Origin of the sequence: Sphingomonas humi (assembly GCF_039536725.1) — a bacterium.
GTDB lineage: Bacteria > Pseudomonadota > Alphaproteobacteria > Sphingomonadales > Sphingomonadaceae > Sphingomicrobium > Sphingomicrobium humi.
In genome coordinates this window covers 1,477,491-1,535,161 of record NZ_BAAAZD010000001.1, presented here as the reverse complement: position 1 = coordinate 1,535,161, position 57,671 = coordinate 1,477,491, and the positions used below count along the sequence as shown (strand labels likewise).

The following is a 57,671-nucleotide window of genomic DNA, read 5'->3' as shown; positions in this document are numbered from 1 at the left end:
CTCGAGACCGGGCGCATCGCCCGTCAGGCCGATGGCGCCGTGCTCGCCACCATGGGCGAAACCGTCGTCCTTTGCGCCGTCACTGCCGCTAAGAGCGTGAAGCCCGGCCAGGACTTCTTCCCGCTGACCGTCCACTACCAGGAGAAGTTCTCCGCAGCCGGGCGCATCCCGGGCGGCTTCTTCAAGCGTGAGCGCGGCGCGACCGAAAAGGAGACGCTGACCAGCCGTCTCATCGACCGCCCGATCCGTCCGCTATTCCCCGAAGGCTTCTACAACGAAGTCCTCGTGATCGCCCAGGTCCTGTCCTATGACGGCGAGAACGAGCCCGACATCGTCGCCATGTGCGCCGCCTCGGCCGCCCTCACCCTGTCGGGCGTCCCCTTCATGGGCCCGATCGGCGCTGCCCGCGTCGGCTATCAGAATGGCGAGTACATCCTGAATCCGTCGCCCGAGCAGGTGAAGGAAGGTGACCTCGACCTCGTCGTCGCCGCCACCGGCAATGCCGTGATGATGGTGGAATCCGAAGCCAAGGAGCTGTCGGAAGAAGTCATGCTCGGCGCCGTCGTGTTCGCTCACGAAGCGTCCAAGAAGGTCGTCAACGCGATCTGCGACCTTGCTGAGAAGGCCGCCAAGGATCCGTGGGATCTCGCCAAGGCGGACGACAAGGCCGCGACCAAGGCCAAGCTCAAGGATCTGATTGGCGCCGACATCGCTGCCGCCTACAAGATCACTGCCAAGGCCGAGCGTTCGGCGCTCATCAACGCGGCCCGCGCCAAGGCCAAGGAAGCCTTCGCCGACGCCGAGCCGCAGGAGCAGCTCGTTGCCGCCAAGCTCGTCAAGGTGCTGGAAGCGGACATCGTCCGTACCGCCATCCTCGAGGAAGGCCGCCGCATCGACGGCCGCGACACCAAGACCGTTCGCCCGATCGAGGCGATGGTCGGCTTCCTGCCGCGCACCCATGGTTCGGCGCTGTTCACCCGCGGTGAAACGCAGGCGATCTGCACCACCACGCTTGGCACCAAGGACGCTGAGCAGATGATCGACGGCCTCGACGGCCTCAGCTACTCGCGCTTCATGCTGCACTATAACTTCCCGCCCTATTCGGTCGGCGAAGTGGGCCGCTTCGGTGCGCCGGGCCGCCGCGAAGTCGGTCACGGCAAGCTCGCCTGGCGCGCGCTTCACCCGGTACTCCCGACGACGGAAGAATTCCCGTATACGATCCGCGTTCTCAGCGACATCACCGAGAGCAACGGCTCCTCGTCGATGGCCACTGTCTGCGGCGGTTCGTTGTCGATGATGGACGCGGGCGTTCCGCTCACCCGTCCGGTCGCCGGTATCGCGATGGGCCTCATCCTCGAGGGTGAGAAGTTCGCGGTGATCAGCGACATCCTCGGCGACGAGGATCACCTCGGCGACATGGACTTCAAGGTTGCCGGCACCGACCAGGGCATCACCACGATGCAGATGGACATCAAGGTCGCCGGCATCACCAAGGAGATCATGCAGGTCGCCCTCGCCCAGGCGAAGGACGGCCGCGCGCACATCCTCGGCGAAATGGCCAAGGCGCTCGACAGCACCCGCACCGAGCTTTCCGCTCACGCGCCGCGCATCGAGACCATGCAGATCGCCAAGGACAAGATCCGCGAAGTGATCGGCACCGGCGGCAAGGTGATCCGCGAGATCGTCGCCACCACCGGCGCCAAGGTCGACATCGACGACGAGGGCCTGATCAAGATCAGCTCGTCCGACGTGAAGCAGATCGAAGCCGCTCGCGCCTGGATCCAGGGCATCACCCAGGAGCCGGAACCCGGCACCATCTACACCGGCAAGGTTGCCTCGATCGTCGATTTCGGCGCCTTCGTGACCTTCATGCCCGGCAAAGATGGCCTGGTCCACGTGTCCGAAATCAAGAACGAGCGCGTTGAGAACGTCCGTGACGTCCTGACCGAAGGCCAGGAAGTGAAGGTCAAGCTGCTCGAGGTCGACAATCGCGGCAAGGTTCGCCTGTCGATGCGCGTCGTCGACCAGGAAACCGGTGCCGAACTGGAGGACACCCGTCCCCCGCGCGAACCGCGTGAGGGTGGCGACCGTGGCCCGCGTGGCGACCGCGGCGACCGCGGCGACCGTGGCGATCGTGGTGGCGACCGTCGCCGCGAAGGCCGTGGCCCGCGCCGTGAAGGCGGCGATCGTGGTCCGCGCGGCGAAGGCCGTGGTGGCGAAGGCCGTGGCGATCGTGGCCCGCGCCGCGACCGTGAAGGCGGCAACCGCGACGACAATGGTCCGGCTCCGGAATTCGCTCCGGCCTTCCTGACCGGCGGCAACAACAGCGACGACTAAGGGCCTGGGCTTACCCCGAAAGGGCGGACCCACTCCAAACGTCCGACAAGGCAGGGGCCCTGTGGAGCAATCCGCAGGGCCTTTGTCATGGGTTCAGCTTCCATTTAACCGTTCGGGTGCTAGGGGTGCCCTCGTGACGGGGCCTTTCCACAATCTCGGACGATGGACCGAGCGCTATCCGCTCGCACGGCTGGGCTTTGCCGCTGACTTTGCCGTTGCGGTGGTCGGAGTTGCGATCGCGACCCGTGTGCGCTTCGCGATCGACACTCAGCTTCCGCCTGGTTTCCCGTTCCTGACCTATTTCCCGGTGGTCCTGATCGCCGCCTTTGTGCTCGGCACCAGGGCGGGCATTATCACCGCAATCCTGGCCGGCGTCGCAAGTTATTACTGGTTCCTGCATCCAGGCGGTGCATTCGACCTCACGCACAATGGCGCCATCGCCATGGCCTTCTACAGCTTCATCACCGGCACCGAGATCGCGCTGGTGCACTGGATGCAGCGCTCCAACCGCCTCCTTGTTGGCCAGCGTGAGGCGACCGCCCGGCTGGCCGAGACCCGCGAGCTTCTGTTTCGCGAACTTCAGCACCGCGTCTCGAACAACCTCCAGATGGTCGCCGCCCTGCTGACGGTGCAGCGCCGCCAGATCGCCGACGAAAGTGCCAAGGCCGCGCTTGATGAAGCGTCGCGGCGGCTGCAGACCATCGGCAAGATCAGCCGTCAGCTCTACGATCCTGCCGGTTCGGGCCAGGCGCTAGACGTGTTCCTCGATCAGCTTGCCCGCGACGTGATCGAAAGCTCGACCGATCGGCCCATCGGCCATCTCGTCAGCGGCGTTACCGACGCTGGCCTGTCGCCAGAGGCCGCGATCCCGCTGGCGCTCGTCGTCGCCGAGAGCATCGCCAATGCGATCGAGCATGGTTTTGCCAAGGAGCAGCGCGACTGCATGTTGCAGATCCGCCTCCAGCCGCTGCGCGACGCCCGGCTGGCGGTCGAGATCGAGGATAATGGTCGGGGCCTCCCCGACGGGTTCACCCTTGCCAACAGCGATAGCCTCGGCCTTCGCATCGCGACCATGCTTGCAGATCAGCTCGGCGGCAGCTTCTCGCTGAAGCCGGGCGCGACCCGCGGCGCGCTGGCCCGAATCGAGCTTCCTCTCGCCGCCTAGTCCTTGGTAAGGATCGCGCCGACCGCGGCGATCCGCTCGGCCCCGGCCTCGGCATAGGCCGGCTGCTCCAGCTCCTCACCGAAGATGTCGGGATCGAGCTCCTCGTAGCGCAGGCGGGCGCCCGCCTCATCGGCCAGTTCTGCCAGCGCACCGAGCAGCCGGTCCTCGCCGGCGATGACCGGGCTTCCGGTGTACAGCAGCATTGTCCCGCCCGCGCTCAGCCGCGCCAGCCCCTGCCGCGCCCAGTCGAGTGACCGGCCGGTGCCCAGCATCGCGCCGCCATCACGATAGTCGCGGCCCCTGGCGTCGGCGATGAAAGGCGGATTGGCGATGATGAGGTCGATCTCGCCTTCGACCTGCTCGAGCCCGCCCTCGACCGTGTGGACATCCAGCCCGGCGGCAAGCGCGTTGGCGCAGGCCAGGGCATTTGCGTGCGGATTGATGTCGGCAAGCGTGATCCGCTCGGGCTCGAGCAGGCCGGCGGCGCTAATCCCGCCGGGTCCCGCACCAGCACCCAGATCGACGAGGTGCACGGGCGCTTCGAGGTCCTGAGCGCTGACTTCGATGAAACGCGCGAAGCGATAGGTGTCGGGTCCGAAGAACACGCTGTCCGCCGCTTCGGTCGGATAAGCACTGTGGAGAAACAATCGCCCGGACAGCGACGAGACGCGCACGAGACTGCGACAGGCGCCGCCCTGCTCGTCGAGCGCCCCGCCCTCCCGCAGCAGATCGAGGAAGTCGGCCGGCAACGTCTCGCGCGCGAACGGCAGGCTCCACCCGAAGATGTCGCGCAGGTCCGCCGCGGCGGCGTGCGGCCGGCGGTTCAGCACGCGCTGGTGGGTCGCCGGGGTAACGGTCGTGAAGGCATAGCCCTCATCGTCGAGGGCCTGCAGGAGGGCGGCGAGCGGTTCGGGAGAAAAGGTCATGGCGCAAGCGGGTAGCCGAGTGGACCATCAAGGCAAGCGCGATGACCGCCCTCAGGCGATTTCGAACATCTCGCGATAGCGATCGAAGCAGCGCTCACCGCACTTCAAGCGCATGAGCGCGCCTTCGGCCATCGCCCGTGCCCGGGCCGGTCCTTCCACCGGATCTTCGACCGCGGGCCGGATCGCTTCCTTGTTCCACTCCTCGCTGTGCTTGATATCGAGCACGGCGTGGAGATCGAAGTAGCGCCGCATCCTGGCGTCGAAGCCAAGCCGCCGCATCGTCCTCGAAACGGCCGCTGAACGGGCAGGTGCGGTCAACTCGATCGCACCAAGCGCGCCGACGCTATGCCAGGCGTAGCTGCGGTTGGTCGCCATCGCAGTCATGGCATTGGCAAGCGCCAGGCTCTCCCAGCAAGTCGTGTCGATACTGGGTTCCAGCTCGAGCTCGTCGACGACGAAGTGCAGCATCGGACCGTGCATTCCCTTGGGATTGCCGCGGCCCATTTCGTCCCAGTAATTACGCGCCATCTCCATCTTGGGCTGGTCAGGCAGACGCACCTGCGTCATCGCCACGAGGTCGTCGAAACCCGCCTCGCCGGCCGCTTCCTGCCTGAGGAAAATCTTGAGGTCATCGAGGCTCGCCTCGTTTTCCAGCCAGTCGAACAGGCGGTCGTGCTGGCCGGGACCATTCTCCTCGAGCGCTTCGAACCAGGCAATAAAGCCGTCGGCATCGGTCGGCGCGGCGGCTGCCTCGTCGGCGACCTCCGCGCGCAAGTCCTCGAGGAAGCCAAGCTCGAGCCGCATCATCCGCGCGTCGCGATCGATCCGGCTGGCGACCTCCGCGCCCGGGAACTCCGGCGCAAGCCGTTCGCGATTCCAGTGGCTGAGCGCACGCTGGAACACGTCGTTGAAAAATTGCGACCCGGAAAGGGTCGAGCGAAAGCGCGTCGCCATGATGTTATTGCTCGCAAGTCTATGGATTTGCGAAGGGAACGGGCTCGAGGTCACGCTGGTTCCGCGGCGTGGCCCAAGGCCCACATCGCACTAGGGCCCGCGATGTCACGCGCCGGTCCAGTGACCGGGCCTCCGTGCCAGCGTGTCCCCCTTTGAAACAGAAAGCTGTTCTTAACGATAATCGTTTAATTGCAGCTTGTTAAATCGCTGTTTAACAATCCCTCAGAACCAGAGGGATTTTCCAATGAACAAGCTGCTCTTTTCCATCATCGCCGCCGGCCTCTTCGCTGTTGCAGCCCCCGCGTCGGCCACGGTTGAGGTGAGCGGCTCGAACACTGGTTGCTCGAGTGCACCGCTTGCTCCCGGTGCCGACAGGTGCGCCGGCTACTATTCCGACAACCAGTTCAGCCAGAACAACGTCGGTCAGCAGCAGGCCGCCATCAATCTCCTGCTAGCCGGTAGCGGCCAGACCTACGTCGTCGACTGGAACGCGCTCAAGGACGCCGGCAAGGTCGTCTCGAACAAGGACCTCATCGCGCTCGGCAATCTGCTGGCGACCGCCGGTGGCCAGGTCATTCTCGGCCTGCACTGGGGCAATGTCCCTGGCGAGGCCGGCAACGTCTCCGCTTTCTACATGTGGGACAATGTGGCGCCGGGCAGCATCACGCTGACCGACACCGGTGGCTATTCTAACGCCGTCCTCTACCGCTCGACTGCCGCCGCGGTGCCGGAGCCGGGTACCTGGGCCCTGATGTTGGTCGGCTTCGGTGCGGTCGGCGCTTCGCTTCGCCAGCGTCGCCGCTTCACGCCGCGCGCGCTGCTCCAGGCCGCATAAGCCTTCAGCTCCTCCCTATGAGAGCATGGGCGGGAGGGCTCGGCAGCAATGCCGGGCCCTCCTTGCGTTGTCCCGCCTCGAAATGACGACCTTCGAAAGCGATCAGCGTCTCAGCGGCCGTCGCCACCGAGCACGCGATAAAGGGTCACCGCATTGCGCGCTTCGGCGAGCCGCCCGGCCACCAGATTTCGCTCGGCAGCGTAAGCGGATCGCTGGGCGTCGAGGGTGGTGAGGAAGGGATCGATCCCTTCCCGGTAGCGGGCCTGGACAAGCCGCAGCGTTTCGCTCGCTGCTCCGAAGTTGCGGCGGTTAGCGGCAACGCGGTCGCCAAGCGTACCCTTGTCGGCAAGCGCATCGGCGGTCTCGCGGAAGGCTACCTGGATTGCCTGCTCATAACTTGCCACGGCGGCATCCCGCTCGGCCTGCCGCTGGCTGACCCGGGCGCGCCCCGCACCGCCTGAGAAGATCGACTGGCGCGCATCGGCGGCGGCCGAAAAGGCAAGTGCACCGCCGGTGAAGAGGTTCGTCAGCGTGTTGCTGGCAAGGCCGAGCAGCCCGGTCAGCGAGATACTGGGGAAAAGCGCGGCACGGGCAGCGCCGATTTCGGCATTGGCGGCCCGGAGGCGATATTCGGCTTCGATGATGTCGGGCCGGCGCAGCAGGACGCGGCTGTCGAGCCCGGCCGGAAGCGCCGCGACGCTAGACGCTGCCTGATCGAGCGAAGGCGCGAGCAGGCTCGGGTCGATCGGCGCCCCGACCAGCAGCTGCAGCAGGTTGATGTCCTGCGACCGGAGAGCCTTTTGCGAGGCGAGGTCGGCGCGTGCCGTTTCGAGGATCTGCTGGGCCTGCAGCAGATCGGTGCGCGGCGCGACCCCGCCTTTGAGGCGCGCTTCGGTGAGCGCGGCGGTACGCTCGGCGGAGCGTACCGTGTTTTCGGCGATCGCAAGAAGGTCGCTGTCGGCGGCATAGGTCAGCCACGCTTCGGCAATGTCGCCGATCAGCGCGACACGCACCCCGCGCTCGGCCGCGGTGGTCGCCAGAAGCCTTGCCTGGTCGGCGCGGGTAAGCGACGCCAGTCGGCCAAACAGGTCGACTTCGAACGATGGCAAAAGGCTTGCCGAACCGCCGACCCGCACCCCGTTGATGTCCCCGTCGGCGCTTCGGCGCGGGGTAACATCGACCCCTGCTGCGGCATCGAGCTGGGGAAGCTGCGCACCGCGGCTGATCCGGACCTGCGCGCGGGCAGAAGCGATATTGGCGGCGGCGATGCGAAGGTCGCGATTGTTCTGAAGGGCCTGCGCGATGAGGGTCTGAAGCCGCACGTCGCGAAAGACGTCGCGATGGGTGAAGTCGGGCAGCGCCGGTGCGTCGGCACGATAAGGGTCGCCGACGGGGAAGCCCGTCGGGACCGGTGCCGCCGGGCGAACATAGGCGGGGTCGAGCGAGGCGCAGCCAGAAAGAAGGGCCGCCGCCGCAAACGGCATTAGTGTACGCGTCATACCGCCGCCTCCGTGGCCGGCGCGGGCGGCCGCTTGCGCGACAGGCGTTCGCGAATGGTCTGGATCCCCCTCTTGGCGCCCAGCCGCACCAGCACAAAGAAGAGCGGAATGTAGAACAAGGCCAGCAAGGTCGCGGTGATCATGCCGCCGATCACAGCGGTGCCGATCGCGATCCGGCTGTTAGCGCCGGCGCCGGTCGAGATCGCCAACGGAAGCACGCCGAAGATGAAGGCGAAGCTGGTCATCAGGATCGGACGGAGGCGGATCCGCGCGGCTTCCAGCGCAGCCTCCATCACGCCCTTGCCGGCCCGCTCCGCCTGTTCAGCGAACTCGATCATCAGGATCGCGTTCTTGGCGGCCAGACCCATGGTCGTGAGCAGCCCGATCTGCAGGTAGACATCATTCTCCAGCCCGCGCAGCGTCACCGCGAACACCGCGCCGACCAGCCCGAGCGGAATGACCAGCAGCACCGCGACCGGGATCGACCAGCTTTCATACAGCGCCGCGAGGCAGAGAAAGACGACGAGCAGCGACAGCGCGTAGAGCAAGGGCGCCTGTCCCGAGGAAAGCCGCTCCTGGAAACTCGCCCCCGACCAGGCCACACTGGTCCCTGGAATCTGCTTGGCCAGCTCCTCCATCCGCATCATCGCCTCGCCCGAGCTGACGCCAGGCGCAGGCGTCCCTTGCAGCTCGAAGGAGGGCACGCCCTGGAAGCGCGACAGGCTGCTCGGGCCCGTGCTCCAGCCAGTCTGGGCGAAGGAGGAGAAGGGCGCCATCTGTCCGTCGGAGCCGCGCACATACCATTGGCCAAGGTCGGAAGGATCGGCGCGATAGGGAGCGTCCCCCTGCACGTAGACACGCTTGACCCGGCCATTGTCGATGAAGTCGTTGACGTAGCGGCCACCCCAGGCGGTCGCGAGCGTGCTGTTCACGTCGGAGGAATTGAGGCCATAGGCCGTCAGGCGCTGCGGATCGACGTCGACCTTGAGGTTGGCGACGTCGGGCAGGTCGCTGAGGCGAACCGACGCGAGCTTGGAATCTTCCGCCGCCAGCGCGAGGAGGCGTTCGCGTGCCGCCTGGAATTGCTCGCGCGACATGCCGCTCGAATTCTGCAGCTGCATGTTGAATCCGCTGGTCTGGCCAAGCCCGCGGATGGCGCCCGGGACCAGCGCAAAGACCTGCGCATCGCGAAATCCGCGAAACGCGCCCGAGGCCCGCTCGACGATGCCGCTCGCACTGTTTTCCTTGCCTTTGCGCTCATCCCACGGGGCGAGATTGATGAAGCCCTGCCCCGTGTTCTGACCGGTCGCGCCGCCACCCCCGCCGCCGCCCGCAACGGTGAAGACCGTAGCGAGGTTCTTCTGCTCATATTGGCGAAGATAGGCTTCGATCTGGCGCTGGACGTCGAGTGTGCGCTGCTGCGTCGCGCCGGCGGGCAGGCGGAACTGGATGCTGGCCGCGCCCTGGTCCTCGCTCGGCAGGAAGCTCGTGGGAAGCCGTTGAAACAGGACCACCAGGATGACACAAGTGATGCCGTAGATGCCAAGGAACAGCCATTTGCGGTCGATTACGCGGGTGACGGCATTGCCGTAGCGTTCGACCCCGCGGTTGAACCGGGTGTTGAACCCGTCCTGGAAGCGGTGCGCGGCGCGTTGGAAGAAATTATGGTCCTGCCGGGCAGCGGCTTCTTCCTCCGCCGGCTTGCGCGCCTTGAGCAGCGACGCGGTGATCGCCGGGCTCAGGATCAGGGCGACCAGCACCGACAGGACCATGCAGCTGATGATCGTCAGCGAGAACTGCTGGTAGATGACGCCCGTCGAGCCGCCGAAGAAGGCCATCGGCAGGAACACCGCCGAAAGCACTACGGCGATGGCGACGAGCGCGACCTGGATCTCCTTCATCGAGAGCTCAGTAGCCTCGCGCGGGCTCATGCCCGGATTTTCCTCCATCAGGCGCTCAACGTTCTCGACCACGACGATCGCGTCGTCGACGAGGAGGCCGATCGCCAGCACCAGTCCGAAGAGTGTCAACGTATTGATGGTGAAGCCCGCAAGATAGAAGACTGCGAACGTGCCGAGCAGCACCACCGGCACCGCGATCGCCGGGACCAGGGTGGCGCGCCAGCTCTGCAGGAAAACGAACATCACGATGACTACCAGGACCACCGCCTCAAGCAGCGTCTTCACTACTTCCTCGACCGACAGCCTGATGAAGGCCGTGGTGTCGTTGGCATAGGCGACCTTGAGGCCCTCGGGCAGTGAACCGGAAAGTTCGCTGACGCGCTTCTTGATGAGGTCGGCGGTGCGCAGCGCGTCGGCTCCAGGCGCGAGGCTGATCGACATGCCCGCGCCGGGGTGGCCATTGACCCGGCTGACCGAATTGTAGCTTTCCGCGCCTAGTTCGACCCGCGCGACATCCCCCACCCGCACCGTCGCGCCGCTCGGTTCGGTCTTGAGGATGATGTTCTTGAATTCCTCTGGCGTACGCAGGCGCGACTGCGCGGTGACGGTTGCGTTGAGCAATTGTCCCTGCGGCGAGGGAAGACTTCCGACCTCGCCCGCCGCGACCTCGGTATTCTGGTTCTGGATCGCTGTGACCACGTCGCCCGGCATCAGGCTGACCGCGGCCAGGCGCTGGGGATTCAGCCAGATCCGCATCGCCCGCGACGAACCGAATACGTTGACGTCGCCGACGCCCTCCACCCGCGACAACGGGTCTTGGAGGTTCGAGGTCAGATAGTCCGACACGTCAATGTTCGATCGTCGGTCAGTCTCGTCATAGACCGCGACGAGCAGCAGCGAATCGGCGTTCGACTTGGTGACCCGAATGCCCTGCTGCTGCACCTGCTGCGGCAGTCGGGACACGGCCTGCTGGACCTGGTTCTGGACTTGGACCTGCGCGGTGTCGGGATCGGTCCCCTTGGCGAACACCGCGGAAATGCTGACGCTTCCTCGAGAGGACGAGGTCGAGCTGAAGTAGAGGAGCCCGTCGAGGCCCGTCAGCTGCTGCTCGAGGATCTGGGTGACGCTGTTCTCGACCGTTTCGGCCGACGCGCCGGGATAGGTCGCGCGGATGTTGACCTGCGGCGGGGCGACGTCGGGATATTGCTCGATCGGAAGCTGGGAAATCGCCCCGACACCCGCAAGCATGACGATGATCGCAAGCACCCAAGCAAAGATCGGACGGTTGATGAAAAGTTGCGACATCCGTTAGCGGCCGCCGCCCCTGGCCTGCTCGCCCCCGGCCGAACCGCCACCCTGGCCGGCGGGCCGCGGCGCGATCTTCTGCGGCGCTGAGGCCGGCACCGGCCGGACCGCCGCGCCGTCGCGAAGGTTGCTCAGGCCCTGCGTGATGATCTTGTCGCCGGCCTTGATCCCGCCGGTGACCACCCAGTCAGTACCGTAGGTCCGGTCGGCCTTGACCACTCTCCGCTCGGCCTTGTTCTGCGCGCCGACGACGAAGACATAGGCTTCACCGCCGATGTCCCGCTGCACCGCGCTTTGCGACACGAGGATGGCGTTGGGGGTGACCGCCTGGGTGAAGAGCGCCTTGACAAAGCTTCCGGGCAGCAAGGTTCCCTGCGGGTTGGGGAAGCGGGCGCGGAGGGTCACGGTGCCGGTGCTTTCGTTCACCACTACTTCGCTGAACTGGACGGTGCCGGTGAACCCATAATCGCTCCCGTCATCCAGCTGGAGGCGCACCTGGGTGCTGCCCGGCTGGACACCTCCCGTCGCCAGCGACCGCTTGAGAGCCGTCAGGTCGGCCGCGGACTGCTGGATGTCGACGTAGATGGGATCGGTCCGCTGAATGATCGCAAGCGGCTGGGTCTGGCTCTGGCTCACCAGCGCGCCCTGCGTGAACAGCGAGCGGCCGATGCGGCCACTGATCGGCGCGCGAATGGTGGTGAAACGCAGGTTGATGCGGGCGGTGTCGAGCTGCGCATTGTTCTGCGCAACCGCGGCACTTGCCTGCCGTGCCTGCGCCGCGGCGTCGGTATATTCCTGCTGGCTGACCGCCTCGATCTGCGCCAGGGGCCGATAGCGGTTGGCCTTTGCCTGCGCCGCCTGGGCCGCCGCCCTCGCGTTGGCGACATTGGCTGACGCCTCGTTGACCGCCGCGCGGTAAAGGCTAGGATCGACCTGATAGAGCGACTGCCCCTGCCGGACGTAGCTTCCCTCGGAGAACAGTCGCCGCTGGATGAGACCGCTGACCTGCGGACGCACCTCAGAGGTTTCAAAGGCGACAGCGCGACCGCCAAGTTCGCTGATCAGCGGCACCGAGGTTGTCGTCGCCGTGATGAAGCCGACCTGCGCCGGTCCGCGCGCGGCGGCGCCACCACGCCCTTGCGCGTCGCCCTTGTCCGAGCATCCGCTGGTCGTGGCTGCTGAAACGGTGACGGCAATCAACGACAGAAATCGTGTGCCGGGTCGGTGCTTGACCGGCTTATTGCTGTTCACGAGGCTTTATCCCGGTCGAACTGTTCGGAGACGTAACATCCGTATCGGCGTTCGGGTCCGCGAGATCGACGGTGGCCGAAATAACGTATCCTTCCCGACACAGGGGCGGTCGTTTAGCGGTCGCACACAAGGTCGATATATAAAAGGGTCATTTGACCGTCATCAGCAACCGGCTGAACCGGCGCCTGCGCTCACATGCGCCGCGTGCCGCAGGACGGGCGAATGCTTCGCCATCTCCTAAAGTCCTTGATTTCGTAACCGGTGCGGCTGGTGGAGCTGAGGGGAATCGAACCCCTGACCTCTGCAGTGCGATTGTAGCACAGTCGCTTTAAGTCACTGATTAGACTGCAGATTTCCTCCCCTTTGCGGACGTGTGCATGGCTTTGTACATGTGCACCAGCCTTGCGGCTGCTGGTGTGCCATTGCGAACAATGCCACATTCGGCCAGACGCAACGACGCGCAAGAGGGGGTCCTCAAATCATGCCTGGCAAGAGAAAGGCTCCTGATGCTGAGGTGTTTCAGGCGCGGCCGACCGTAGTGTCTGATGATGTTCGTGGTGGACGTTCCTTCTGGCAGTACACCTCAGATACCCAGCAGTTACCTAAGGGCGACAAGCGCGAACGGGTTACTCACTCAGCGAAGTTCTATGTCGTTCAACTGATTGGCAGTTGGGTCAATGTCTCGGAGAGCGCGGAGCGCACAGTGCACTATCGCAATCGATCGCGCTGGGTACGGTTCGAGAACAGGGAATATGAGCTGAGAAAGTCCGAGACATTGAAGCCACTTCTCCTCAAATTCATTCGAGGGGGCTGTTATGCCTACGTGGGCGGAAAGGAAGTGTCTTCTGAGAGGGAGATCGAGGCTCTTCGGAGCGAGCAGTTCATCTACCTCGCCTCTTCCGAGGCGTTAAAGATATTTCAAAGCCTAAAGTCGTCGGGTCAGAAGCCTGGCGGCGCAGCCCGCTAGTGCAGTTCACACGCTCCTCGCTACGAGCAGCCGGGTTCGTCGGCTGGGTTCCCTTCAACGCGATCAGGACGAGCGACTGTCCGTCGTCGGGCGGCGTTTATGTGGTTACCTACAGCGGCAAGGCCGACTTTGATGAGCAAAGCTGCGGCGGGTGGTTCAAGGAGAGGGACCCAACCGTTTCGCGCGAAGCGTTAATTGCTAATTGGGTCGAAGGTGCCGAGATCGTATACATCGGCAAGGCTGATCAGCTTAAGCGTCGCCTTACGCAATATGCTGATTTCGGCGCGGGCAAGCCCGTAGGTCATTGGGGCGGACGCCTGATCTGGCAGCTTTCGAACGTCGACGCTCTAAGTGTCGCTTGGATGGAGACTCCCGCACGAGTGCCGGTCGATGTCGAGGCGGAGCTTATCGCTGCATTCCGACAGGCTCACGGAAAGCCGCCGTTTGCCAACGATCCACATAGGCTTGGTACCTAGACCAGAAATTTGCGCTTGTGCGATCTACGTTAAACGAGGGCCACGCTACTGCGGGGCCTGCGCAATTGTGCGCTGACCCCGCTACTTGCACCTCATTTGCTAGCGTTGCGGCGCTTGAAGTTGGCCCGCCGCTCAACGGCAGCAGCCGCAAGAGCTTCGTCCAGCTCACCAGCGCTAACGGCTTCAACCACCGCATCGATTATTGCAGGGATGGCATCAACGCCGCTGACCTCAACAGCGGTCATGCCCTTACCAAGATCGAGAGGCTTGTTGCCGTAGCGAACTTGGAAGAACATGCTGGAGCCATTCTGAAACCAGCCACGCCGAACATGACGCGGAGCATCAGCGCGGACGCGCTGACCGTCTTCGTTAGTCCGGAACACGACCTTGGTCGCGTTGTAGGCTCGACCTTCGACCTCTGCCTGAGCGAGGGCCTTCTGCTCATTGAGGTAGCGCAGCAACCGCGTGCGGGTATGCTGCTTGGGATCGACGAAGCGGATCGGAGCAACATTGGACAGCTTCAGGTTCTTCAAAAACGACATACTATTTCCTCTTACCAAGTAGTAGTAATGGAAATCGGTAATGCCGTTTTCCTGCAGAGCGACCGAAGATACGCGAAATTAAATCTGCCACCGGGACCACAGATTATGCTGGTACCTTCGGTCTGAACATCTCGGTTTTTCCTACGCTGCGAGCTTCACCATACCTTTATGCGTGGGAGATTTTGGCTTTGTCTGCTGCGCTCGTGATAGCGGCACCGTGACAATGTCGGTGTCGCCATCGATGATTGTGACTGACTTGGGCTGCATATCGTCCGTCCACACCAGGACCGCTACGCAATTCTCCGCCACGGGCTTCTTCCGCCCGAACCTGTCTGTCTCATCGTAAAGCGGTGACAGCACGTACCGTTCGTCAGACCGGGCGTGATCCCGGCTGTGCTCGCGCAATGCGGCTCCAAGCGATGCGTCGAAAGCAAGCCTCCATTCGCGGCTGGAAGAGGCAAACATTCTCTCTTCGGCAACATCGGCAGAGTGAAACACCAGCGAGTATCGTTTTCCCTTCAGTTCGAGGTTTGCGCTGGGTTCGGCGTTGGGGTCGTTGCGAAAGAAGCTCACCACCGCGTGATCGCTGAAGTCGCGCCTTTTTCCTGTCTCCACGCCATCATTACGCTCAGTCGTATCAGCAGTGGATGAGGAAATGTCATTTGCAGCTGGGTGGCGACCACTGGTCGCGGTCATGGCCTCCAAGGGAAAAATCATGGCGCCATCATGATTTCGTTTCGTCTCGTTCCGTTTCGTTGCGCTCGCAGAAGCCTGTGTTTCCAACAGTTCAGGGTCTGGTTGTGCAGCTTTCGTGCAGGAATTACGTAGGATTGATGCAGCAATTGGTGGCGATTGGTGCAGCAATTGAGCAACCGCCCGTTCCAATTTAGCGAGCTGCGCCTCCAGTCGCTCCACTTTTGCGATGCAATCCTGCTCGATTGCTGCACCGGCTCCGTCCAGCGTCTTGGTGCAGAGATCGAGTAACAGGCTATTCGCCCCGGCGGTTTGGCTACGTGTCAGTTTCACAGGACCATGCCAGTCAAAGTCGCTCTTTCCGAGGCGAATTCGGATGCTGTCGATGAACACTGCCTTCTGCTTCTCGCTCAGCGCCCGGCCCTTTGCCAAGGTCTTTAAGGACGTGAGCATGATGCGGCTTGTGGTCAGATCATCGGCCATCGACCGCGTACCGTCGAATAGGCCATCCAAGATGCGCGATGCAAAACTGATCCAGCGAGGTGCGTAGGTGCTGGATGCTGAACTTGCGGTACCTGCTGACGCCTGAGGTTTAGTCATAACAATCTCCAAAGAAAAACCCGCTGCACGGGCTCGAACTGTGCAGCGGGCTTGGTTTCCTTGGGGGATGCGGCGACGCTCACTGTCTGAAGCGACAGAATTCGAGCCCCGCAGCTTCCGTCATACTTATGCTGCCTGAGGGTTTGCCGCGTCTATATTCGTGGGACGCAAGGCTTTCCTGCGCGTCGTTCGGTCACTGATCTGCTTCGAGCTTCGCGTGCGGGCACCAAGCTCGCTGCTTGGGGGCGCGTTGTCGAACAACGCCAATTCGACCTGATCAGGGGTAACCACGTCGGGGCCAAGCTTGCTAAGCCGTTTGGCCAGGCGGTTCACGGTGGCGATGTAGTCTGCAAAGCTCCGCGTCTGCTGGTTGCGGGCATTTTCCAGCCGGATCGCGAGATCGCGCGAGTTCCGGAGCCGCTCCACCGGCAGTGTTGTTCGTAGCCCCCGGAACTCCAAATGGGTGCCCTCCATGATCGTGTTGATCACCCTGTGATCGTAAATAACACAGGCGCCCTCCAGCGTCGTGAGCCCGAAGAAGTAGGCAAGCTTCGACGTAGTGGACGTGGAGATGCCTTTGCCGCAAAGGTTGTTGAGTTCCCGGATCAGAGCACCAGCGGGCAATGGTTCCGCTTGTTGCAGTTCCGACAATCGATCCGCAACCACAGCGGCATTGCTGAACAACGCGTCAATCGGCTTTCTATGTCGATTGATCTTGCCCGATGGATAACCCCATACAATCGTCAGCATAACCGCCAGACGCGGCTTTGCAGCGATGAGGTCAAACACATCGGCTCGCGTCACACGCTGCCCATCCTGTAATCCAAGCTCGACGATGCCCGATCGGATGTTGAGATATTGCGGATCACTCCAGCGCTTCGCATCGAAGTCGGTGCCAGCTGCCATCAGCGCCGCTTGGGTTGGGAGATCGTCGCGGATCGAGCGACTGGTCTTGCGGGGCATTGAGGATTCCTTGGATTGCGCGGGACTAGAGCATGAGGTCAGCGCATGACTGATTGTAGGCAGTGCCCGATCTCGTCGGCAGCACCACGGAGAACAGATCGTCGCCGAAATGCGCCTGCAGGGACAATGCCGCGTCATCAACCTCGAGATCGATGAACGAGCCGTCTAGGCTGGTCTCGTAAGGGCAGAGCGCGACGAGCGTCCGCTTCACATCCTCGATCGAAAGCTCACGGTCGCTCAGATCCCGGTCCGGCGACGAAGAGCCGAATGCGACGGCGATGTTGGGCATCTTCGGCAAGCTGACTTCCAGCTTTCCACCATCCGAGGTCAGCTTGAGCGTAGCAGGAAAATTGCGCTGCTCCTTGCGCCTTGCGTTCTGCCGATCATGCTCGACCCTGCGATCAGCCAGAAACTGCAAGACGGCGACTTGCTCTGCGTGCGTGATGCTGACGGGCTTGTGATGAACGTCGGCCGGCTGGCTGACGCGATAAGCCGCATCGGCGTGCAACGGGAGAAGCTGGAGCGGGGAGCTTAGCCCAGTCGCATCGATCCGCGGCACCTCGCCAGCGTTGATGTTCCATCCATCATAGTTCGGGAACTCGCGCCTTAGGAAAGCCGCGTCTCGGCTATCGAGAATGTAGGCCATCTCAGCCGACAAGCCGTCGACGTGACCCGCTAGGCTCACGCCTGCCCAAGCATAAGTGTAAGCTTCCGCGACGGCCTCGATCCGGCACACGGGCCTGCCTCGCTCCAAGCTGTTGAGCAGGAGTACATGCCTAGGAGAGCTATTCGGCTTGTCGGGCGTACAGCCGAGCACAAGATCGACGGCACGGAAGAGCCTCCCCAGCGGCTCACCCGCAAGCGCACTTTTGCCGGTTGCCTTGATCGGCGCATAGCGAAGCAGGATCGGCTCAACTTCGTCAGCTTCACCGATCACGTCGATGATCGCCGCTTTGCCATCGTCGCCAATCTTCGCGATCAGCGTCACGAAGCCCTCATCCGCGCTGATGCCTTCCGGCAATGCCACCGCCTCGGAGTGCGCTCGGTCCAATAGCAGCTGCCGAGCAGCCTTGAGGCGGCTATCGCGTTCTTGCGAGTAGCGTTGCTTCCTTGGACTGGCGAAGTGCCTCACGGCCTCGGCATAGCGCCCTTTGATCCCGCCTTGCCGAAGCCAATCGCCCAAGTCCGTCGGGTCCACGCCACAGTTGCTCGCGTAAGCGAGCACCGCCGCATATTGGGAGCGCGAGCTGGCGGACGGCGCGAACGTCATGTTGACCAGCGCGATGTAGGGATTGCGCTGCGTCGCCAAATTCCACGGCACGCCGCGCGAACTCACAAACTCTCCGATCAGAGATCGTCCTGGCTCACAGGCTTGTGATCGCAAGTCCTCTCCAAAGACATAGAGTTTCGCCAGAGCCGAACGCAGCAGGTCGGTGGACCTGGCATGATGTTGCTCATACTCTCGCGCAGCTTGCTCTACTGCCTGGAACCGTTCATCGGCCTCATGGAGCTGATGGTCCGTGGAATTTCCGGTGAATTTACCGCTACGCACATCGGCCTCAAAAGTTTAGCCGCTAAACTTTCGCGGTGATACGTTCTTGCTAGAGCGATCACAACCGCAAGGTATCGTAGTCTGTGTTAGCGTTCGTTGGGTGCAGGCGTGTCGATCAAGAATGACTATCTGGCTGAGAACCGCGCGATCTATCTTCCGGCAATCAGCGAAACGTTCGCCCGCTCCGTGCATCGCTCTACCCTCGATCCGTCGTTGCCGCTGACGGCGAGGCACCTGAACTTCCTCGATCCTGGGAATCCTTCGTTCTTCTATCCGTTCGCACTGTACAGCGCCGGACAAGCCGCTTCGAAAAGCGGCAATGTTCCACCGTGTATGGTCACGAGCCGGGATCGGGACGAGACAATCGTCGTAGGCGACAGCGGCGGCTACCAAATCCAGACACAAAAGATCGAATTCGATCCCGCCAGCACTCCAAGGACCATGCTGAAATGGCTGGAGCAGGTTGCCGATTGGTCGATGGTGCTCGACTTCCCGACCGGCGGGATCAGCAGCGGCGCAATGCGGCCTCATGCCGAACGGCTAGAGAAAGAGGGGTACGATCTCGCCGCCATGGCTAAGGCCAACGGGCTCGGCATCGATTTCAACGCCTGCCTAACTCAAACGAAGCTCAACAACGACATCTTCCTTGCACAGCGCACACCCGGCAAGACGCGGCTCCTCAACGTGCTGCAAGGCAGGAACAAGCGTGAGAGCAAATATTGGTACGACGCTGTAAAGCACCTACCCTTTGAGGGATGGGCGCTCGCGGGGGCGCACAGAGATCATTTCAGTCTGATCGTGCACCGGCTGCTGGACATGCATGCAGACGGGCTGCTGCGCGACTGCAAATGGATCCACGTGCTGGGTGTCGGATCATTGCAGATCGGATGTCTGCTGACGGTTGTTCAACGGGCTGTGCGGCAAGCAATAGGCAATGCGGTGCAGTTCAGCTTCGACAGCGCCACCCCATTCTTGTCGAGCGCTAACGGGCTGGTGTGCTCCGGCTGCAGGCTGGGTGCTCAAGGGTGGTCGGTTCAGTATAAGAAATTCTCCCAGCTGGGCGGATCGAACAACGCCCTGCTGTTCGACATCCTGCGTGAGCTGTTGGAGACCAGGAGCCGCGCCAGCTGCGAAATCTATTCCGCCGATACGCTCGTTTCCCGCAGCATCAATCTGAGCGACATGCAGCGTGCCGACGGCATGCCGTCCACCGATGGCGGAATTCTTCTGACCCATCATAACGTGCAGGCACTGCTCGACGCGCATTCCTCCGCGCAAGCTCTGTTTTTCCGCTCCGACCCCCTGCGTCCGGACCCAACCGCCGTGCCGTTGTCGATCAAAACCGCCGCGGAAATGGTGAGGCTCTTGTTCGAAGAATTGGGCCGGGGCGTGAGCCCTACCGCGCTCCATGCACGCGTTGACGAGTGGCAGCCGTGGCTGGATGAGATCGGAGCTTAGCAAAGCCGCTGCGCCAGCGCGCCCACGCCCTGCGAGCGTCATACAGGGCGATCGAGTGCTATCTATGGCACAACCGGAAACCTTGGGTAGGTTCCTGCGCGCGCCCCTTTCAGCGCTAGTTGAATACAACTAGGTTGGACTGAGAAATGGCATCATTGGGAGCGTTATGGGCTACGTTTTGAATGAACTCACTAATTTGCCAGTAGATGAAAATGTTCATTTCTACATTTTCGTCGTCAACGGGCAGTTCCGCGAACCGCTATACGATATGATCGAGCAGAACTTCATGGAACTTGCCCGCAGCATCGGCAATCACGCCGTTATCGCAGTGGGCACAGATAAGCAGCGGTTCACCACATCCGTCGCGCGTAAGTACCTCGGTGAGGGTAACTCTGACGCCAGTTTTCAGAACATGCTGCCCGCGCTTCTGATAACGAATGACCATCCAGAAGAGCTTCGCCAGGGGAGTTTAAGGCTCGTCGTTCCTCTGCGCGACGCCGAAGCGCGGTTCGGCGGATGGCACAACTTCTTCGCCCTTCTCTCCGCGTTCGTTCGTGGCGAGAACGATCATTTCGTCAAGAAATTTGAGCAGAAGGAAAACCTACTCGACGCCGCTAACGCAATCATTGATCTTAAGCCCGGCGCATTTGGTGTTGCTCTGAACGTGAACGAACTCGTTCGTAGATGGCAGAAGAGCAGGACTGCGCGGTTGAATACGTCCTCATAGCGCTAGCTGTCCTCGCCTAAGCCGCTGCTACGAGAGCAGCCTTAGCAGCATCGGACATTGTCCTAGGTAAGCCTCTGCGTTATCGCGCTAACTGACAGGGGAGAGTTGCGTGTGAGACTGCAGAAGGCCCGCATCACGAATTATCGCAGCATCAAGGATTCTGGCTGGGTAGAATTCGAGCGCGACAAGACAATCATGGTGGGTCCTAACGAAGCAGGGAAGTCTGCTTTTCTGCGCGCTCTTCAACAGATCAACGCGCCCGACGACGCGCCGAAGATTGATCCTCTCCGCGATTACCCTCGGAAGGACTACAACGACATAACTACGAAGCGGGTGGATCCTACCAAGACTGACGTCGCCGTCGCGCATTTCTCGCTTGAAGAGGCCGACAAAGAGGCTGTGGGACTAGAATTCGCGGGCGCTACGTACGTTTACGGCCGTCGTCTCGACAATTCCGCTTGGCACGACTTTGTAGGCGCCCCAGAGCGCCCCACCACCAGCGAGCTTGCCAAGGATCTACGGCGGCTTGCAGCTCATGTGGATGGGCGTCAGTCCGAGGGGGCGGAAAAGGCTTCGGTCGGCTTAGAGGCTGTGCTCACAGAGTACAGCGGCGGGAACTACTACGTTCAAGGCGAGGTCGCGAAAAAGCTTATAGCTTGGCTGGAAAAGCATTACGCCACGGTCGACGAGGACAACGACAAAGAGGAAGCGCGTTACACGAAGCTTCTTGAAGCGTGCCGCTTTGCTGACCGCCGGGCTGCCGCACTCAGCGCGTTGGCCAATGCACGTCCCATATTCGTGCTATTCAGTAATTACTATCGTGTGCGACCGCTCATTCACCTCGAGCATCTGGCAACACGCATCGAGCAGAAGCTCCTTGATGACGACCAATATGATTATGGGAATCAGTGTTTGCTGAAGTTGCTGGGTTTCACAGCACGGGAGCTATCTAACCTTGGCAAGGCAGCTGATCCCGGAGCCAAGGATGCCGATGCGCACCGGGCCTATCGTGATCAACTCGACAAACGTTCGTATCAGCTGAACGCGGCGAGCGTTCGCCTGACTGACGAAATCGTCCGTATTTGGAACCCGAACCCAGAACGCGCGGAAGCAAATCGCCTCAGGATCACGGCAGACGGGCAATATCTAAAGGTGGTCGTCGAAGACGAACTTGGCGTCGAAATCGAGCTCGACCAAAGGTCGGAGGGATTTCAGTGGATTGTATCCTTCTTCATCGTGTTTTTCGCGGAGGCCAAGGACAAGCACGCGAACGCCATCCTGTTGTTGGACGAGCCGGGGCTAAGTCTTCATGCCCTCAAACAGCGGGACTTCCGAGCTACGATCGGAACCCTCGCTGAGACAAATCAGACAATCTACACCACCCACTCCCCCTTTTTAGTCGGACCAGACGAACTCGATCTGGTGCGAGTGGTGGAAATGAAAGATCGGCGGACGGGTACGAGAGTACACACGACTGTCACCGCCGCCGATCCTGCAGCGCTGCTGCCCTTGCAGGAGGCGCTCGGGTATGATCTTGCGCAGAGCTTATTTGCGCAGCAGCGGAATCTGATCCTCGAAGGACTGACGGACTACTGGTACTTCGAGGCGACAGCTGACTTGTTGCGTCAGGATGGCGTCGCCGACCTGAATGCGAAGATCGCACTGATTCCTTCGAACACCGCAAGCAAGGTGATGTACTTCGCGACAATCCTCACCGCGCACAATCTCAAGGTTGCGGCGCTACTTGACTCCGATAATGCAGGTGATCAGGCAGCCAAACAAGAGATCCTGGTGCATCGCCTTGGTGCAAAGCGCATCTTGCGAACGATGGACTATACCTCGCCCGCCATCCCGAAAGCTGAGATCGAGGATCTTCTGCGGGACACTCTCGTGCCAATCGCGAAGACAGAGCTTGGTATCGACGTGACCGCGGAGGTCGCGGCGTCGCCAACTTCGCCGATTGTCGACATTCTGTCCCAAAAGGGAGGGCCGAATTTTTCGAAGTACAAGCTTGCCAAAGCGTATGTCCGCTGGACCCGAGATCACGAGGCGGCTGACTTGAGTGACGGCGAACGGGCTGCTTGGACAAAGCTTGTGAATGCGACGAATGCGGCGTTGAAGTAAGCTTCCACGGTGCAGTGAAGTTCGAAGAGCGCCATGCAGGGCCGTCTTCGATCAGCAGTAACGCAAATGGCTCTACTACCGCATAGGCCCTGCATGACGCGTCCAAGGGCTGCAGCGGAGTATTTCCTAGCCCCGTGAGCCCGTCGCCGGCTGCTGAATGTCCCGCTTAAATACTTGAAAGTGGGAGGGTGATATGAGGTACTTTGAAATCATCGAAAGTGCTGAGCAGTCGGCAGCGCAACGCGCACAGCAGAAGCAGCGGAATGCACGTGATCGAATAGCGCACGCGCACGAGAAACGATCGGCCGCAGCGACCCGCTACCAAGATCAGTTGAAGGCTTGTGATGACGCGATCAAGCAAGCTCAAGCTTCTCTCCGGGAAGCATCCGTGCGGTCGTACGCCCTTCGCGACCGAAAAGGTCAGCTGTTAGGTTGGATTGAGCCGCAAGGGCGGCTTATCCAAGGCAAAGATAGAGCCGGCACTGTCGTTGGTTGGTACGACGCACGACAAAACGTGACCAGAGATCGCCATGGCGTCTTGTTTGGCACAGGCGATCTACTTTCCGCACTGATCGTCTGCAAACGTTAGTCCGGTTCCTGGCCGAAAATAATTCCTCCACCAGAACCGAGGATATCGGGCAGTTCGATGGGCGGGTGCCCTTAATGTCTGGCCTCGCACAGAGTGTCGGCACGGTTGCACGTTTGGGAAGCAGCCTGCTACATTCTTTCGGCCGGATCTGTTGTTTGGTCGGGGGCGCGCGCAGAAACGATGGAATTCCTAATACTGCGTGCGCTCACCCAGAGCGAGCTTGGCTTCTTTCATGAATATCGCCGTCAAGGCAAAGAGACGTCGAAACAGCGCGCCATCAATTTCGATGGCAAGGTCGTGGCGCGGGTTTTCCCGGCCGCAACTAAGAGTGACCGCATTCCGCTTGAGCTAACGTACGAAACAGACAGCGGTGCCGCGATGTATAGTCACTCGCTAAAACGCCAAGGCAAGAACTGGCGGCTGGAAGGCCACTGCCCAAACGATAAGAAGTTTTCTTTCGTATCAGCCGGAAGCCTGTTTGTATTACGGATCCAAGCCGGCATCAGCCCAGCCAAAGGGACATGGACGGTGCTTGATGCCGAGAGCCCTCTGACCCAAGAGATACTGGCCGACGGAGGTACGCGCGGCCTTGCTGCGGCTGGAATGATCGCCCTGCACGGACGGCAGAGCGCGCATTTGTTGAGCAAGATCTCCGAAGCCTTGCCGGCCCCTTCTACGGATGACTCGGGACAGGAAGTACAAATGAGTGATCAAGATGATGCAGGATCCGAGGGCGGAGTAAGCCTTCCGCCGCGCGCGCTGAGGCTTACGGAGATGCTGGCGGACACCGGGCACACCTTCGCCGGGGCCGTCTCTGACCTGGTCGACAATTCGATCTCAGCCAACGCCATCGAGATCAACATCCACTTCGGTCGGCCTGATCAGGGGAATGGCCGTTGGATGACCATCGCCGACAACGGCGATGGAATGAGCTGGGAAGAGCTCAAGGAAGCCATGAGGATCGGGAGCGAAACCGATTATGAGGAAGGCAGCCTGGGTAAGTACGGCTTCGGCCTCAAAGGTGCTTCCTGGTCTCAAGCGAACTTGTTGACTGTTGTTACCAAGCAGGCTGGCGAAAAAGCGTCTCATCTGACCTGGGACAAGAGCAAGATCGACGAAAGCTGGACCGCCTGTAACCGGCCGCTAGATGACTGGGTCAGGGATGCGACCGATCCTGGCGAGCACGGCACAGTTGTGATGTGGCGTGACATGACGGTGCCTGAATCCACGCCATCCGTCCCGGGAGCTTCGCCTTATGTGGCTGAGGTTCGCGACCTTAAGCGCCATCTTGCGCTCGTGTTTCATCGCTTCCTTGAAGGCAAAGTCCCCGGAAAAAAGAAGGTCGAAATCCTCGTCAACGACGAACCGGTTCCACCCAACAATCCAGTGGGTCATCCGTTGGTCCGCGAGTACGATACTAAGACCGTCAAAGTACCCGTGAGCGGCGGTACGGCCCCCGTTGTAATTGCTCCCTATCTGCTGCCCAGCGAAGATGAGCTGAAGCAATATCATGCCCCGACAGGGGACGCTGATAAGGCGATCGATGCGATTGGTTTGCACGGCAAGCGCACCGAGACGCAGGGGCTGTTTATCTATCGAAATGGTCGCCTCATCCGCTGGGGTGGGTGGCACCAGATCTGGGCAACCACTGACGAGAAAACCAAGCTCGCTAGAGTGACGGTCGATTTTGGACCCGAGCTCGACAAGGCATTCCAGATCAACATCAGTAAGCAGATCGTGCACCTGCCGCCCATGCTTCAGGATGCAATCAAACCGCTTGCTAAATTTGCACGTACCGACAGCCAAGCGAAATTTCGTCGAGGGTCGCAACCACCGGTTCCTGCCCCGTCACCGCCTAGCCCGACGCCCCCCTCAGGCGGACCCAAGATCAGTGTGCCCCCCACATCGCCTCCAGGGTCCGGGCCGGCTCCAGCGCCGCGGACTCCCTCGCCGCCAGCGCTGGTTGTTCGGCCCGTGGAAACGTCCAAGTTTGTCTGGAAGTTATCGCGGAGCCTGAACGGTGCCGAGGAGCTGCAGGTCAGCAGGGTGAACTCGGACTTGGCTGAATTGGCGCGGCTTCTCGCTCCCAATACTCAGGCGGCAACGCATTTGGCTGCATTTCTAACCCAGCTGGACGAAATCGGAGCGCAGGATGAGCTGATCGGGAAGGCCTGAAACTATGGCTGAAGTGCGCATAGTGGCTTCGGCGCCGGGCCTGCCGAACTGGACGGACCGCCTTGATGATGAGGCCTGGGACAGTTGGAGCTGTCTCGAGAGTTTGCTGCGTAAGGACCCGAGATGGAAGGAGGAGCAGGTCAACTCAGTCGCAGCTGAGTCTTTGCGAGTGCTGCGTCATCTCCCCGATCCGCGCTCAAATAATGGTTTTCAGGGTCGCGGGCTCGTTGTCGGCTATGTTCAAAGCGGGAAGACCGCCAACTACACAGCGGTTGCCGCCCGAGCCGTCGATGCTGGGTATCGTCTGATTATCATTCTCTCGGGTATTCATGATGCGCTTCGAAACCAAACTCAAAAGCGCCTCGAGCGTGAGCTAGTAGGCGACGGCACCTCCCATCATCAATGGAAGCTTCTGACAGGCAACAACCTTGATTTCTTCCCGCCGCCTCCCGAGACGCTGGATCACGCGGGACCATTCCTGATCGTTGCAAAAAAGATTGTTCCCGTTCTGAAGCGACTAGACGAGTGGCTGGAGGGCGCGGGTAATCGGCTGCATTGGCTCCCGACGTTATTGATCGACGACGAGGCCGACCAAGCTTCGATCAATACGAAGGGTAACCGCGCTCCCGATACCATGGTCTCGGAGGGAGAAGACGAAAGAGCGGGTGAGTCTAAGCCCTCGGCTACGAACTCAATGATCCGCTCGATTTTAAATCGTCTGCCGAGAGCCTCCTACGTGGCCTACACGGCTACGCCCTTTGCCAATATTTTCATCGACCCCAGCGCTTTGGACCGGAAAGTCGGCCAAGATCTGTTTCCGCGCGACTTCGCTCTGCAGCTGCCCCGTCCCGACGGCTATACCGGTACCGAAGAGCTGTTCGGTGTGGGTGCAGAGGGACGGGATGTTCTGCGCTTTGTCCCCGAAGAAGATGTGGTCCGCCTGCGGTCGTCGAAAAAGGGCAAGGGACGACAGGTTACGATCGATCCGGACGCGCCCATCATTCCAGATACGCTGGCCGAGGCTCTTGGTGCATTCTGCATCGCCGGCGGCATCCGCCAAATACGGCGCGACGGTGCCACGTCTTCTCACACGATGCTGGTACACGTCAGTCAGCTTGTTGCCGACCAAGCCCGGATCTCCGGCGCTGTACGCGAACAAATTGATCTTTGGCGAAGTGAGGTCGCCCAGGGTGGCCACTTCAAGGAATGGCTCGGCAACATGCTGGAAAGCCACTTTAGGGGCGTTACGCTTCCAGCGTCCAACGAGCGGGTAATTGAGGTCGCAACAAATGTCCTCAATGAGTTGATGGTCATCGAGCTAAACAGCGAGACGGGCGAGAATCTCGAGTACGAGGAAAGGCCTGGGCGGCACATCGTAGCAATTGGAGGGAACCGGCTTTCGCGCGGGTTGACGCTCGAAGGTCTGACAATCTCCTATTTCCTCCGCACCACGTCGATGAGCGACACGCTGCTTCAGATGGCAAGGTGGTACGGCTTCAGGACGGACTATGAGGATTTGATCCGTATCTGGACAACGCCCGCCATCGCCCGCTGGTTTGCTGAGCTGGCACTTGTCGAAGATGCACTCCGTGAGTCTCTTCAGGCATTGACGCGGGCGGGAAAGCCCCCGTCTGAAATGGCCATTAGACTTCGTGCCCACAGCGAGCTTTTGCTAACCTCGCGGAATAAGTCCGGAATGTCAGCTGACGCCGAACTATCCTGGTCCGGAGAGCATCCGCAGACGGTTCTGCTACCGGTCTCTGACCATTTAAAATTACAACGCAATTTCGACCTTACGGATCAGCTAATCGCACAATTGAGGCCGTCGTTTTCAATTGAAGGCGGTATGCTCGCCCAGGATGTACCGGCGGAAACAGTGGCCCGGTTTCTTCGCGAGTACAAAACTCATGACGACATTCTGGCTTTTCAGCCGGATGCGCTGTCCGAGTGGATTGAACAATCGAACGAGGCGGGGGAATTGGTCGATTGGTCGGTGTTTTTGGCCGGCTCAGGGGTTGGACGCAAAACCATCATTGGCGGTATCAACACGGGAATGCTGACGCGCTCCCGTGTCAGCAGTGACAGTATCGGAATATTGATCGACCCGCGCCATGAAGGCGTCGATCTTCCAGGCGGCCCGCAGGGCTACAAGCGAGCGAGCGGCACATACGATTCTCAAGCGATGCGTGCAGCAAGGCCGCGCACCCAGGGGCTGCTCATCATCTATCCGCTCGATCCAGCCAACCTAGGTACCGAATTTGCTGGCCCGGTGATCGCCCTGGCCCTCAGCCTCCCGCAAACAGCAGAGACCGGTTCTTGGGTCGTCAATCGCGGCGTTGCCGATGCCTGAATTTCCAGGGCCGGACAATTGGGCCGACCTCAGGTCGCGGAAGCCGCCTTCGGACGATCAAATGGCAGTCCTTGACGTCCCGGATGGCGGGGCTGACCGCGGCATGCTTCTCGCAATTGATGGTAGTGGCGACCTCCACCTTCTGATCCGCCTCACTGCGCCCGCCTCTGCAGAAGATCCGCCCGACCTCAACGGCATTCGGGTGAGGCGTCGCCTCATTGATGAAAGTTCCTTCCTGGATCTGATTGCTCCCGCCTCAAACGAACGAGTATTTTCAGGTATGTGCTCAGAAGTAATCGAAGCGGTTGCTGTGCGGGGCCGGGAGCCCGCCGCGGCGACAGCTGCAATCGTCAGAAAGTGGCAGGCAGCACTTCGCAACAGCAAGACGATGATGGAGCAAAGGGCTCAGGTTGGTCTTGTTGGTGAACTCTACGTACTGAAGCAGCTGATGCTGCCGCTCCTGGGACCGAGCGCAATTGATCAATGGAGCGGACCACACTTTGAGCGCCACGACTTTGTCAGCGGCGACGTTCACATTGAGGTCAAATCGACGCGAAAATCCAAGCATGAACATGAAATTTCAAGGGGTGACCAGCTTAATGCACCTGACGGCAAGTCTCTGCTGCTCGTCTCCGTGCAACTTGAATCGACCATTGCCGGCAACATCACTCTTGCGACATTAATCGACGAGATCCTCGCCGAGATTCAGGACGACTTCACTGCGCAGGCGGAGTTTATCGACAAAGTGGAGCGTGTCGGTTGGTCGGATATGTTGCGGCCGTCTCCGGAGCTCATGCGCTTCTTCGTCCGTGCAATCGCCGTGTTCGAGGTTGACGATGAATTTCCTCGCTTGCCGGACGAATTAGAGCTGCCATCCGGTATCATATCGGTGCGCTACACGGTCAGCTTGGCAAATCTTCCGTCCCTTGGCCAAGATGAAGTCATGGAGCGCATCGTGGCCGCAAACGCGCCGTAACTCACGCCGCCTCACGCTCCGTTTTGCGCTCGCTGGCGTCCGCATTCGCACTCTGGCTGGCACGAGCACCAAGCGCTTCCCCAATCTTCTCTGCCAGTGCAAACGCCATCAGCGGGGGTACCGCGTTGCCAATTTGTCTGAAGGCGGCGTTCATGGCTCCTTCGAAGCGGAAGCCGTCGGGGAAGGACTGGAGGCGTGCGGCTTCTCGAACGGAGATGGTCCGTTGCTGCGCGCCGTCATAATGAATGTGCGAGTACGTGTCCTTGCCAATGTGGGCCATCAATGTGCGCACAGGGAAATCAGGTCGTAGCTTCCACCATTTGTTTGGGAACTTGGCGACGTCGTAGGGTGGAACGATAGTCTTCCTGAGCTCGGCATACGCAACCGTTCCGGGGCTGATGTTCAATTCCGTCGCCGTCCGGTTGAAAATCCTTTCGGCTGTTGCGAATGCCTCGGGGTATTCGGCGCCGTGTGGCATTTCCCGGAATGTCGGGCCGTCTCGCGGCAATGACCGGATCACATGGTCGTAAACGCCTTCAGACGACGTAAAGCCCGGCCAGTTCCGCATGAGGTTCGCATATGCATCGGCGTCGGACGGCGCCCGGTAGGGCGCCAGCTTGTCGAACTTTCTCGCGCCGCGGCGAACGGACTCGCCCTGTATAGGGGGGAGGTCACCGATCGCCTCCTGTGCGGTCACGGCGAAGGGAAGTTCCTCGGTGCCCAGGTCCGGCTCGCGGTATCCCGCCTCTGCATTGGTATAACGAAGCGCCACGGCGCGGGTACCTGAATAACCTGGTGGCAAGGTGATGTGACGGGTTGCGGCCGGGAATGTCACCTCCTGGCCCAGCTCACGCCGGTAAGCGATGAGATAGACCCTGTCGCGCATTTGCGGGACGCCGTGGAACGCCGCGTTGATCAGCGAATAGGCTGCGACATAGCCGTAGCCTTCAAGCGTCTCCACGATCTCTTCGGCTACATTGTGATGTGCATAGTGAAGAATGTCGGGGACATTCTCGATCAACAGTGCAAGCGGTTGAAACGCGCGGACATAAGTCAGGTAGCGCAGATAAAGATTGCCGCGCGCATCAAGTTTGAACGCATTGGGATGGACTGCAATTTCCCGAAGCTTCGCGCGTCCGACGCGCGCATAAGCCTGACAGGGCGGGCCGCCGACCAGTACATCGATAGACCCTTCTACGCTGCCGAGGCCAAAGTCTCGAACAAGGTCGGCCGGCTCGGTCCTGGTGATATCCCGTGCCTTCGCATGCGCATCCGCAAACTTGTGATTGGGATGGAAATTGAGAGCGTGGGTGCGCGCGGCGAGCGGGTCAAACTCTACGGCGCCAGCAATCTGGAAGCCGGCCCTTTGAAAGCCGAGGCTAATTCCGCCAGCACCTGAAAAAAGGTCGAGTACACGAGGGCGCTCGCCACGCCGTATCCGCTCCAGTTTTTGGCTGATGGCCACCGGGTTAAACCCTGCCGTGTCTGACCGATCAACCGCCACGTTTAGTCGAGTCCCTGAGCCCTATTGCCATGCTTGGTCTTAGCAGGTGCCGGGGAGACGTCGAGCCTGACGGGGCCCAGAAACTCGATCAGTTTCTCGTTGAGCGTGACCTCGTCCTCAAGCGTGCACTCCCAGATCGTAAGAACCTCCCAGCCGAGTTCCATCAGTTTTCGAATATTCACCTCATCACGCTCGACGGTGCGCCTAAGCTTCTGCTCCCACCAGTCCCGCCTCGTCTTTGGCAGCACGGACGATGCGCATCGATGAAAGTGCCAAAAACAACCGTTTACGAAGATTGCCTTGCGCCGTGAACGCCAGACGATGTCGGGGCGACCAGGCAGGTCTCTTGCGTGAACTCTGAACCGATAGCCCAAACGATGAAGGAGCCGGCGTACCCTAAGCTCGGGTCGGGTATCGGTTCCCCGTATGGCGGCCATGTTTCGTCTTCGGCCGGGCGAAGTATCGCTGAAATCAGGTCTTCGCAGACGGCCGGGGACTTCAGCCCCATGCGACTGTCCCTTTGTCGTTGTCAGGGCTGTTCTTCTCCTTCAGGAAACTCAGTTTGGAGCCAATGTGACACCTGGGCTGCCGTTGAGTGGCCGCTTGCCTTCAAGAGGTCCACGATATCGCCACCCGATAGGACAAGGATTGGGTGCTCGTCTTCTTTGATTTCCTTGTATGCCTGCTGGTCGACGTACCCGGTCGTGACAAGGATACCAAACTGTCGGTGCCTGAGCCTCGAAATCAGGCGGGACATCTCGCGAACGCCTACTGAGTTTCCAGGAGCGTAGCATTTGGCCTCAAGTGCAAAGTCGACGTCAATCGAGCTTCCCAGCCGACCGATCTTTAGTTTGCCAAGCGCGTCACGGCCGCCGTCGCGCGAAGGCCTAGTGACGTCAATATTGTGCGCATTCGGGAGCAGCAGCTCGGCTAGCCTCGCCGCACAATGTTCAAAAGCATGGGGCCTGCCTGAAAAGTGCCCGTGAATAGCGGCAAGAACAGCCCTTCCATCGTCGCTCGCCGGTAGCTGTTCATTCTTGTTTCGCCAGGGGCGTGACCGGTTGCTCTTGAGTGCATCGTACTGTCCAGTTTCAACCCATAATTTCCAGGCTCGCGGAGCATTGGCGGAAGGATCCCGATCCTCGATGATGTCCGTCAGCCAGGCTCGAGACAGGACAGCTGCATTGAGAACAGAAAAGCGCGCCCTGTAATTCTGGTACCTTCCCGCGCCGCCGTCATGCCAAACCGCTACCAGATCCTCGGTTTTGGTAAGAGTTGGTGTGCCGGGCACCACCAGCCCGAGGAAGCGAACATCGCGAAAGGTGTGGGCTGTCGAAAAGACCAGAATTGGCGGAACTCGCCGGCGGCCTTCCAAGCCGGCGTGACTGTCGGCAAAAACGCGTCTTAAGAGCTCATTCCCGCGTCGTGGTGTTGCGTGCAGCTTCTGGCCGGCAACTTTATTATCGCCATAATACGTGAACACGCCCGTTTCCCGATCGATGCTGTCAGGCCAGTCATGGTCCGACATTGATGTCGTCAGTACGATAAGGCTGAACCGGTCCATATTGCCCCGGTAACGAAAGCCTCCACTGTTGCTCACGCGAAGTAGCGGGCCCAGCGGATCATCGCCCGCGTTGCCGCGCCTTCCGCCATGGTAAAGGGCATCGACATGGAGGTCGCTGGTAGGAAGTTCCTCAAACGCGAATGACTTCATACTACCCCAGACGAGCCGACACTGCGGAAATAGCGCCCGCTCCGCGAGCCGCGCAAGTCAAACAAGTGCTCTTACGGTGGATCAGCGATGAAGTTGCCACCCTTTATTCAGCTCGCTTCAGTCTTCAGCCTTGCGACCTGAGCAGCTTGCCAATTGCCGCCGCGCGGCGCTGCGATCCGTCGGGCGTTCAAATATCGCGCTATACCTCGGAGGCTTGTGTGGCCGGCGGCACGAGCTGCCTCGACGTAGGGCATCACGTCTAGCTTGCGCTGCTCTGATGCAAACCGCCTTGTCTCAAGGGCTTTGATACGCTCAGCCGCGCCCACGCAGCGCTGGTTCACCCTTTTGCCTCCCAAAATACGCCCGCGGGCCTTCGCTACCACAAGTGCAGACTTGGTGCGGTCACTAATCCGTTCCCTCTCCCATTGGGCAACTTGGGCGAGAATGCCGACCGTGAAGCGATCGGCGAACGGCATATCGGCGCAGCGGATCGGCACGTCCGCATCAAATAGTTCGTTGAGGAACGCGGCATTGCGGCTAAGCCGATCGAGCTTGGCAACGATCAGCGTGCTCTTGGTGAGCCGCGCGTGCTTGAGGGCGACCTGCAATTGAGGGCGGCTGTTGAGCTTGCCGCTCTCGACTTCGGTAAACTCCTCAAGGAGTTCACCATCACCGACACTTCGCAGCACTGTTTGGCGCTGCGCCTCAAGTCCAAGCCCGCTTTGCCCCTGCTTGGCGGTCGATACTCGGTAATATGCGACGAACCTCAAGTGACACTCCTGTCAACGCACGTTGCTACATTCGTAACGCCGCTCCGCCACTCAAACGACCGGAGACTTTGGCAGCCCAAGCATGAGCAGCGGAGAGGACGACGGACGGGTCAGGACGGCGAAAGTACAAGCCGCTTTCTGCGCCAATCCCCTTGAGGGAGTTCGTCGATGTCCACGATGTCCAAGGTCAGCGGAGCAGCGGCATGGGCGGTATCGACTTCCAGCGCGCGACGATGCTCCTCAAGGTAGCGACGCGTCTGCTCGATCGTACCGTGCTTATAGTGGGTGTTTAGCATCTTGACGCTCGTGCCCATGATCTCGGCAACGTGATCACCCGTCATCCCCTCAGCCAGTGAGAACGTCGCAAACGTGTGTCTCAAGCTATATGGAGAATAGGCTGCACCATCCGTGCGAGTTGGGAAATTGCAGCGTTTCAACAGCTCATTGAAGAGGCCGCCCAAATCTCTGAACGGTGTTCCGTCCTCTTGGACGAAGACGCACTCGGCATTGTTGAACTTTCGCTTCGCCATGCTGAGGAACTTGGATCGCCTGCCGCGCATCTCGGTTAAACGCGATGCAGCTTCGTCGTTCAGCGGAACATCGCGCCGCCCCGTTTTGGTGTTCTCGGCAATATGAAGCAGCTTGGTGTCGAGCCTCACATCCCCCCACGTTAGCTTGTCCGCTTCATGAGGGAGGCGGATGCCGGTATAACGTCCAACCCAAATCCAATCAGCTAGCAGCTGAAGACGTTGCCGATGCTTGCCATCCGACGCTTCCGCTATCCACGTTTCAGCTTCCGCTGCGAACCTATCGAAATCACCGCCCAAGAAAGCTGGGCGTGGGTTTGCCTTGCCAATTTCCACAGCCAGGACGGGCACCGGTCGGTTCTTGAAATGACCCTTTTTCGCTGCGTAGTTCAGGATTTGGCGAAGCGTTGGACTTTCTCGATTGAGGGTCGTCGCGCTCGGGACGCCGTAGTGTTTGCTCCGCTTCGAGCCAGCTTTGGTGCTGCGCAGCGCACTGGCAGGTGCCTGCTTCCAAAAGTTTAGCCGCCAAACTTTATAGTCGTCGAGGAGCGCGTCGTCGATTGCGCCGACGTTGCCGACGTTCCGCTCGTCATGGAAGAATGGGATCAGGAATTTTCGAACGACAGCAGCCTTGTAGTCATAGTCCTTCGTCTGCGTTTTCAGCCAGTCCTCGGCGAGATGCTTGAAACTGACCTGCAGGCGGCTCGTGCCGAGTGCAGCCATCCAATCAGCTGCCGGATCATCGTACCAAAGCCGATGCGCCTCAAACGCCTTGGCTCGCGCCTCTCTGATATCGGAAGTGCCGAGACTGCGGCGTATCCAGTTGGGTCCCAGCCGATGGAGATACCAAGTGCCTTTTCGTTGATCGGCCCGCTGGGCGATCTGAAGATCATCATTGAGGCGCTGTATGCTCGTGTACGCCGCCCCGCTGCGGCTATGACTGGCATTAGACACTGTAGAGGTTCACCGGAAAAATGCTTAGGTTTTTCCGTAACTTCTGCGGAGTTTGCGCGTCAATTAAAGATACGACTGGGGTTATGTACAAAGATATGTACATGGCATCCGAAGAAAAAATGTCAGATATCCGCCAAAAATTACTGCGCTGCAGCTAGGCACACAGCAGCGGAAAACCCGCAACAACCCACGGCACCGTTAACGTGCTGTGGCTTAAGTCTCTGATATTCTTACGATTTTTCTACCGGCGCGGATGGTGGAGCTGAGGGGAATCGAACCCCTGACCTCTGCAGTGCGATTGCAGCGCTCTCCCATCTGAGCTACAGCCCCGCACCGGTTGCGACAGCGCCTCTAGCCGCGCTTTGCCACCCTTGCAACGCGCTTTTGTTGGCGCCCACCGAACCAGCCTCGTTTCGGCCCTGCGCGGCCTCGACCTGCCTTTGGCCGTAGGAACGGCAAGCCGTGCCTGTCGTTTCATCTCTGCACCCGCGCCCCCCTTTCGCGGTTGCCCCCAAGGAGGACAGTAGATGGCTTACGACCGGTATGACGACCGCGACAACCGCGGTTATCGTGACGACCGCCAGCGCGGCACGCGCAGCGGCGGCAATGACGACCGCGGATTTTTCGACCGCGCCATCGACAGCGTTTCCAATTTCTTCAACGACGACGATAGCGGCAGCCGCGAGGACGAGAGCCGCACGCGCTACGGCCAGACCCAGCAGTCCGGCCGCTCGAGCTACGAACCGCGCGCCTATGACCAGGACGAAGGCCGCCAGCGCGGTGGCCGCGAAGACGACCGCTTCGGACGCTCGGACCGCGGCGCGCTTTTCGGCGGCGGCCAGTCGAGCAGCCTCGGTCGCGGCCGCGACGAAGGCGACTATCGCAATCAATATGGCCGTGGCGGCGGTGAGAGTGGCGGCTTCGGGCGCGGCGATTACGGCAGCCAGAACAACGACAGCTTCGGCCGTCAGGATCGCGACACCTCGAGCCTCGGCCAGAACCGCACTTATCCGTCCAGCTATAACCAGACAGGTAGCGGCTCCTACCGCGATACCCAGGGCCAGTCGCTTGGCGGTGGCCAGAACCGCTATGACCAAGACCGCTCGCAGCGCGGTTTCCAGAGCCAGGGCAGTGACCGTTATCGCCCGATGACCGGCGATTATGGCCGCGGCTCGCTCGGCCAGGGTGGCCGCTCGGGTTCAGGCATGGGAGGCCAGGACTTCGGGCAGCAGCAATTTGGCAGCCAGGATCGCTTCCAGGACCAGGACAGCGACCAGCATCGCTCGGCCTCCTATTACGGCCAGACCGACCGCGGTCAGTCGGCGTTCGGCCAGTCGGGCCAGTCCGCATTCGGCGGGTCGGGCATGCGCTCGCCCCACGACGAGCATTATTCGTCCTGGCGCCAGCGCCAGATCGAGGATCTCGATCGCGATTACGACGAATATTGCCGCGAGCATCAGAGCCGCTTCGAGAATGAATTCTCGGGCTTCCGCCAGCAGCGTCAGACCAAGCGCCAGCTGCTGCAGAGCATCCGCGAGCATGCCGAAGTGGTGGACGAAACCGGCCAGCACATCGGCACTGTCGACAAGGTCCGCGGCGAAAAGGTCATTCTGACCAAGAATGATCCCGAAGCGCATGGCGTGCATCGCAGCTTCACCTGTTCGCTGCTCGACCGCGTCGAGGACGGCAAGGTCTACCTGACGGGCACCAAGGACTCGATCCGCTCGCGTCTCACCGAAGAGCGTGACGAAGGCAAGCAGGACGGTGGCATGCTCGGCGGGCTGTTCGGCGGATCGACCGACGATACCGATCGTCGTTCGCCGCAGGCGACCACCAACCAGCCGACCGGCCTGTCGGGCCAGACCGGCACCGGGACCAGTACGGGCGAGGGTCCCCACATCCTCGACCAGAGCTTCTCGGGCACTTACGAGGACGGCGACAGCTCGACTACGGGCAGCCGCACTACCAAGAAGTAAGCCGCCCCAAGCGGCTTGACGAGGAGGCCCGGGCACCCCAGCGGTGTCCGGGCCTTTTTCGTTTCACCGAAGGACCCGATCCCATGCCCCAAGCCTGGCACCTCAAGAGCCGCCCCAACGGGCTCCCCACCAGCGACAATTTCGAGTTCAAGGACATCCAGCTCCCCGAACTCGGCGAGGGCATGGTCCACGTCCGCAATCACTGGCTGTCGGTCGATCCCTACATGCGCGGCCGGATGAACGACGTGAAAAGCTACGTCCCTCCGTTCCAGGTCGGCGAACCGCTCGAAGGCGGCGCGGTCGGCGAGGTGGTCGAAAGCCGCTCGCCCGACTTCCAGCCCGGCGACAAGGTCCTCCACATGGCGGGCTGGCGCGATGAAGCCGTCGTCCCGGCCCAGGCGCTGAACAAGCTGCCCACCATCCCCGGCGTCGAGCCGCAGGCCTTTCTCGGTAACCTCGGCCTGACGGGCGGGACCGCTTACTGGGGCCTGCTCGATGCGGCCAAGGCCAAGGCCGGCGACATCGTGTTCGTTTCGGCCGCGGCCGGCGCGGTCGGTTCGGCGGTGGTGCAGATCGCCAAGGCCAAGGGCATGACGGTGATCGGCTCGGCCGGCGGGGCCGACAAGGTCGCCTTCGTGAAGTCTCTCGGCGCCGATGAATGCATCGACTACAAGGCTGGCGTTCCGCTGGTGAAGGCGCTGTCCGAAGTCGCGCCCAAGGGCATCGATGTCTATTTCGACAATGTCGGCGGCGAGCATCTCGATGCTGCGCTGGCGCTGGCCCGCAAGGACGCGCGCTTCGCCATTTGCGGCATGATCGACGGCTACAACAGCGGCGCCCCGACCCAGCTGCGCTACATCATGCGGGTCATCGCCATGCGCATCATGCTCAAGGGCTTCATCTACACCGACTACCTCCCACGCAACGGCGAATTCTACGCCGAGATGGGTCCGTGGGTAGCAAGCGGCGCGGTCAAGGGCCGCGACACGATCATGGAAGGGCTCGAAAAGACGCCCGACGCCTTCCTCGGCCTGTTCGAAGGCGCCAACACCGGCAAGATGCTCGTCAAGCTGTAGGGATCACGCGCAAGGGCCGTGCTGCATTCACCATGCAGCACGGCCCTTGTCGCTGTCAGGCCGAACGACCTGTCAATTGACGCCGTGGCGATGCCGAACCTGGCATCAACCTTGGCACCGACGTCAAACGCGATTGTAGTTGCAGCTGGCCGGATTGCCGGTGCTGTAGCCGCGTCGCAGCGCCTCGACCCGCTGGGCGCTGGTACCGTGGGTGAAGCTTTCCGGCCGCACCGCCTGCCCGGCGCCGCTTTGCAGCGTGTCGTCGCCGATCGCCTGCGCGGCGGTCAGGCCTTCCTCCAGATCGCCCTGCTCAAGCACCGCGGTCCCGTCCGACCGAACGGCATTCTTGGCCCACACACCGGCATAGCAATCGGCCTGGAGTTCGACGCCAACCTGGATCGCATTGCCCTGCGCGCCGCCAACCGAGGCCTGCGCCCGGCTCGCCTTGTCGAGCGTCCCTTCGAGGTCCTGGACATGGTGCCCGACCTCATGCGCGATCACATAAGCCTGGGCGAAATCGCCCGGCGCGCCGAAGCGCTTCGACAGCTCGTTGAAGAAGTCGGGGTCGATGTAGACCCTTTTGTCGTTGGGGCAGTAGAACGGACCCATCGCCGCCTGGCCCGCGCCGCACCCGGTCGAGGTGCCGCCGCGGTAGGCGACCAGGGTAGTCGGCTGATATTGCTGGCCGGCAGCGGAAAACAGCTTGCCCCACACCTGCTCGGTCGATCCCAGCACCTGGGTCAGGAATTGCTGCGTCTGCTGCGGAAGCCGCGAGGCTGCCTCCTTGTCGCCCTGCTGGACCGTGGGGCTCCCACCGCCGCCGCCAAGAATCCCGCCGCCGCCAAGCCCGCTCAGCGCGCAATAGCCAAGCGCGAGGATCAGCAGCCCGACGATTCCGAACCGGCTGAGCACGAACGGCACCAGCATGCCGAGCAGGCCGCCGCCGCCACCCAGGATCGACCCGCCGCCGCTCTGGCCGGTCCGGTCCTCGAAGTTCGAACTGCCTGGTCCATCCAGCCGCATGCATATCTCTCCCTTGCGGACCCATAATGATCGGTGAGGGCACGAAGTTGCAAGCGGCTGCACTTCATCGTTGCGGGCCGCGGGTGAAGCATCCCATAGGGCGACGCCAGATGGATTGCATCGTCGCGGCGCTCCTCGCAAAGACGATGCTTAAGGAGTGAGAAGCAAGATGATCCTCAAGGACAAGGTCGCGCTGGTGACCGGCTCGACCAGCGGTATCGGCCTCGCCATCGCGCGCGCACTCGCTGCTGAGGGCGCGCGCGTCATGCTGCACGGCTTTGGCGACCGCGAAGCCAATCTCGCGCTCAAGGACGAACTTGCCGCCCTGTCACAAGATTGCGCCGGCTTTTCGGACGCCGACCTGTCGAGCGCCGACGCCATCGATGGGCTGGTCGCACAATGCACAGACGAGCTCGGAAGCCCGTCGATCCTCGTCAACAATGCCGGCGTCCAGCATGTTTCGCCGGTGGAAAGCTTCCCGCCCGACAAGTGGGACTGGATCATGGCGGTGAACCTTTCCGCCGTCTTCCACACCACGCGCCTCTGCCTCCCCTCCATGCGCCAGCGCGGGTTCGGGCGGATCATCAACACCGCCAGCGCCCACAGCCTTGTCGCGTCGCCCAACAAGAGCGCCTATGTCGCAGCCAAGCATGGCGTCGCCGGCTTCACCAAGTCGGTGGCGCTGGAAGCCGCACGGGATGGCATCACCGTCAACTGCATCTCGCCCGGCTATGTCTGGACCACGCTGGTCGAGGACCAGATCCCCGACACGATGAAGGCGCGCAACATGACCCGCGAGCAGGTCATGAACGACGTGCTCCTCGCCGCCCAGCCGACCAAGCGCTTCGTCGAGCCGATCGAGGTTGCCGCGCTCGCCCTTTTCCTCTGCCGGCCGGAAGCGGGCAGCATGACTGGCGCCAATCTCAGCGTCGACGGCGGCTGGACCGCGCAGTGACGGCCATCCGTCATTGCGCGCCAGAGGCGGAGCAATCCGGTTCCCGCTCGCCAATTGCTCCGCTACGTTCGCGATGACGATGAAACAGCTCCTTCTGCTCCTCGCCCTCCTGCCCCTTGCGGCCTGCACGCCCAACGAGCGTCCGACCGCTGGCCCGGTCGCCAATGCCGCCTCATGGCAGACCGTCGCGACGCCGAACGACCGCGAGCGGCTGCGCAACTGGCGCACCGCCTTCGTGCAGGGTCTCAACCAGGCCAGGGCATCGGGAAACACCGTCGCCATCACCCGCGAAGGCTTCCTCCTCGAACCCGATGCGGCGGTCGGCGGGACCATTCCCAACGGCGACTATCGCTGCCGCGTGATCAAGCTCGGCGCCCGCGCCGAAGGCCTGCTGCCTTTCGTCTCCTACCCTGCCTTCAACTGCCGCATCGCCCAGTCGGGCAAGCTGCAGGCCTTCACCAAGCTCAGCGGCTCGCAGCGGCAGGTCGGCTACATCTTCCCGCACGACCAGTTGCGTGAGGTGTTCCTCGGCACCCTGGTGATCGGCGACGAACGCCGCGCCGTTCCCTACGGTGCCGACGACGACCGCGACCTGGCCGGCTTCGTCGAGCGGGTAGGGCCACGCAAATGGCGCCTTATTCTTCCCTATCCGCGCTTCGAAAGCCTGATCGACGTGGTGGAGCTTGTGCCCTCCTCCTAGCGCGCTAGGCTTGCGGTCATGCTGACCCTCCTCGCCGCCACGGCCCTCGCCGCCCAGGCCCCTGCCCCGGCTCCGTCTCCCGCCGAGCTCACGCCGCTCATGGCCCTCTACCGCGAGCTTCATGCCGCGCCCGAACTCGCCATGAGCGAGACGAAGACCGCCGCCCGCCTCGCACCCGAACTGCGCAAGCTTGGCTATGAGGTGACGGAAAAGGTCGGCGGCACCGGCATCGTTGCCGTGATGCGCAATGGCCCGGGCCGGACGGTCCTCGTCCGCGCCGACATGGATGGCCTTCCGCTCGAGGAAAAGACCGGGCTACCCTTCGCGTCGAAGGTCCGCACCAAGGCGCGCTCGGGCGTCGATACCGGCGTCATGCACGCCTGCGCCCACGACACCCACATGACCGCGCTGATCGGCACCGCCCGCCGCCTCGCCGGTGACAAGGCGAAGTGGAAGGGCACGCTCGTCCTGATCCTCCAGCCGGGCGAGGAAACGAGCGAAGGCGCCGCGGCGATGCTTGCCGACGGCCTGTTCACTCGCTTTCCCAAGCCCGACACGATGCTTGCCTTCCACAACAGCGCCTCGCTTCCGGCCGGGACCATCGGCCTGACGCCCGGACCGGCGCTGGCGAATGTCGACAGCGTCGACATCACCGTTCGCGGGGTCGGCAGCCACGGCGCGGCGCCGCAGAACGGGCGTGACCCGATCGTCGTCGCTTCGCGCATCGTCACCACATTGCAGACCCTCGTCAGCCGCGAACGCAATCCGTTCGATCCTGCCGTCGTCACCGTCGGCAGCTTCCACGCCGGCGCCACGCACAACATCATTCCGGACGAGGCCAAGCTGCAGATCACCGTCCGCAGCTACACGCCCGAAGTCAGGCAAAGCATCCTCGACGGGATCCGCCGTATCGCCCGCGGGGAGGCGATCGCCGCCGGGGTGCCCGACGACCGCATGCCGGTAGTCACCGTGCGCGATCCCTACACCCCCGCCACGGTCAACAGCGACGATCTGACGGCGGAGAGCCGTACGCTGTTCACCAATGTCTTCGGCGCCGACCGCGTGCGGATGGTCCCGGCCGCGATGGTGGGCGAGGACTTCAGCCGCTTCCTCATCGCCAATCCGCAGGGCCGCAGCCTTTTGTTCTGGGTCGGCGGCGTTCCCCAGGCGCGGTGGGACGAAGCGGGCGGCGTGACGACCAAGATGCCCGGTCTTCACTCGCCCTTGTGGGCACCCGATGCTGAAAAGGTGATCGGCACTGCCATGGTCGCGATGGAAGCGGCCGTGATCGAGGGGTTCAAGCCGCGCTGACCTCGACCCGGCCGAGGCACTTAAGCCCCGGCTGTTTCCGACCGCCGCCGGGCTGATGCGTTTACTCGCGCTGCTGTTCACGCTTCCTTTGTAAATATCTCCGACAGTGCGGGCGTGGACAGCCTGCTCGCCTTCTGGAGTCATGCACTGGGCGCCGTGGCGATGGCCACCGTCCTGCTGTGGCAGCTGCGCGGCTGGGCCGTGGGGCCCGCCCAGAAATTGCTGCTCGGCGGCCTGCTGACCACCGCCGCCTCGGCCTGGCTTGGCGGCGTCATGGCCGGCAGCATGCTCGCCGATCATTCGGAAACCGCGCGCAACCTCGTCTGGGTCGCCATGCTCTACGCCTTGTCGAGCACGGGCGAAGACGGCGCCCGCCAGCGCGGCGTCGGCCTCGTCTATGGGGCGGTCGCGCTGGTCCTCGGCGCACAGGCGCTGGTCGACAGCCTCGCCCCCTTCGCCCGCCCCGGCGACCGCCAAGCGCTCGAGGCGACCGGCACGATTCTGCGCACCATCACCGCCGCCGGCGCGCTCGTTCTGGTGCACAATCTCTACGGCCAGGCAGCGGCCGCCAGTCGTGGACCGATGCGCCTGCCGATGCTGGGCCTCGCGCTGCTTTGGGCGTTCGACCTCAACCTCTATACCTTGCAGGCGCTCGGGCTCGGGCTCGGCACCACGCTTGGCGATCTCAAGGGCGTGGTCGTCGTCCTCGCTGCGCCCTGCTTTGCCCTGACCCGCGCCGACAGCGCCGCCTGGCGCCCGCGATTGTCCCGCGCCGCCACCTTCCAGTCCCTCTCGCTGCTCGCCATCTGCTCCTATTTCGCAGTCATGGCGCTGCTCGCCGCGGCGCTTCGGGTCGGCACCTTCGACTGGCTTCGCGGGCTCGCCACCCTCGGCCTTGCCGGCATGACCGTGGCGCTTGCGGTTCTCCTCCCCAGCCGCCGCGCGCGCAGCTGGGCGCGGGTCAAGATCGCCAAGCATTTCTTCGAACATCGCTACGACTATCGCGCTGAATGGCTGCGCTTCGCCGCGACCCTCGGCGTCGACGGGACGAACGATCCCCTCTCGGGCCGGATCGTCCGCGCCTTTGCCGACATTCTCGAGGCACCCGCCGGCCTCCTGTTTGTGCCTGACGAGGGCCGCTTCGTGGTCAACGGCTCGTGGCAATGGGCCGATCGCCTGCCCGCCGGCGCGGTCGCGGGCGAAGGACTCGACGCGCTATGGCCTGCGATCGGCGACGGCCACATTCTCGAATTCGACGGGCATCGCCACGGCTGGGCCTCGTCCGAACAGCGCAAGGTCGCCCTTCCGGCCTGGTTGCTCGACGATCCTGCGCTCTGGGTCGGTGTCCCCCTGGTCCACGGTGACCGCGCGGTCGGCCTGGTCTTGCTCGCCGCCCCCGAACTTCGCCGCGCGCTCGACTGGGAGGATTTCGACCTCCTCCGCACCGCCGGGCGCCAGGCTGCGGCAAGTCTTGCCGAAGCGGCCGGACAGCAGCGCCTAAGCGACGCGCGCCGGTTCGACGAATTCAATCGCCGATTCGCCTTCATCCTTCACGACGTGAAGAACCTCGTCAGTCAGCTCACCCTTATCGCCCGCAACGCCGAGCGCCACGCCGACAATCCCGAATGGCGCGCCGACATGGTCGCGACGCTCAAATCTTCCGTCGGCAAGATGAACGACTTGCTCGCCCGCCTCGCCCCCGCAGCGACGCCGCAGGGGCGCGCGCCGCTCGGTCCGGTCGAGCTTCGTCCGCTGCTTGCCGGCTGTATCGCCGCGCCCCGCGCCCATCATGACGTCCGTTTGCTCGGCGATGGCGGGATCGACGTCCTCGCCGATTCCCATTCGCTCGAACAGGCCATCCGCCACCTCCTGGCGAACGCGGTCGATGCGAGCCCGGCCGGTGAGCCCGTGTCGGTGCGCGTGTCGCATACCGACTGCGACGCGCGGATCGAGGTCAGCGATCAGGGCGTCGGGATGGACGCCGAATTCATCGCCACCCGCCTGTTCACCCCGTTCGCCTCGACCAAGCAGGACGGGTTCGGGATCGGCGCCTTCGAAGCGCGCACCCTCGTCCAGGCGATGGGCGGCCGCCTGACCGTCGAAAGCCGGCCCGGCGCCGGCACCCGCTTCACCATCACGCTTCCCCTCAGTCCGGCCCCGCCGGCCGAAATGCCCGAAAGACTGATCGCATGACCGACCCCGTCTCCCTCCCCGTCCTGCTCGTTGTCGAGGACGACGAAGGTTTGCAGCGCCAGCTCCGCTGGGCCTACGAAGGCTACAAGGTCGTCAGCGCCTTGAATCGCGCCGAAGCGCTTGAGCTGCTCCGCCTGCACGAGCCTGCTGTCGTCACTCTCGACCTCGGCCTCCCGCCCGACCCCGATGGCACCACCGAAGGCTTCGCGGCCCTGACCGAGATCCTGCGCCTGAAGCCCGACACCAAGGTCATCGTCGCGTCGGGTCACGGCGCCCGTGAAAGCGCGCTCCACGCCATCGCGCTCGGCGCCTATGACTTCTACGCCAAGCCGGTCGATATCGATCAGCTCGGCCTGATCGTCGCTCGCGCCTTCCACCTCCATGCCCTCGAGGCCGAGAACCATCGCCTCGAAGCGCAAGCATCCGACGGCGGCACCGTGCTCGGCACGCTCATCACCGCCGCGCCTTCGATGCTGAAGGTCGCCCGCACGATCGAGCGCGTCGCGCCTGCCGACGTCTCGGTCATGTTGCTGGGCGCCAGCGGCACCGGCAAGGAACTGCTCGCCCGCGCCGTCCACGAAAAGAGCCGCCGCGCATCGGGTCCGTTCGTCGCCATCAATTGCGCCGCCATTCCTGAAAACCTGCTCGAGGCCGAACTGTTCGGCTTCGAACGCGGCGCCTTCACCGGCGCGGTCAAGACCACCCCTGGCAAGATCGAAATGGCCTCGGGCGGCACCCTTTTCCTCGACGAGATCGGCGACGTACCGCTGCCCTTGCAGGTCAAGCTGCTGCGCTTCCTCCAGGAACGCACCATCGAACGGATCGGCGGGCGCCAGACCATCCCGGTCGACCTGCGCATCGTCTGCGCCACCCACCAGGACCTCGACACGATGCAGGCTGACGGCCGCTTCCGCGAGGATCTCTACTACCGCCTCGCCGAAATGGTGGTCGCCATCCCCTCGCTCGCCGAGCGTCCGGGTGACGCTGTCCTCCTCGCCCGCCACTTCACCCGCCGCTTCGCGCGGGAACTGAACGTGCCGGTCACCGGCCTTGCCCCCGACGCCGTCGACGCGGTCGACAGCTACGGCTGGCCGGGCAACGTGCGAGAGCTTGAGAACCGCATCAAGCGCGCGGTCATCATGGCCGAAGGCAAGCTGGTCGGCGCACTCGACCTCGACCTGCCGGGCCTGTCGGAAGAAGCGTTCGACGCCATCAACCTGCGCGCCGCGCGCGAAAAGGCCGACCGCCGCGCCATCCACCAGGCCTTGGTCCGGACCGAGCATAATATCTCCGGTGCCGCCAAGCTTCTCGGGATCAGCCGGCCGACCCTTTACGACCTGCTGAAGCAATACCAGCTCCATTCCTGAGAGCGCGCAACGGTTCGTCGTTACCATTAATCGGCGGTTTTTCGGCCCTTAACGGCGGGTTGCGGGTCCTTGCGGTTGGGCCGAGACACCGCAACTTCCCTGCCTCGTTCTTCTCCCTGACCCCTGCCGCCCATCGCGCGGCGGGGGAAAAGTGCATCGCACGATGGAGAATTTACATGATCAAGACGTCGCTTTTCGGTCTACTCGTCGCCGGCAGCACCCTTGCTGCCGCGCAGACGGTGACCCCGACGCCCGCCACCACGCCGGTCACCACGCCGAGCGGTACGCAGCCCGCGACCCCGGCAACGCCCGCCGATCCGGCAACCGGCACCGCCGCGACACCGGCCACCCCGGCCACACCGGCGACGACCGATAGCCTGGCTCCGACCGAAGGCGGCACAAGCGTCGATTCGGTCGTCTCGGCCGAATGGTCGACCTACGACGCCAACAACAACCAGTCGCTCAGCCGGACCGAATTCGACAAGTGGGTGACTGCGCTCCAGTCCGCCTCCGGCGGCAAGGCCCCGACCAAGGGCTACCTGACCTCCGCCTTCAAGAAGGCCGACAAGGACAATAGCGGCGGCGTCAGCCAGCCCGAGCTTGTCGCCTTCCTCGGCTCCTAAGCACTGAATTCAGGCGGTAGAGGGCCGTGCCGCAAGGCCAGTCCTCCACCGCCTTTGCGTCAAAGACCCGGCAGCGGGCGCGTCACTGCCGTCAAGTCGCTCACGACACACGTGCCGCCCCTCCCCCCTGCCGGAACGAACCGCCGCAAGTAATCGGTCGCCTGTGTCTCCCGATACCCGGCCAGCGCGTCGCGGAACCGCGGCTCCGCCAGGAACCAGTTGAGCAGGTCGCCGCCCGGCACTTCTTCCTTGTAGCGCGTATCGATCACCACCAGCGCAGGGCGGTGACAGGCGATTTCGGCCGCTTGCTCGCGCCGCACCGCCGTGCCGAGCGCAGCCATGGTCGGATCGCCCGATCGTGCAAGCTCGGCCTGCCAGGGGGACAGCACCATCCACAGCCCCATCGTGCGCGCCCGGTAGCGAAGGTCGCGCTCGTACATCGCCGGCCACGCCAGCGCCTGGCTCGCCGAGATCATCGCCACTCCCTCGCCAGGCTTCAGCCCGCTCACCGCGGCCACGAACACCCGGTCGTGCCGCGCCCCGCCGGCCTTGAACGGCACCATCAGCGCGACCGCGATGCCGAGCAGCGCGATCAGTCTGCCGTCGCGGCTCTGCCGGTCCAGCAGGATCGCGACCATCGTCACCAGCGCCAGGCCAAGCGCCGGGATCGCCTGGTAATGGAAATCCTTGCCCTGCAGGATGAAGACCAGCCCGAACGCTAGGGTCCCCGCCGCCGCGGCCCCCGCCAGTGGCGACAGTTTTCCGCGCCGCAGCAACGCCGCGACCAGGGCGAAAACGGCGACCACCAGCGCGGGTTGGATGAACAGCGTCCACAGCGGGGGATTGTAGCCATGATAGCTCGCCCGCAGAAGCGGTAGCATGGTGCCGAGATAGGTCGGCGCGAACAGCAGCACCGCGGCGGCATAGGCCAGCGCCCCCGCTGCCAGTGCCAGATGCTCCGGGCGGATATCGAAGCGCCGCCGCCGCCACAGCAGCCAGCCTTCCAGCACCGCGGGAAACAGCAGGAAATGATGTTTCAGCGCCAGCCCCGGCGCCGCCAACAGCCCGGCCGTGAACGCAATCCCGCGTCCGACCGGCTCGCCCTCCGCCCGCCGCGCCGTCAGCGCCAGATAAGGCAGCACGCTCATCAGCAGGAACTGCTCGCGCTGCAGATGTGCATAAGGGGACGTCAAGAACAGGGTCGCGGCAAGGCCCAGCACAATAGCCCAGCGCTGCGCCCGATCCTCCACCAGCCGCAACGCCACCGTCAGCGCCGCTGCCCCATAGGCCGCGAAGGCCACCGCCAGCCAGTGGATGCCCGACAATCCGGGCAATCGCTCGATCCCCGCGCCGATCCAGAACCACAGCGGCGGATTGACCTCCAGGATGTCGCCGTAAAGCGTCGCGCCGGCATTGATTTGCCGCCCGATCCACAGCTGCCACGCCGGATCGTTGATCAGCGGTCCCGACCAAAACAGTATCAGCCAGGCGATCAGCGCCGCCAGCCCGGTCAGCAGCGGCGCGTCGAGCCGGCTTCCCTTCACGCGAGCCCCTCGGCCATTTCCGCTACCTCGAGCCAGCGCATCTCGGCCGCGTCCTTTTCCGCGCGCTTCTTCTCGATCGCCGCCATCAGCGCCGCGAACCGCTTGGGATCGCGGGTATAAAGGTCAGGATCGGCCAGCGCCGCCTCATCGGAAGCGATCCCCGCTTCCAGCTTCTCAATTTCGCCGGGAAGCCGGTCGAGATCACGCTGGTCCTTGAAGCTGAGCTTGCGGGCAGGCGCGGAAGGCTTGGGAGCCGTCTCTTCCACCCTCTTCTTCGGAGCCGCGGCCGCAGTCTTCGCGACCGCCCGGCGCTTGGCCCAATCCTCATAGCCGCCTGCGACCACATCGACCCGGCCGGACCCGTCCAGCCCCAGCGTAACCGTCACCGTGCGGTCGAGGAAGTCGCGGTCGTGGCTGACGATCAGCACTGTCCCCTCATAATCCGCGATGACTTCCTGAAGAAGGTCGAGCGTCTCGAGGTCGAGGTCGTTGGTCGGCTCGTCCAGCACGAGGAGGTTCGATGCCCGCGCGAACTCCCGCGCCAGCAGCAACCGCGACCGCTCTCCGCCGCTCAGGCTGGCTACCGGCGCCTCGGTCAGTTCGGGGCTGAACAGGAATTCCTTCAGATAGCCCTTGATGTGTTTCTTGACCCCGCGGACCTCCAGCCAGTCGCCCCCGTCCGCCAGCACGTCGCGCACCTTCTTCTCGGGTGCCATCAGCTTGCGCTGCTGGTCGATGACGATCCCATTCAGCGTCCTGGCCTGCGTAACCCGCCCCTCGTCGGGCTGGATCTCGCCCGTCAGCAGCTTCAGCAGCGTCGTCTTTCCCGCACCGTTCGCGCCGACGATGCCGATCCGGTCGCCGCGCTGGATGCGCAAGGTAAAGTCCTTGATGACCGTCCGCTCGCCGAAGCGCTTCAGCACCTTCTCCGCGTCGATCACGGTCTTGGTCTTGGCATCGTCCTTGGCGAGGCCGAGTTTCGATACGCCCGGCCCGCCGATCATCGCCGCCCGCGCTTCCCGCATTTCGTCGAGCTTTGCCAGCCGCCCCTGGTTGCGCCGTCGCCGTGCCGTCACGCCGCGCTGGAGCCAGTGGAGCTCGATCGCGAGCTTGGCGTCCAGCTTCTCGGCCGCGCGTTCCTCCTCGGCATAGACCCGTTCGGTCCACGCATCGAAGCCGCCGAACCCGACCTCCGCCCGCCTGATCTGCCCGCGGTCGAGCCACAGGCAGCTTTTCGTCAGCCGCGTCAGGAAAGTCCGGTCGTGGCTGATCACGATGAACGCGCCTTGGAAGCGGTTCAGCCAGCTTTCCAGCCAGTCGATCGCGGCAAGGTCCAGGTGATTGGTCGGCTCGTCGAGGAACAGGAGGTCCGGCTCCTGCGCCAGCGCCCGGACGATCGCCGCGCGCCGCCGTTCACCCCCGCTCGCCGTCGCGGTCGGCCGCGCGAGGTCAATCCCGAGCTGGTCGGCGATCGCTGCCGCCTCGTGCGGCAGCGGCGCATCGGCCCCGCCCAGCACCCAGTTCTCCAGCGTCGCATGGCCGGTCATCGGCGGATCCTGCTCGAGCAGCACGATCCGCTTGCCGGGCACGACCATCCTCTTGCCCTCGTCGGTATCGACCACGCCCGCGAGGCATTTGAGCAGGGTCGTCTTGCCCGCTCCGTTGCGGCCGATCAGCGCCAGCCGGTCGCGTGGGCCGACATGAACGTCGAGATGCCGGAACAGCCAGCCCTCGCCTTGGACGAGGCCGAGATCTTCGAACGAAAGGATGGGTGGCGCCATGACCGGGCTCTAGCGAACCCGCCACTTCCCGTCATCCCGGGCCGGGCCCGGCACGCCGCTTCTTCTCTTCAGCGCTGAATGCTGGACCCGGCATCAGGTCCGGGTGACGGGATCGGCTGCGAAAGGCCATTCACAACCCATTCAAACCCTTGTGCTACAACGCACCCCGGACACAGACATGCGTATCATTCTTCCTCTCCTCGCGGCCGTTGCCGCCTTCAGCACCCCCGCGGTGGCCGAGCGTCCGCGCGACCAGGATCGCGCGTTCGAAGCAACCCGCGACGGTCGCTCCATGCCGCTGCCGATGATCGAGCGCCGGGTCATGCCCTTCATGGGCGGGGCCGACTATCTCGGTCCTGAATTTGACGGGCGCACCTACCGCCTCAAGTTCATGCGCGGCGGCCGGGTGATCTGGGTCGATGTGGACGCCGCGACCGGCCGGGTGGTGAGGCGCAGCGGCGAGTAATCGCGCCGGGGGCTTCATTTCGCCAAAGCAACCGTTCATCTTCGCGCGTGTTAAGAGCCCTCAAAGGGAGAACCACGTTCATGCGCGTCCTGATTGTCGAAGACGAACCCTCGCTCGGTCGCCAGCTTCGCTCCACGCTGGAAGGTGCCGGCTATGCGGTCGACCTCGCCACCGACGGCGAGGACGGTCACTATCTCGGCCAGACCGAAAGCTATGACGCGGTCGTGCTCGACCTCGGCCTGCCCGAAATCGACGGCCTGACTGTGCTCGATCGCTGGCGCAAGGAAGGCCGGCGGATGCCCGTCCTTGTCCTCACTGCCCGTGACAGCTGGTCCGACAAGGTCGCGGGCCTCGATGCCGGCGCCGACGACTATCTTGCCAAGCCCTTCCAGACGGAGGAGCTGATCGCCCGCCTCCGCGCCCTCATCCGCCGCGCGTCGGGCAATGCCTCGTCCGAACTGATCGCCGGCGACATCCGCCTCGACACTCGCTCGGGCAAGGTCACCAAGGACGGCGAGCCGGTGAAGCTCACTGCGCAGGAATACAAGCTGTTGAGCTACCTCATGCACCACAAGGGCAAGGTCGTCAGCCGCACCGAGCTGATCGAGCATATCTACGACCAGGACTTCGACCGCGATTCCAACACCATCGAAGTGTTCGTGACCCGCATCCGCAAGAAGCTCGGCGCCGACGTCATCACCACCATCCGCGGGCTCGGCTACAGCCTCGAGGAGCCTGCATGATCCCCCGCTCGTCATTGCGGGCCGGAGGCGAGGCAATCCATGGCTCAACCGCCTGGATCGCCTTGCTGCGCTCGCAATGACGGCTCAGGGCAGCGTCGTCCCGGCCAAGCCCGGGCTCTCGGCTGAAAAGGCGTCCTTGGCGAGACCCGGCACCGGCTCCCTCACCCGGCGCATGATCGTCGTCGCGGCGGTGTGGATTGCCATCCTGCTGTTCGCCGGCGGCTTCGCGCTCGACCGGGTGCTTACCAACAGCCTCGTCCGCAATTTCGACGACCAGCTGGAGCTCGTCCTCCGCTCGATGATTGGCGCGTCCGAGATCGGGCCCGTCGGGGAAGTGCGCTTTTCCCGTGCGCCCGCCGACCAGCGCTTCATCGAAACCTATAGCGGCTTCTATTTCCAGATCACCGATGTCCCGCGCAACAGCTGCCTCAGCGATACCGAACAGGACCTCTGCTACCGTTCGCGCTCGCTGTGGGACCGGCGGCTGAAGGTCGATGCCGTCCACGGCGACACCAGCACGCACAAATATGACAGCGACCAGTTCGCCGGAGAGCCGCTGCGCATCGTCGAACGCGACATCATCCTGCCGGGCTCGCCGCTCAAATGGCGTTTCCAGGTCGCGCAAAGCCGCGAGAATCTCGACGCCCAGCTGCGCGAATTGCGCACGACCCTGATCTGGAGCTTCGCCGTCCTCGGCCTTGGCCTCGTGATCCTCGCCGCGCTGCAGACCGTCTATGGCCTCTGGCCCCTGCGACGGGTTCGCTCCGAAGTCGTCGCCATCCGCTCGGGCGCCAAGACCCGCGTGTCCGACGATTTCCCCGACGAGCTCCAGCCGCTGACCGAGGAAATCAATCAGCTCCTCGCCCACAACGAAGAGCAGGCCGAGGAAGCCCGCCGCCACGCCGGCAACCTGGCGCACGCGCTCAAGACCCCGCTCACCGTTATCACTAACGCCGCCACCGCGCGCTCGCCCGACCTAGCCGACACCGTCTGCCGCGAAGCGACCACGATGCGCCGCCAGGTCGACCACCACCTTGCCCGCGCCCGCGCGATCGGTCGCCGCGCCTCTGCCCAGGCTCGTGCACCCGTGTGGGAAAGCCTCCAGGCCGTGCAACGCGCCGTCACCCGGATGCACGAAGGCGCGACCGTGGACATTGCCGGCGACAAGAAGGTGGAGGTCCGGGTCGAACGCCAGGACCTCGACGAAATGCTCGGCAACCTGGTCGAGAATGCCGCCAAATATGGCTCGGGCCGGGTCTTCGTCACGGTCGAGAAATCGGCGCCGTTCGTGGACATCATCGTCGAGGACGACGGCCCCGGCATTCCCGAGGCACAGCGCGCCGAACTGTTCACACGCGGCAAGCGCCTCGACACCACCGGCAAGCCCGGCACCGGGCTCGGCCTCGCGATCGTTCGCGACGTCGCGGAAATCTACGGCGGCAGGATCGGCCTGGAGGAAAGCGAGGACCTCGGCGGTCTCCTCGCCCGTCTCAGCCTGCCGCTCGGCTGATCACCGCTGAACTGCCCGTTCGACTGCCACCAGCAGTTCGGCGGCGGTGAAGGGCTTGGCCACCAATGCCGCATCCGGGCAGCGCTGTGCCAGTTCCTCGCTGTCGGCAAAGCCGCTGACCACCAGGAACGCCTGGCGCGGCTTCTTCTCGCGCGCCGCCGCGATCAGTTCGGTGCCGCTCATCTCGGGCATCAGATAGTCGGTCACCACCAGATCGAACTGTTCGCTGCCGATCGACGCCAGCGCGCTTCGCCCGTTCGATGCCGAACTCACCTTGTGACCGGCCTCGCTCAGCATCTGCGCGATCGTCGCTCGCACTTCATCCTCGTCGTCGACCACCAGCAACCGGAGCGAGTGCGCGGATGCCGCGGCGGGAAGCGCGGCGTCGGCCCGCGCCGACCTCGTCTCTTCCTCGCTGCACTCGGGAAGCAGCAGCGATACGGTGGTGCCCTCCCCGGGCGCCGACTCGATCTCCACCGTCCCGCCCGACTGCTCCACCACGCCGAACACCTGCGCGAGGCCAAGTCCGGTGCCGCGCCCCGTGGGCTTGGTGGTGAAAAAGGGTTCAAGCGCGCGGCGGCGGGTCTGCTCGTCCATCCCGGTGCCGCCATCCACCATCGCGAACCTGACCCGCTCGTTCCCTTCACCAGCCTTCTCGCGGGTCACGCGCAGCAGGATCTCGCCGCCGTCCGGCAGTGCGTCACGCGCGTTGATGGCAAGGTTGAGGAGCGCCAGCTCCAGCTGTGTCAAATCACTTCGGACACATTGCGCATCGGAGTCCGCTTCGACCCGGAACCGGTGCCGGGTGCTGACCGTCCGCTCGACCAGTTGCGTCACTCCGCTCAGCAGCGCCGGCACGTCGATTGGCCCGACTGTCAGCCGCTGCCGGCGCGAGAAAGCGAGCAATTGCTGGGTCAGCTTGGCCGCCCGCTGCGCCGAGGTCAGCGCACCCGCCGCAAGCCTCTTGCCGCGGTCGTCAAGCGCGTCACGCCGGGTCAGCTGGTCGAGCACGCCGATCACCGGCGTCAGCAAATTGTTGAAGTCATGCGCAAGACCGCCGGTCAGCTGCCCGAGCGCCTCCATCTTCTGCGTCTGCTGCATCCGCTCAGCCAGCTGCCGCGCTTCGCGCATCTGGCGGATGGCGAAGGCGATCAGAAGTGCGGCCAGCAGAAGTGACAGCATCGCCGCCATGATCAGCGAGCCAAGGAACCGGCGCGATGGATTGTCGATATAGTCCGACCCCAGCGCCACGTGCGCCGTCCATCCGGTCCGCTCTGACCGTGCGAACGCGGAATAATTCTCGAATCCCTCAAGCGTCCTGCCCCGATAGATACCGCCGTCCTTCCCGGACATGACAGCGCGCTGCAGATATACCGAAGAGAGGCTTCCGAACCGCTCCGCCGTGCCCACGTTCCGGGCAATGAAGCGTGCGCGCGGACCCGCCAGCGCCACGACCGGATATTCGCTCGTCGGCGGTAGCAAGCGAACGAAAGGCTCGCTGTCGGTTAGCAAAATGACTTTCAGCCGCTGTCCATTATTGGCCTGCCCGGCCCGCTCGAACATCAGGCACAGGCAATTGCCCGTGCGCACATAGCCGGCAAAGACAGGTCGGCTGGTTGGCTCGCCATCAACCACGACCGTCGCCTGGACGATCGGCAATCCGATCGTCGCGACGACAGAGTCGCTTCCATCGCTGATCGTCAGCCCGCGAAGGTCGGGATTGAGCGCCTGGAACTCGCCAAACCGTCTCGCCAGCGCTTCCCAGTTGCGGCTCCGAAGACCCTGCGAGGTCGCCAGCGCGTCGAGCAGGGTGCCGTAGCGGACTGCTTCCGCGTCGGCGGCAAGGATCAGCTTGTCGGCACGAGTAAGCGCGCGATTCTCCAGCTCGCGCCGCTGCTCACGGGCGGCGAACCCCACCTGGAGGATGGCGAACAGCAGCACGGGCACCAGCGATGCCGCCACGATCAGCCATGTCGATCTTCCCCCCGCCCTGATCGTTCCGCCCCCGTACCCTACTCGAGCTCCAAAGGCTCACGAGGCAGATGGTTCCAACTGGGCGTTCCGGTCAAGCTTGCTCTCGCGGCCATCCGCTCCTACCGCCGCGACTGACGATGACTGCCTCGATCCACCCGCTCAATCCGGCCCCCAGCCTCGATCCGCTGATCGCCCTCACCGCCGCCGACATGAATGCGGTCAACCGGGTGATCCTTGCGCGGATGCAGAGCGAAGTGCCCCTCATCCCGGAGCTTGCGGGCCACCTCATCGCCGGCGGCGGCAAGCGGATGCGCCCGATGCTGACCTGCGCGGCAGCGGCGCTGTGCCAATATCCCGGCGCCCGCCACCACCAGCTCGCTGCCTCGGTCGAATTTATCCACACTGCCACCCTCCTCCACGACGACGTTGTCGACGTCAGCGAGACCCGGCGCGGCAAGCGGACCGCCAACCTCATCTGGGGTAATCCCGCCAGCGTGCTGGTCGGCGATTTCCTTTTCTCTCGCGCGTTCGAACTGATGGTCGAGGATGGCAGCCTCAAGGTCCTGAAGATCCTCAGCCGCGCTTCCGCCGTCATCGCCGAAGGCGAAGTCGCGCAGTTGACCGCACAGCGGCAGATTTCGACGTCGGAAGACACGTATCTGTCGATTATCGAGGCCAAGACCGCGGCCCTGTTCGCCGCTGCCTGCCATATCGCGCCCGTCGTGGCCGAAGCGGGCGAGGAAGCCGAAGAAGCGCTGAACAGCTTCGGGCGCAACCTCGGCATCGCCTTCCAGCTGGTCGATGACGCGATCGACTATACCTCGACCAGCGCCACCAGCGGCAAGGATCTCGGCGACGATTTCCGCGAGGGCAAGATGACCCTGCCGATCATCCTCGCCTACGCCCGCGGCTCGGCCGACGACCGCGCCTTCTGGAAGGAAGCGGTGGGCGGCACCCGGACCTCCGACGACGACCTTGCCCACGCCATTCGCCTGTTCCATGCCACCGGCGCCATCGCCGACACGCTGGAACGCGCCCGCACCTACGCCCGCCGCGCGCTCGACAATCTTGCTCCTTTTCCCGCCGGCAAGGCCAAGGCCGCGCTCACCCAGGCGGTCGAATTCGCGGTCGCGCGCGCCTACTAATCCTCTCGGCGGCGCATGGCCTGCCCGGGCTCGGGCTGCTGCTGGCCGCGCTCTAGGTCATAAAGGCCAGCCCCGGAACCAAGCCGCGCGTTAACCACTCTGCTTACTTCCCCCGACGAGAAGTGAGCTCCCATGGTCGACACGATTGGTTACGCCGCAAAGCATAGTTTCAGCCGCCTCAAGCCGTTCCGCTTCGAACGCGAGGAGCCTAAGCCCAACGAGGTGCTGATCGACGTCCTCTACTGCGGCGTCTGCCACTCCGACATCCATCAGGTGAAGAACGAGTGGTCGAACACCGTCTATCCGTGCGTTCCCGGCCATGAAGTCGTCGGGCGCGTCAGCAAGGCGGCGACGAACGGCAAGTATAAGGTCGGCGACATCGTCGGCGTCGGCTGCATGGTCGACAGCTGCCAATCGTGCGCGCCTTGCAAGGAAGGCGACGAGAATTATTGCGAAGGCCCCAACGGCTTCCTCGCCACCTACAACGGCCCGTTCATCCCCGCCCAAATGGCCTCGACCGGGGAGAATATGTATGGCCGCGACAACACGTACGGCGGCTATTCCTCGAACATCGTCTGCCGCGAGGAATTCGTGATCGGCATTCCCGATGCCCTGAAGCCCGAAGAGGCCGCGCCGATCCTCTGCGCCGGCGTCACCACTTTCTCCCCAATGAAGCACTGGGGCGTAAAGGCCGGCGACAAGGTCGGCGTGATCGGGCTGGGCGGTCTTGGCCACATGGCGGTCAAGCTGGCGAAGGCGCTCGGAGCCGAAGTCACCGTCTTCACCACCAGCGAGGACAAGAAGGCCGACGCCGAAAAGCTCGGCGCCACCCACGTCAACATCGAGAAGGACGTCGCCAAGAAGGCTGAGAAGCTGGCTGCCATGCCGGGCACCTTCGACTTCATCATCTCCACCGTGCCCGAAAAGCACGACATCAACCCTTTCATCGCGCTTCTGAAGCGCGACAGGACTTTGGTGATCGTCGGCGCCCTAGAGCCGATGGCGGGCGTCGACAACAGCCAGGTCGCCTTCCACCGCCGCTCGGTCGCGGGCTCGCTGATCGGCTCGATCGCCGAGACGCAGGAAGTGATCGACTTCTGCGCGGAGCATGGAATCGCGCCCGAGATCGAGGTTATTCCGATCCAGGACATCAACAAGGCGATGAAGAAGGTCGAGAACCGAGACGCCCGCTTCCGCTACGTCATCGACATGGCCAGCCTCGGCAGCGAAGAGGCGGACGCCGAATAATCGGATTTCGGGGGAAGCGCCGCACGTTTCGCGGCGCTTCCCCGCCAGGCCCTTCTCAGCCCTGGCGCGATCGCATCAGCCTGCGCCGGTTTGCCGCCACGATCGGGCGGTAATGACTGAGGCTGATGCTGGCGATCTGCTCCGGGCTCGCGTTCCAGCCGGCTGCCCAGATTTTCCAGGTGATCGCGTTCAACGCTGTCACCTTCTCACTCCACATGCGCCAGGCTTCCGCGGAGGTCTGTGGCCCTCCCAGCGCCGCCTGCGTCATCCTGAGACCGATGACCGTGGAGGCGTCTGCGGCGAGCGCGGCTGCGTCCATGCCGAGGTCGGTTTTCGTTTTTCTCGCCAATGCAACTTTCCTTTTCACCAGCACAACGCGCCAGAGGTCATTGTGACGCAGAGGCGATGGGTTGAGGGGCGCCTGATCCCGTCACGGCGGCGGACCGGCGAAACTGGCGCTTCGTGAACTTGCGGTTCATCCGCCGGCGGCCATATGTCCCTGACGCGATGGACACTCCCGCTCCTTCACGCTCTACCAGGGCCCGCGGTGCAGCACTGCTGCTAGCGCTCCTCTATGGCTTGTACGGCGGGATCTTCTTCAGCCCTCTGCCGGCCCAGGCGCGGTCGCAGGCCGTGGCCCTTACCCTCGATGGTCACCCCGGTGTCGCCATCGCGGCCAAAAGCGGCAAGTCCTTTCTCAAGGCCCAACGCCCCTCGCCCGGTCCGTTGCTCCTCCCGACCGCGGCAGCGCCGGTTCGCCTCAGCCTTTCCCGCCCGGTCGGTCGCACCAGTTTCTCCATCGCCGCGCCGCACGCCGGCACCGTCCTTCCTGCCTACCATGCGCGAGCGCCGCCGACCGTCTGATCGATCCCCTATCGACCATACGGACATACGCCGCGGCCGGCCCAAGCCCCGCGGCAGGCAAGGAGTGAATTGCCATGAGCACGTACGCCATCAGGCTGAACGCGCTGCGTTACGACATCGAACGCGCGCTCGACGGTGAATTGCGCAAATCGCGCCCCGACCCAATGCGCATCTTCCGTCTGCGCAAGGTTCGCGCGACCTTGAAGGAGCGCTTCAACCGGCTGTTCCGACGCCGGCGCTAGCCGCTCTTACGATCTAACAACTGACACGCGCGGGCGGGGCACGACCCCTGCCCGCGCCCTTTTTTGCGAGACCACATCATGACCACCGCAAGTCGCGCCCGAGTGGCGAACGACCCCCTTTCGCTTGCCCGTCTCGAGGACCTGCTTATCCGCTATCCCGCGGTCAGCGCCGACGAGAAATTGGAGATTGGCACGCTTCTCCATCGAACCGGGCCGCTCGACATGGGCCTGCTTTCCGCCAACGCAGCGGCCTGGCCGCAGGCCGAACGCTATCGTCGCGATCATCCCGCCCGCTTCCGGATGGGCTGGCGGCAACGCCTTTTCTGGTCGCTTACCGGGGTGCTCGTCATCGCCGCGCTGATCCTCGCCTGGGATATCGGCATAGGCTGAGCGGGCGGTGGGGAGAGCGGAGCCTTCGCGCTCCCCACGTCGGCCGGCGCATCTTGAACAAGATCCCACCGCCCCGCATGGAGCGGGCGGTGAGCGCGCTTCCCATTCACGACGTCCTGCCCGACCTTCTCGCGGCCTTCCGCGAGGGTCCGCGCGCCCTCCTCGTCGCGCCGCCCGGTGCCGGCAAGACCACCGCCGTTCCGCCTGCGCTCCTCGATCAGCCGTGGTGCACGGGCCAGGTCCTGCTGCTCGTCCCCCGCCGGCTCGCCGCCCGGGCCGCGGCCGAATTCATCGCCCGGCAGGGTGGCGAGCAGCCCGGCGACACGGTCGGCTACCAGACCCGGCTCGATAGCCGCGTGGGCAAGGGCACGCGCCTCATCGCCATGACCCACGGCGTTTTTCTCTCCCGCCTGCAGGCCGATCCCGAACTCGCCGGCGTTTCAGCGGTTCTGTTCGACGAAGTCCACGAACGCAGCCTCGACAGCGATCTCGCCCTCGCCCTCACCCTCGACGCAGCGGCGGCGCTCCGCCCCGACCTCCGCCTCCTCGCGATGAGCGCCACCCTCGACGGCGAACGCTTCGCGGCCCTTCTCGGCGACCCACCGCTGATCCGTTCCGAAGGGCGCTCGCATCCGCTCACCCTCGTTCACCTCGGACGCGACGCCGCCGCGCGGATCGAGCCGCAGGTGGCGGCTGCCTGCCGCCG

General features: G+C 63.3%; 48 protein-coding genes and 1 tRNA gene (2 of these 49 cut by a window edge). 29 read left to right on the top strand and 20 right to left on the bottom strand.

The window, feature by feature from the left end; genetic code table 11:
- Together pnp and ABD729_RS07570 are read left to right on the top strand one after the other, a co-directional pair.
- A protein-coding gene (gene pnp / locus ABD729_RS07575) for a polyribonucleotide nucleotidyltransferase (RefSeq protein WP_344709552.1) crosses the window boundary here: on the top strand, positions 1 to 2,337 show its 3' portion. It extends 51 nt beyond the left edge of the window; only the last 2,337 of its 2,388 coding nucleotides appear in the window; its start codon lies off the left edge, out of view; its stop codon occupies positions 2,335 to 2,337.
- A 133-nt stretch (positions 2,338 to 2,470) separates the two neighbouring features.
- Positions 2,471 to 3,502: a sensor histidine kinase gene (locus tag ABD729_RS07570; RefSeq protein ID WP_344709550.1), complete on the top strand. Its 1,032-nt coding sequence runs from the start codon at positions 2,471 to 2,473 to the stop codon at positions 3,500 to 3,502.
- On the opposite strand, the gene ABD729_RS07565 is transcribed toward ABD729_RS07570, so the two are convergent.
- A complete protein-coding gene (locus ABD729_RS07565; RefSeq protein WP_344709549.1) occupies positions 3,499 to 4,428 on the bottom strand; it encodes a methyltransferase in 930 nt (309 codons plus the stop codon). The genes ABD729_RS07570 and ABD729_RS07565 overlap by 4 nt on opposite strands.
- A gap of 51 nt (positions 4,429 to 4,479) precedes the next feature.
- Positions 4,480 to 5,382, bottom strand: coding sequence for an iron-containing redox enzyme family protein (locus ABD729_RS07560; protein ID WP_344709548.1), 903 nt, complete (start codon positions 5,380 to 5,382; stop codon positions 4,480 to 4,482).
- Positions 5,383 to 5,626: 244 nt separating this feature from the next.
- Between ABD729_RS07560 and ABD729_RS07555 the strand changes: the two genes are divergently transcribed.
- The gene (locus ABD729_RS07555; protein ID WP_344709547.1) at positions 5,627 to 6,217 is read left to right on the top strand and encodes a PEPxxWA-CTERM sorting domain-containing protein; all 591 of its coding nucleotides are present in this window, start codon (positions 5,627 to 5,629) and stop codon (positions 6,215 to 6,217) included.
- A 110-nt stretch (positions 6,218 to 6,327) separates the two neighbouring features.
- Here the strand turns inward: ABD729_RS07555 and ABD729_RS07550 are convergent, their stop codons facing one another.
- The 3 genes from ABD729_RS07550 to ABD729_RS07540 are packed head-to-tail and all read right to left on the bottom strand — an operon-like array spanning position 6,328 to position 12,173.
- Positions 6,328 to 7,716 (bottom strand): efflux transporter outer membrane subunit, encoded by a 1,389-nt coding sequence (locus ABD729_RS07550; protein ID WP_344709546.1) that lies wholly within the window; start codon positions 7,714 to 7,716, stop codon positions 6,328 to 6,330.
- Complete coding sequence (locus ABD729_RS07545) at positions 7,713 to 10,922, bottom strand: efflux RND transporter permease subunit (RefSeq protein ID WP_344709545.1); 3,210 nt, start codon at positions 10,920 to 10,922, stop codon at positions 7,713 to 7,715. The genes ABD729_RS07550 and ABD729_RS07545 overlap by 4 nt, the downstream gene beginning before the upstream one ends.
- Positions 10,923 to 10,925: 3 nt before the next feature.
- A complete protein-coding gene (locus ABD729_RS07540; protein ID WP_344709544.1) occupies positions 10,926 to 12,173 on the bottom strand; it encodes an efflux RND transporter periplasmic adaptor subunit in 1,248 nt (415 codons plus the stop codon).
- A 481-nt stretch (positions 12,174 to 12,654) separates the two neighbouring features.
- On the opposite strand from ABD729_RS07540, the gene ABD729_RS07535 reads away from it, so the two are divergent.
- Positions 12,655 to 13,140 (top strand): hypothetical protein, encoded by a 486-nt coding sequence (locus ABD729_RS07535; RefSeq protein WP_344709543.1) that lies wholly within the window; start codon positions 12,655 to 12,657, stop codon positions 13,138 to 13,140.
- Positions 13,140 to 13,616, top strand: coding sequence for a GIY-YIG nuclease family protein (locus tag ABD729_RS07530; protein ID WP_344709542.1), 477 nt, complete (start codon positions 13,140 to 13,142; stop codon positions 13,614 to 13,616). The genes ABD729_RS07535 and ABD729_RS07530 overlap by 1 nt, the downstream gene beginning before the upstream one ends.
- Before the next feature lie 92 nt (positions 13,617 to 13,708).
- Here ABD729_RS07530 and ABD729_RS07525 read toward each other — a convergent pair whose 3' ends face one another.
- The 4 genes from ABD729_RS07525 to ABD729_RS07510 form a co-directional block, all read right to left on the bottom strand.
- Positions 13,709 to 14,158 (bottom strand): hypothetical protein, encoded by a 450-nt coding sequence (locus ABD729_RS07525; RefSeq protein WP_344709541.1) that lies wholly within the window; start codon positions 14,156 to 14,158, stop codon positions 13,709 to 13,711.
- A 141-nt stretch (positions 14,159 to 14,299) separates the two neighbouring features.
- Positions 14,300 to 15,334 (bottom strand): hypothetical protein, encoded by a 1,035-nt coding sequence (locus ABD729_RS07520; protein ID WP_344709540.1) that lies wholly within the window; start codon positions 15,332 to 15,334, stop codon positions 14,300 to 14,302.
- Between the two features lie 243 nt (positions 15,335 to 15,577).
- Complete coding sequence (locus tag ABD729_RS07515) at positions 15,578 to 16,414, bottom strand: 8-oxoguanine DNA glycosylase OGG fold protein (RefSeq protein ID WP_344709539.1); 837 nt, start codon at positions 16,412 to 16,414, stop codon at positions 15,578 to 15,580.
- A 25-nt stretch (positions 16,415 to 16,439) separates the two neighbouring features.
- Positions 16,440 to 17,966: a hypothetical protein gene (locus ABD729_RS07510; RefSeq protein ID WP_344709538.1), complete on the bottom strand. Its 1,527-nt coding sequence runs from the start codon at positions 17,964 to 17,966 to the stop codon at positions 16,440 to 16,442.
- Positions 17,967 to 18,074: 108 nt separating this feature from the next.
- Between ABD729_RS07510 and ABD729_RS07505 the strand changes: the two genes are divergently transcribed.
- The 7 genes from ABD729_RS07505 (at position 18,075) to ABD729_RS07475 (ending at position 28,365) form a co-directional block, all read left to right on the top strand.
- Positions 18,075 to 19,424 (top strand): hypothetical protein, encoded by a 1,350-nt coding sequence (locus ABD729_RS07505; RefSeq protein WP_344709537.1) that lies wholly within the window; start codon positions 18,075 to 18,077, stop codon positions 19,422 to 19,424.
- Between the two features lie 166 nt (positions 19,425 to 19,590).
- Complete coding sequence (locus tag ABD729_RS07500) at positions 19,591 to 20,151, top strand: hypothetical protein (RefSeq protein WP_344709536.1); 561 nt, start codon at positions 19,591 to 19,593, stop codon at positions 20,149 to 20,151.
- Between the two features lie 111 nt (positions 20,152 to 20,262).
- Entirely contained in the window at positions 20,263 to 22,275 is a 2,013-nt protein-coding gene (locus ABD729_RS07495) for an AAA family ATPase (protein WP_344709535.1), read from the top strand.
- A 193-nt stretch (positions 22,276 to 22,468) separates the two neighbouring features.
- Positions 22,469 to 22,864 (top strand): hypothetical protein, encoded by a 396-nt coding sequence (locus ABD729_RS07490; protein WP_344709534.1) that lies wholly within the window; start codon positions 22,469 to 22,471, stop codon positions 22,862 to 22,864.
- 180 nt (positions 22,865 to 23,044) lie between these two features.
- Positions 23,045 to 25,039 carry an ATP-binding protein gene (locus ABD729_RS07485; RefSeq protein ID WP_344709533.1) on the top strand — a complete coding sequence of 665 codons (1,995 nt, stop codon included), beginning with the start codon at positions 23,045 to 23,047 and terminating at the stop codon, positions 25,037 to 25,039.
- A 4-nt stretch (positions 25,040 to 25,043) separates the two neighbouring features.
- Positions 25,044 to 27,389 carry a Z1 domain-containing protein gene (locus ABD729_RS07480; RefSeq protein ID WP_344709532.1) on the top strand — a complete coding sequence of 782 codons (2,346 nt, stop codon included), beginning with the start codon at positions 25,044 to 25,046 and terminating at the stop codon, positions 27,387 to 27,389.
- Positions 27,390 to 27,450: 61 nt separating this feature from the next.
- Positions 27,451 to 28,365, top strand: coding sequence for a PD-(D/E)XK motif protein (locus tag ABD729_RS07475; RefSeq protein ID WP_344709531.1), 915 nt, complete (start codon positions 27,451 to 27,453; stop codon positions 28,363 to 28,365).
- A 1-nt stretch (position 28,366) separates the two neighbouring features.
- On the opposite strand, the gene ABD729_RS07470 is transcribed toward ABD729_RS07475, so the two are convergent.
- The 6 genes from ABD729_RS07470 to ABD729_RS07445 all read right to left on the bottom strand — a co-directional run bounded on the left by ABD729_RS07470 (position 28,367) and on the right by ABD729_RS07445 (position 34,164).
- Positions 28,367 to 29,830, bottom strand: coding sequence for a DNA cytosine methyltransferase (locus ABD729_RS07470; protein WP_344709529.1), 1,464 nt, complete (start codon positions 29,828 to 29,830; stop codon positions 28,367 to 28,369).
- Positions 29,831 to 29,871: 41 nt separating this feature from the next.
- Positions 29,872 to 30,354, bottom strand: coding sequence for a very short patch repair endonuclease (locus tag ABD729_RS07465; RefSeq protein WP_344709654.1), 483 nt, complete (start codon positions 30,352 to 30,354; stop codon positions 29,872 to 29,874).
- A 44-nt stretch (positions 30,355 to 30,398) separates the two neighbouring features.
- Positions 30,399 to 31,583, bottom strand: a complete 1,185-nt coding sequence (locus ABD729_RS07460) for a restriction endonuclease (protein WP_344709528.1) — start codon at positions 31,581 to 31,583, stop codon at positions 30,399 to 30,401.
- Between the two features lie 107 nt (positions 31,584 to 31,690).
- On the bottom strand, positions 31,691 to 32,353 hold the full coding sequence (locus ABD729_RS07455) for a recombinase family protein (RefSeq protein WP_344709527.1): 663 nt from the start codon (positions 32,351 to 32,353) through the stop codon (positions 31,691 to 31,693).
- A gap of 110 nt (positions 32,354 to 32,463) precedes the next feature.
- A complete protein-coding gene (locus ABD729_RS07450) occupies positions 32,464 to 33,834 on the bottom strand; it encodes a tyrosine-type recombinase/integrase (RefSeq protein ID WP_344709526.1) in 1,371 nt (456 codons plus the stop codon).
- Between the two features lie 254 nt (positions 33,835 to 34,088).
- Positions 34,089 to 34,164 (bottom strand) — tRNA-Ala (locus tag ABD729_RS07445).
- A 197-nt stretch (positions 34,165 to 34,361) separates the two neighbouring features.
- On the opposite strand from ABD729_RS07445, the gene ABD729_RS07440 reads away from it, so the two are divergent.
- Together ABD729_RS07440 and ABD729_RS07435 are read left to right on the top strand one after the other, a co-directional pair.
- Positions 34,362 to 35,810 carry a DUF2171 domain-containing protein gene (locus tag ABD729_RS07440; protein WP_344709525.1) on the top strand — a complete coding sequence of 483 codons (1,449 nt, stop codon included), beginning with the start codon at positions 34,362 to 34,364 and terminating at the stop codon, positions 35,808 to 35,810.
- Positions 35,811 to 35,893: 83 nt separating this feature from the next.
- Positions 35,894 to 36,886: an NADP-dependent oxidoreductase gene (locus ABD729_RS07435; protein ID WP_344709524.1), complete on the top strand. Its 993-nt coding sequence runs from the start codon at positions 35,894 to 35,896 to the stop codon at positions 36,884 to 36,886.
- Positions 36,887 to 37,009: 123 nt separating this feature from the next.
- Here ABD729_RS07435 and ypfJ read toward each other — a convergent pair whose 3' ends face one another.
- The gene (gene ypfJ / locus ABD729_RS07430; RefSeq protein ID WP_344709523.1) at positions 37,010 to 37,909 is read right to left on the bottom strand and encodes a KPN_02809 family neutral zinc metallopeptidase; all 900 of its coding nucleotides are present in this window, start codon (positions 37,907 to 37,909) and stop codon (positions 37,010 to 37,012) included.
- Between the two features lie 169 nt (positions 37,910 to 38,078).
- Between ypfJ and ABD729_RS07425 the strand changes: the two genes are divergently transcribed.
- From ABD729_RS07425 to ABD729_RS07400, 6 genes are all read left to right on the top strand, one after another.
- Positions 38,079 to 38,864, top strand: coding sequence for a 3-hydroxybutyrate dehydrogenase (locus tag ABD729_RS07425; protein WP_344709522.1), 786 nt, complete (start codon positions 38,079 to 38,081; stop codon positions 38,862 to 38,864).
- 79 nt (positions 38,865 to 38,943) lie between these two features.
- Complete coding sequence (locus ABD729_RS07420; RefSeq protein WP_344709521.1) at positions 38,944 to 39,564, top strand: DUF4893 domain-containing protein; 621 nt, start codon at positions 38,944 to 38,946, stop codon at positions 39,562 to 39,564.
- Positions 39,565 to 39,582: 18 nt separating this feature from the next.
- Positions 39,583 to 40,875, top strand: coding sequence for an amidohydrolase (locus ABD729_RS07415; protein ID WP_344709520.1), 1,293 nt, complete (start codon positions 39,583 to 39,585; stop codon positions 40,873 to 40,875).
- A gap of 114 nt (positions 40,876 to 40,989) precedes the next feature.
- Entirely contained in the window at positions 40,990 to 43,068 is a 2,079-nt protein-coding gene (gene prsK / locus ABD729_RS07410) for an XrtA/PEP-CTERM system histidine kinase PrsK (RefSeq protein ID WP_344709519.1), read from the top strand.
- Complete coding sequence (gene prsR, locus ABD729_RS07405) at positions 43,065 to 44,435, top strand: PEP-CTERM-box response regulator transcription factor (RefSeq protein ID WP_344709518.1); 1,371 nt, start codon at positions 43,065 to 43,067, stop codon at positions 44,433 to 44,435. Before prsK ends, prsR begins: the two co-directional genes overlap by 4 nt.
- Positions 44,436 to 44,611: 176 nt before the next feature.
- The gene (locus tag ABD729_RS07400; protein ID WP_344709517.1) at positions 44,612 to 45,058 is read left to right on the top strand and encodes an EF-hand domain-containing protein; all 447 of its coding nucleotides are present in this window, start codon (positions 44,612 to 44,614) and stop codon (positions 45,056 to 45,058) included.
- Positions 45,059 to 45,117: 59 nt separating this feature from the next.
- Here the strand turns inward: ABD729_RS07400 and ABD729_RS07395 are convergent, their stop codons facing one another.
- On the bottom strand, positions 45,118 to 46,602 hold the full coding sequence (locus ABD729_RS07395; RefSeq protein WP_344709516.1) for a hypothetical protein: 1,485 nt from the start codon (positions 46,600 to 46,602) through the stop codon (positions 45,118 to 45,120).
- Positions 46,599 to 48,383 (bottom strand): ABC-F family ATP-binding cassette domain-containing protein, encoded by a 1,785-nt coding sequence (locus ABD729_RS07390; RefSeq protein WP_344709514.1) that lies wholly within the window; start codon positions 48,381 to 48,383, stop codon positions 46,599 to 46,601. Before ABD729_RS07390 ends, ABD729_RS07395 begins: the two co-directional genes overlap by 4 nt.
- A gap of 178 nt (positions 48,384 to 48,561) precedes the next feature.
- On the opposite strand from ABD729_RS07390, the gene ABD729_RS07385 reads away from it, so the two are divergent.
- From ABD729_RS07385 to ABD729_RS07375, 3 genes are all read left to right on the top strand, one after another.
- Positions 48,562 to 48,849: a hypothetical protein gene (locus ABD729_RS07385; RefSeq protein ID WP_344709513.1), complete on the top strand. Its 288-nt coding sequence runs from the start codon at positions 48,562 to 48,564 to the stop codon at positions 48,847 to 48,849.
- An 80-nt stretch (positions 48,850 to 48,929) separates the two neighbouring features.
- Positions 48,930 to 49,592, top strand: coding sequence for a response regulator transcription factor (locus ABD729_RS07380; protein ID WP_344709512.1), 663 nt, complete (start codon positions 48,930 to 48,932; stop codon positions 49,590 to 49,592).
- A 172-nt stretch (positions 49,593 to 49,764) separates the two neighbouring features.
- Complete coding sequence (locus tag ABD729_RS07375; protein WP_344709653.1) at positions 49,765 to 51,102, top strand: sensor histidine kinase; 1,338 nt, start codon at positions 49,765 to 49,767, stop codon at positions 51,100 to 51,102.
- Here the strand turns inward: ABD729_RS07375 and ABD729_RS07370 are convergent, their stop codons facing one another.
- On the bottom strand, positions 51,103 to 53,064 hold the full coding sequence (locus ABD729_RS07370; protein WP_344709511.1) for an ATP-binding protein: 1,962 nt from the start codon (positions 53,062 to 53,064) through the stop codon (positions 51,103 to 51,105).
- Between the two features lie 149 nt (positions 53,065 to 53,213).
- On the opposite strand from ABD729_RS07370, the gene ABD729_RS07365 reads away from it, so the two are divergent.
- Together ABD729_RS07365 and ABD729_RS07360 are read left to right on the top strand one after the other, a co-directional pair.
- Positions 53,214 to 54,221 carry a polyprenyl synthetase family protein gene (locus tag ABD729_RS07365; protein ID WP_344709510.1) on the top strand — a complete coding sequence of 336 codons (1,008 nt, stop codon included), beginning with the start codon at positions 53,214 to 53,216 and terminating at the stop codon, positions 54,219 to 54,221.
- A gap of 132 nt (positions 54,222 to 54,353) precedes the next feature.
- A complete protein-coding gene (locus tag ABD729_RS07360; protein WP_344709509.1) occupies positions 54,354 to 55,469 on the top strand; it encodes an NAD(P)-dependent alcohol dehydrogenase in 1,116 nt (371 codons plus the stop codon).
- A gap of 55 nt (positions 55,470 to 55,524) precedes the next feature.
- On the opposite strand, the gene ABD729_RS07355 is transcribed toward ABD729_RS07360, so the two are convergent.
- Entirely contained in the window at positions 55,525 to 55,788 is a 264-nt protein-coding gene (locus tag ABD729_RS07355) for a hypothetical protein (RefSeq protein WP_344709508.1), read from the bottom strand.
- Between the two features lie 314 nt (positions 55,789 to 56,102).
- Here ABD729_RS07355 and ABD729_RS07350 point away from each other — a divergent pair, with 314 nt between their 5' ends.
- The 4 genes from ABD729_RS07350 to hrpB form a co-directional block, all read left to right on the top strand.
- The gene (locus ABD729_RS07350; protein ID WP_344709506.1) at positions 56,103 to 56,333 is read left to right on the top strand and encodes a hypothetical protein; all 231 of its coding nucleotides are present in this window, start codon (positions 56,103 to 56,105) and stop codon (positions 56,331 to 56,333) included.
- Between the two features lie 74 nt (positions 56,334 to 56,407).
- Positions 56,408 to 56,575 (top strand): hypothetical protein, encoded by a 168-nt coding sequence (locus tag ABD729_RS07345; protein WP_344709505.1) that lies wholly within the window; start codon positions 56,408 to 56,410, stop codon positions 56,573 to 56,575.
- A 78-nt stretch (positions 56,576 to 56,653) separates the two neighbouring features.
- Positions 56,654 to 56,965: a hypothetical protein gene (locus tag ABD729_RS07340; RefSeq protein ID WP_344709504.1), complete on the top strand. Its 312-nt coding sequence runs from the start codon at positions 56,654 to 56,656 to the stop codon at positions 56,963 to 56,965.
- Positions 56,966 to 57,042: 77 nt separating this feature from the next.
- Positions 57,043 to 57,671: the beginning of an ATP-dependent helicase HrpB gene (hrpB, locus tag ABD729_RS07335; protein ID WP_344709652.1), read on the top strand. It continues 1,822 nt past the right edge of the window; the window shows 629 of its 2,451 coding nt (coding positions 1–629); its start codon is at positions 57,043 to 57,045; its stop codon lies off the right edge, out of view.

Bases quoted from the DNA above. Each gene is read 5' to 3' on its own strand.
- ABD729_RS07565 (WP_344709549.1), bottom strand. From the start codon at position 4,428: ATGACCTTTTCTCCCGAACCGCTCGCCGCCCTCCTGCAGGCCCTCGAC.
- ABD729_RS07560 (WP_344709548.1), bottom strand. From the start codon at position 5,382: ATGGCGACGCGCTTTCGCTCGACCCTTTCCGGGTCGCAATTTTTCAAC.
- ABD729_RS07555 (WP_344709547.1), top strand. From the start codon at position 5,627: ATGAACAAGCTGCTCTTTTCCATCATCGCCGCCGGCCTCTTCGCTGTT.
- ABD729_RS07550 (WP_344709546.1), bottom strand. From the start codon at position 7,716: ATGACGCGTACACTAATGCCGTTTGCGGCGGCGGCCCTTCTTTCTGGC.
- ABD729_RS07545 (WP_344709545.1), bottom strand. From the start codon at position 10,922: ATGTCGCAACTTTTCATCAACCGTCCGATCTTTGCTTGGGTGCTTGCG.
- ABD729_RS07535 (WP_344709543.1), top strand. From the start codon at position 12,655: ATGCCTGGCAAGAGAAAGGCTCCTGATGCTGAGGTGTTTCAGGCGCGG.
- ABD729_RS07525 (WP_344709541.1), bottom strand. From the start codon at position 14,158: ATGTCGTTTTTGAAGAACCTGAAGCTGTCCAATGTTGCTCCGATCCGC.
- ABD729_RS07520 (WP_344709540.1), bottom strand. From the start codon at position 15,334: ATGGCCGATGATCTGACCACAAGCCGCATCATGCTCACGTCCTTAAAG.
- ABD729_RS07515 (WP_344709539.1), bottom strand. From the start codon at position 16,414: ATGCCCCGCAAGACCAGTCGCTCGATCCGCGACGATCTCCCAACCCAA.
- ABD729_RS07500 (WP_344709536.1), top strand. From the start codon at position 19,591: ATGGGCTACGTTTTGAATGAACTCACTAATTTGCCAGTAGATGAAAAT.
- ABD729_RS07490 (WP_344709534.1), top strand. From the start codon at position 22,469: ATGAGGTACTTTGAAATCATCGAAAGTGCTGAGCAGTCGGCAGCGCAA.
- ABD729_RS07485 (WP_344709533.1), top strand. From the start codon at position 23,045: ATGGAATTCCTAATACTGCGTGCGCTCACCCAGAGCGAGCTTGGCTTC.
- ABD729_RS07480 (WP_344709532.1), top strand. From the start codon at position 25,044: ATGGCTGAAGTGCGCATAGTGGCTTCGGCGCCGGGCCTGCCGAACTGG.
- ABD729_RS07475 (WP_344709531.1), top strand. From the start codon at position 27,451: ATGGCAGTCCTTGACGTCCCGGATGGCGGGGCTGACCGCGGCATGCTT.
- ABD729_RS07460 (WP_344709528.1), bottom strand. From the start codon at position 31,583: ATGAAGTCATTCGCGTTTGAGGAACTTCCTACCAGCGACCTCCATGTC.
- ABD729_RS07440 (WP_344709525.1), top strand. From the start codon at position 34,362: ATGGCTTACGACCGGTATGACGACCGCGACAACCGCGGTTATCGTGAC.
- ABD729_RS07435 (WP_344709524.1), top strand. From the start codon at position 35,894: ATGCCCCAAGCCTGGCACCTCAAGAGCCGCCCCAACGGGCTCCCCACC.
- ypfJ (WP_344709523.1), bottom strand. From the start codon at position 37,909: ATGCGGCTGGATGGACCAGGCAGTTCGAACTTCGAGGACCGGACCGGC.
- ABD729_RS07425 (WP_344709522.1), top strand. From the start codon at position 38,079: ATGATCCTCAAGGACAAGGTCGCGCTGGTGACCGGCTCGACCAGCGGT.
- ABD729_RS07420 (WP_344709521.1), top strand. From the start codon at position 38,944: ATGAAACAGCTCCTTCTGCTCCTCGCCCTCCTGCCCCTTGCGGCCTGC.
- ABD729_RS07415 (WP_344709520.1), top strand. From the start codon at position 39,583: ATGCTGACCCTCCTCGCCGCCACGGCCCTCGCCGCCCAGGCCCCTGCC.
- prsR (WP_344709518.1), top strand. From the start codon at position 43,065: ATGACCGACCCCGTCTCCCTCCCCGTCCTGCTCGTTGTCGAGGACGAC.
- ABD729_RS07400 (WP_344709517.1), top strand. From the start codon at position 44,612: ATGATCAAGACGTCGCTTTTCGGTCTACTCGTCGCCGGCAGCACCCTT.
- ABD729_RS07390 (WP_344709514.1), bottom strand. From the start codon at position 48,383: ATGGCGCCACCCATCCTTTCGTTCGAAGATCTCGGCCTCGTCCAAGGC.
- ABD729_RS07385 (WP_344709513.1), top strand. From the start codon at position 48,562: ATGCGTATCATTCTTCCTCTCCTCGCGGCCGTTGCCGCCTTCAGCACC.
- ABD729_RS07380 (WP_344709512.1), top strand. From the start codon at position 48,930: ATGCGCGTCCTGATTGTCGAAGACGAACCCTCGCTCGGTCGCCAGCTT.
- ABD729_RS07375 (WP_344709653.1), top strand. From the start codon at position 49,765: ATGATCGTCGTCGCGGCGGTGTGGATTGCCATCCTGCTGTTCGCCGGC.
- ABD729_RS07365 (WP_344709510.1), top strand. From the start codon at position 53,214: ATGACTGCCTCGATCCACCCGCTCAATCCGGCCCCCAGCCTCGATCCG.
- ABD729_RS07360 (WP_344709509.1), top strand. From the start codon at position 54,354: ATGGTCGACACGATTGGTTACGCCGCAAAGCATAGTTTCAGCCGCCTC.
- ABD729_RS07355 (WP_344709508.1), bottom strand. From the start codon at position 55,788: ATGGACGCAGCCGCGCTCGCCGCAGACGCCTCCACGGTCATCGGTCTC.
- ABD729_RS07345 (WP_344709505.1), top strand. From the start codon at position 56,408: ATGAGCACGTACGCCATCAGGCTGAACGCGCTGCGTTACGACATCGAA.
- ABD729_RS07340 (WP_344709504.1), top strand. From the start codon at position 56,654: ATGACCACCGCAAGTCGCGCCCGAGTGGCGAACGACCCCCTTTCGCTT.